The following is a 57,671-nucleotide window of genomic DNA, read 5'->3' on the forward strand; positions in this document are numbered from 1 at the left end:
ACGCTTGTTTGTTTAGTTTTCAAAGAGCAATTTAATTAATGCATCGCCCGTAAGCGACTTTATTAATATAACATTTACTTGCTGTATAAGTCAATAACTTTTTTCAAAAACTATTAAGTTAAAGTTGTTGTTTCGTTACTGACTTTGAAGATTATATCAGGATAACAATCATAATGCAATACCTTATCAGTACTTTCTTATTTAGCAAGCAAGAACAAAAAAAGCCGGCCTTCAGGACCAGCTCATTGGATAATTTCTTCGATATGCAAATGCCTGTTTTTTACTAATGCAAGGATTTGATCTGATTCAAGCAATCTCACCAGCGGTCTTGCTGGATTTTTTTCTTCGACGAAGATGATTTCCGCTGCCTGACCATCTGACAGACGGATCTTTGTCCCAATCGAATAATTCATGATGGCAGCGCTCAATGCCTTCAAAGCAGCAATATCAAATTCTCCAAATAACTCTTCATTGATCATTTCGAGCACTTTGAATGGCGAGTGCTTTGGTTTGTAGATTCGTTCCGATGTCATAGCATGAAAGGAATCCGCAACAGCCAGGATTTTAGCAAATGGGTGGATCCTGTTAGCCTTTTCACCAAAAGGATATCCGCTGCCATCCATTCTTTCATGATGGTGCAGGATCGCAATCTTGGTAGCCTCCTTCAGCAATGGACTATTTTTGACCATTTGGTAGCTGTATGTAGGATGCTTCTTGATTTCTTCGAATTCATCTACTGTCAAAGTTGAATTTTTATTAATGATAGACGGACTGATTTTGGCCATCCCGCAATCCGATAAGCAGCCTGCGAGTGCAATCTGTGTCACATCTCCTTTGCTGTATTGAAGCTTTTTGGCAATGAAGGCGCTGATAATGCCTACAGCAAGTGGATGGTCATATAGATACTCCGACTTTGACGAATAGTGATGGAGATTGAAAATATCGGAAGACGTCATGTCCGTCTGCTCGATTAAAGGAACAATGATGCTTCTTACTTTTGCAATATCGATTTGCATGCCGGATTGCCAGGAAATGAATTCTTTTTTAAAATCCTGTTTTGCACGCAAAAAAAGGTCGATAAAGTTTCTTTCAGAATCATTGGATTGCAAAGCTGCTTTCTTATCTTCCCCTGCAACAGGTGCATAAAATGGTGTTCCGTTCACCAGTGTCTTCTCAACTTCGACTTCTTTGATCAGGAAGGTTTTCAGGATTTCGATTAAATAATCTGACAGCACTGTCTTTTTGCTCATGATGGGTCTATTTGTTTTACCTAGAACATCATCAGTAAGGATACAGCCCTCTTTAAGGTTGTCTACTAGTACGCGCAAGGCTATCCACCCCGGAATTTTAATTTTCTTACAATTATTTTACTTTATTTTACCAAAAAAGAGGAACACAATTTTGTGTTCCTCTTGAAAAGTTTTATTCTTCTTCCGTTTCTGCAGGTGATTCTTGCATTTCTGCTTCCTCACTGCCTACTTCCTCTGGATCGACAGGGGTTGAAACTGCGCTTTCATCCAGTTCCGCGTCTTCCGGCTTTTCTTCTTCCTTATCGACTTTGGCAACTGTCGCTACATATTCATTTTCAGCTTTGTTCAGGCTGATCAATTTTACACCCTGTGTATTCCGGCCAGTCATCGAAATCGAGCTGACTGGAATTCGAATCAGGACACCACCTGTGGTGATCAACATGAGGTCTTCCTCACCTGTAACAACCTTCATCGTTACAAGATCGCCATTCTTGTCGGTGATATTGCATGTCTTGATTCCTTTTCCGCCTCGTCCCTGCCTTCTGTACTCTTCGGAAGGCGTCCTCTTTCCGTAACCGTTCTTGGTGACGACAAGGATTTCAGCACTTTCTTCGAGCACTTCCATGCCGACAACTTCATCATCATCAGAAAGGGTGATTCCCTTGACACCAGTGGCAGTACGGCCCATAGAGCGTACATCCGTTTCAGGGAAGCGGATCAGCAAGCCGTTCTTGGTGCCGATGATCATTTCTTTGCTGCCATCTGTAAGGCGGACAGAAATCAGTTCATCGCCTTCGCGCAGGTTGAGTGCAATCAGACCATTGTTTCGGATGTTCGCAAATGACGAAAGTGGTGAACGCTTCGAAATCCCTTCCTTCGTTGTGAAGAACAAGGACCAGTCATCAACGAACTCCTCAACCGGAATAATTGCGTTGACCCATTCGCCTTTCTCGATTTCAAGAAGGTTGATGATCGGGATTCCCTTTGCTGTACGGCTGAACTCTGGGATTTCGTAACCCTTCGAACGATATACCTTCCCCTTGTTTGTGAAGAAAAGAATCGTATCATGGGTCGAAGTGGTAATGAGATGTTCTACAAAATCATCTTCATTCGTTCCCATTCCCTGAATTCCGCGGCCGCCACGGCGCTGGGCTCTATATGTTGATACAGGCAGACGCTTGACATAGCCGTTGTGAGTAAGGGTGATGACGATATTCTCACGAGGAATCAGGTCCTCATCTTCGATCATTTCAAGACCGCCTGATACGATTTCCGTGCGGCGCTCATCGTTGAAGCGCTCTTTGATTTCTGTAAGCTCTTCACGGATGATTTCCAGCACTTTTTCGTTATCGGCAAGAATGGCTTTCAGTTCCGCAATCAGCTGCATAAGGTTTTGGAATTCTTCTTCGATTTTCTCGCGTTCCAAACCAGTAAGCCTTTGCAGACGCATATCAAGGATTGCTTGTGCCTGCTTATCAGACAGGTTGAATTGAGTCATCAATCCTTCACGGGCAATGTCAGTTGTACGGGAGCTTCTGATCAAGCTGATGACTGCATCGAGGTTATCAAGGGCAATTCGCAAGCCTTCAAGAATATGGGCCCGTGCTTCAGCCTTCTTTAGCTCAAACTCGGTCCTGCGGCGAATCACGACAACCTGATGGTCCAGATAATACCTTAGACATTGCTTCAGGTTCAGAACCTTAGGCTGTCCATCGACCAGGGCAAGAAGGTTGATCCCAAAGCTCGTCTGCAATGCAGTTTGTTTATATAGATTATTTAAAAGGACATTTGCATTCGCATCTTTACGAACCTCGATGACAATTCTCATTCCTTTTCGGTCTGATTCGTCTCGTAAATCCGTTATACCATCAATTTTCTTGTCGCGGACAAGCTCTGCGATTTTTTCAATCAATTTTGCTTTGTTTACCTGGTAAGGAATCTCATTTACGATGATGACTTCCTTGCCATTGGATTTCTGTTCAATTTCCACCTTGGCACGTAGTGTAATCGATCCGCGTCCTGTCTCGTATGCCTTGCGGATGCCACTGCGGCCAAGAATCAAGCCTGCAGTCGGGAAATCAGGCCCCTTGATGATTTCCATCAGTTCCTGGATCGTCAAATCAGGATCCTTGCTGATCGCCAGCACGCCATCAATGACCTCTCCCAGCTGGTGCGGAGGAATGTTTGTCGCCATACCTACAGCAATACCGGATGTACCGTTGACTAGCAGGTTCGGGAACCTGGAAGGCATAACAATTGGTTCTCTTTCAGAACCATCGTAGTTATCCTGATAATCAATTGTGTCTTTATTGATGTCACGCAAAAGTTCCATCGAAATTTTCGACATGCGTGCTTCGGTATAACGCATCGCTGCCGCTGCATCTCCATCGACAGAACCGAAGTTTCCGTGTCCGTCAACAAGCATGTAGCGGTAGTTGAAATTCTGTGCCATACGGACCATGGTGTCGTATACGGCAGAGTCACCGTGCGGGTGATACTTACCAATAACTTCACCGACAATCCTTGCCGATTTTTTATAGGCCTTGTCCGAATGCATGCCAAGGTCATGCATCGCATACAGGATCCTTCTGTGAACAGGCTTCAAGCCGTCACGCACATCAGGAAGTGCACGTGCCACGATAACACTCATCGCGTAGTCCAGGAAGGATGATCGCATTTCCTGGCTAATATTAATCTCTTTCACTCGAGAATTTGGTGTCTCAGCCATTTAAGAGAAACCTCCTTTAGTAGAAAAGCGCAAGCGCGTTAGCACCAATTAAGCTCTGATGCTGGTGCCAGTCACTGATCTAAGATCAAATCCATGCAAATCTATTGATCAAGCAGGGGCATGGTGCCCCGTCTCGTTATTACCGTTTCAGAAAAAGCAGGATAGGAGGCCATACCTTCTATCCTGGGAACATATTTTAGATATCCAAGTTCTTAACATACAGTGCATTTTGCTCGATGAAGTTCCGGCGTGGTTCTACCTTGTCACCCATCAGGATTTCGAAGGTTTCATCGGATTCAATTGCGTCCTCAAGGCTTACCTGGAGCAATGTCCTCGTTTCCGGATTCATCGTCGTCTCCCATAGCTGCTCAGGATTCATTTCTCCAAGACCCTTATAGCGCTGTATGCCTGGCTTCGGCTGCTGTGGAAGCTCTGCGAGAATCTGTTCGAGCTGCTTGTCATTGTAAGCATACTCGATTTTTTTGCCCTGCTGTATTTTATATAATGGCGGCTGGGCAATATAAATGTAGCCCGCTTCAAGGATCTTTCTCATATATCTGTAGAAGAACGTCAATAATAAAGTACGGATATGGGCACCGTCGACATCGGCATCTGTCATGATGACGATCTTTTGGTAACGAGCTCTGGCAAGGTCAAAGTCTTCGCCGATCCCTGTTCCGATTGCCGTGATGATCGCCCTTACTTCGTTATTTGACAAGATTTTATCCAGACGGGACTTTTCAACGTTCAGGATTTTACCGCGCAACGGAAGGATCGCCTGGAAGTGGCGGTCACGGCCCTGTTTTGCAGACCCGCCCGCTGAGTCACCCTCAACGACATATATTTCGCTGATGGATGGATCTTTCGAAGAGCAGTCAGCAAGCTTGCCTGGAAGGCTTGAGATTTCAAGCGCACTTTTGCGTCGCGTCAATTCTCGTGCTTTTTTCGCCGCCAGTCTTGCTCTTGCCGCCATCAATCCTTTTTCTACGACTTTTCTTGCAACCGTAGGATTTTCAAGCATGAATTTTTCAAAGTGCTCAGAGAACAGCGTATCCGTTACAGCACGGACCTCCGAATTTCCAAGCTTTGTTTTTGTCTGTCCTTCAAACTGAGGATCCGGATGCTTGACAGAAACGATGGCTGTCAAACCTTCACGTACATCTTCACCCGAAAGGTTTGCATCGTTTTCCTTGAAGATCCCATTTTTACGGGCATAATCGTTAATGACACGGGTCAAAGCTGTCTTGAAGCCCGATTCATGCGTTCCGCCCTCGTACGTATGGATATTGTTCGCAAAGGAATAAATATTCCCAGTAAAGCTGTCGTTATACTGAAGCGCCACTTCGACCGTGATGCCTTCTTTTTCCCCTTCAATGAAGATTGGCTCTTCATGCAGGACTTCTCTCGTGCGGTTTAAATGCTCTACATAGGATTTAATTCCGCCTTCGTAGTAGTACTCATTTTTCTTGTTTTCAACACGCTTATCCTCGATCGTGATCTTGATTCCCTTGTTCAGGAAGGCAAGTTCACGCAGACGGTTTGCCAGGGTGTCGTAGTCATATTCTAATGTCTCTGTAAAGATTTCGGCGTCCGGGCTGAAGTGAACAGTCGTCCCTGTGCGGTCTGTTTCACCGATGACCTTCAATGGATCGCCTACAGCGCCACGTTCGAACTTCTGGTAATGAATTTTTCCATCCCGGTGGACAAATACTTCAAGATAAGTAGACAGCGCGTTCACGACAGACGCACCTACGCCATGGAGACCGCCGGAAACCTTGTAGCCTCCGCCACCGAACTTACCCCCGGCGTGAAGAACCGTCATGATTACTTCAACTGCTGGCCTTCCCATCTTCTCGTGGATTCCGACCGGTATACCGCGGCCATTGTCCTGGACCGTAATGCTGTTGTCTTCTTCGATGATGACATTAATCTCGTCACAGTAGCCGGCCAGGGCTTCATCTATACTATTATCAACGATTTCCCATACTAGATGGTGCAAGCCTTTTACACTCGTTGAACCGATATACATCCCCGGACGTTTACGTACTGCTTCCAGGCCTTCGAGCACTTGTATCTGGTTTTCATCATACGCTTGTCCCTGCATGGATTGCTGATCCATTGCCATATCGATCACCTACTCTTTCCTTGACTCTTGTTTTGCAAAAAATATATGGCTTTTTCCGCATATATCGTTGGATTTCGACATTTTTTGCGAATACGCCGATCTATTAAAATTCCTGGACGGATAATTTTTGGGAGCGTTTCTTCAAAGTTCCTGATGCAAGAGGAGAATAATAAATATGATTGCCTGTCACTACGATCGACTTGACCGTCCCTTTTGCCAGGTGGATGATCTCCTTGTCCTGGCGCGTGATGAACTCCTCCATAAAAGGCGAAGCACTGGAGCTTTCAATATCTAAAATTGCAATGATATCCTTCGTCCTGACAAGGACTTCTTCACCCACATGCAAATACATGGTTCCACCTCACTGGATTCTTGACATTTCACCAGTCTTCACACGATAAGCAGCAGCTTCGCGCAGTGTCTGGTGGTCAATCCCATCCACACTTGTTGTGGTGACGAATGTTTGAACTTTCCCCTGGATGGTATTTAATAAATGGGATTGGCGATAATCATCGAGCTCAGACAGAACATCATCAAGAAGAAGGATTGGATATTCGCCAATCTCAGAATTGATCAACTCAATTTCCGCCAATTTTACCGATAGTGCCGTTGTTCGCTGCTGGCCCTGGGAACCGAATGTCTGGACATCCCGGCCATTCACGAAAAATTGCAGGTCATCCCGATGCGGTCCGAACATGGTGGTCCCGCGGTCAATCTCTCTAGTTCTTATTTTAGCAAACTTTTCTTCATACACTGCTATCATTTTCGACAAATCATCTTCTTCTGATACGTCGGCAGAAGGTTTATAGATGATTTTCAACTCTTCCAGCCCTCTGGATATCCCCTGATGGATCGGCAAAGCCCATTGTTCGAGCAGATGCAGGAACTCATACCGCTTCACAACGATTCTCGCAGCCGCCTGGATGAATTGTTCCGTCAGGATGTCGAGCATTGTTTGGTCACTCGTTTTTTTGATTTGCAGCTGTTTCAGATAATGGTTGCGCTGCTGGAGGATTTTGTTATACTGGCCCATGTCGTGCAGATAGATAGCCGAAACCTGGCCTATTTCCATATCGACAAAGCGGCGCCTGACTTGAGGGCTGCCTTTTACAAGGTTAAGGTCCTCCGGTGCGAACATGACGACGTTCATATTGCCGACATACTGGCTGAGCTTCCGCTGTTCCAGATGGTTGACCTTGGCCTTCTTGCCTTTTTTCGAGATGACCAGCTGCATGGGCAGGGAGCCGTTGCTTTTTTTAATCCGTCCCTCTATTTTAGCATATTCCTCGTCCCAGCGTATCAAATCTTTATCATTGGAGGTCCGGTGTGATTTCGCCATCGCGAGCACATAAATTGACTCCATGACGTTCGTCTTTCCCTGGGCGTTTTCCCCGAGGATTACGTTGACCTTGTTTTCGAATGTGGCCTCCAGCCCCTGGTAGTTGCGGTAATTCCTTAATTGCAGTTCCTCTATATACATGAACAGTTCATCCTCTGGATTATTGCGTTATGCTGAACTCGCCAAACCCGGGGATCGATACCTGGTCTCCGGAACGAAGCTTCCTGCCTCTTCGCTGATCTTGTTCACCATTGATAAAAACATCATGTTCACTTAAAAACCACTTGGCCATTCCGCCCGATTGAATGACATCGGCTAATTTCAGGAATTGCCCAAGCGTGATATATTCCGTATCGATTTTAATTTCCTCATTCACGTGTCTCACCCTTTTCTTCCAAAAGGACTTAATACTTTATTTTACTAAATTTTTTCCATAGAAACAAATTTTCTTATTTTTTTGCTTTTGACCTTAGCCTGTTGATTTCCGTTCCAGGCGCTTCGCTTTCCGCGGGCGGTCCCGGAGCCTCCTCGTCGCTTTCGCTCCTGCGGGGTCTCCCAAGACTCGCTTTTCCCGCAGGACATTGAGCGACTTCCGAGAACCTGCCCACGCACGATGGAAATGCGTTAGCATTTTCGGAGGAGTCTCCGTGCCTTCCGCTACAATCCAATTATTCAGCATTTTTTAGAATCTATAAGAAAAAACCACCAGCTATAAAACTGGTGGTGACTTGGATTTAGTATGTTCTAACCGGCAGAATCAGCTGCAGGATGGAGTCATCGTGAAGCGGACGGATGACGAATGGTCTCATTGCGCCTGTGAAGCTGATTTGGATTTCTGTTCCTTCCAATGCTTTCAAGGCGTCCATCATGTACTTCGCGCTGAATGAAATTTTCAGTTCTTCGCCGTCGATTGACTGGCTTTGGATTTCTTCCACGACTTTACCGATTTCCGGTGTATTGGATGAAATTTCGATTGAGCCGCCTTCAATTGTGGAAAACTTGACGACATTGTTTCTTCCCTCTCTGGCAAGAAGTGATGCACGGTCAATCGCGTGCAGGAATTCCTTAGTATTGACGACAACGTCTGTCTTGCTCTCTGATGGGATCAGTCTGCCTGTGTCAGGGTAATTTCCTTCAAGCAGTCTGGAGAAGAACAGCAGATGCTTCGCTTTAAAAAGGACCTGGTTTTCTGTGATGACGATATCAACAGCATCAGAACTGTCGTCCAGGATTTTGCTTAATTCAGTCAAGCTTTTGCCTGGGATGACGACATTGTAGCTTCCCGTGTTTTCAGCTTCCAGCATGGCTCTCCTTAATGCAAGCCTATGGCTGTCTGTTGCAATACAGGTCAACTCATTGTTTTCAACCTTCCAGTTTACACCTGTCAAGATGGGGCGTGTTTCTGAGGTGGACACTGAAAAGACAGTCTGGCGGATCAAGCCTTTTAACAAGTCTGTTGGAATCTTGAAAACATGTTCTTCTGAAATTTGAGGCAGATGTGGATATTCTTCTGCATCAAGGCCATTAAGGTTAAATTCGGATCTGCCAGAACGGATCACGGTCTGGAGATTGTTTTGGACTTCGATTTCTACTGTGTCTGTAGGAAGCTTTTTAACGATTTCACTAAAGAAACGCGCCTGCAGAACAATGGATCCTGGCTGTTTGATTTCTACGATTTCATCCCCAGCTTCTTCTTTAGGAATGAAAGATTCAATCGAAATATCAGAATCACTGCCAGTAAGAGTTACTCCCTCATCGTTCGCAACAATCTTGATCCCAGTTAGAATCGGGATCGTTGTTCTGCTCGTTACTGCCTTCATTACGTCCTGGACGCTTTGCAGTAATGAATCGCGCTGGATAATAAATCTCATTTTTTAAGCCTCCGTTTAGGAATATTTTTTTTCTTAATGCATATAGTAATATGTTTTAAAAAAATAGTAGAAGTACTAGTAGGGCCTGTGGATTTGTGGATAAGTGTGATTTCTCAAAGGAAACACAGCCTATCCACATGTGGACAGACTGTGCGCAACTATAGGAGAGTTATTCACACTTTCCTAAACCCTTAATTGTTCATTTATGTCTTTCAGCTGCTTTTGCAGATTAGGATCCACTGAAATCAACTTTGAAATTTTTTCATGGGCATGAATGACCGTGGTATGGTCACGGCCACCGAATTCCTCACCAATCTTAGGCAGTGAGAAATCAGTCAGCTCCCTTGAGAGATACATGGCAATTTGCCTTGGGAATGCGACAGATTTGGTTCGTTTCTTCGCTTTAAAATCCTCCAGTTTCACATTGAAGTGCTGCCCGACAATTCTTTGAATGTCCAGAATCGTAATCACCTTTGGTTTGGAGCTCGGGATAATGTCCTTGAGGGCTTCTGCTGCAAGATCCGCATTGATGTCTTTATTAATCAACGAGGAATAAGCGACTACCCGGATCAGAGCACCTTCAAGTTCACGGATGTTGGAGTCAATCTGATTGGCAATATAGAGCATCACTTCATTCGGAATATCAAGGCCTTCCGCTTTCGCCTTCTTGCGGAGGATCGCAATCCTCGTCTCGAGATCAGGCGGTGTGATATCCGTGATCAATCCCCACTCAAAGCGGGATCTCAGCCTGTCTTCAAGCGTTGGGATTTCTTTTGGCGGACGGTCACTCGAAATGACAATCTGCTTGCTTTCCTCATGCAAAGTATTGAATGTATGGAAAAATTCCTCTTGTGTTTGTTCTTTCCCTGCCAGGAACTGAATATCATCAATAAGCAGGACATCGACATTGCGGTATTTATTGCGGAAATCGCCTGCTTTGTTGTCCCTGATTGAATTAATGAATTCATTCGTGAATTTTTCGGATGACAAATAAACCACTTTCGCATTCGGATTATGATCCTGTACATAATGCCCGATTGCATGCATTAAGTGGGTTTTTCCAAGCCCTACGCCCCCATAAATGAATAATGGGTTGTAAGCTTTTGCCGGCGCTTCAGCCACAGCCAGTGAAGCTGCGTGAGCAAAACGGTTGCCTGAACCAATGACAAAGGTATCGAAAGTATATTTCGGATTTAGCATGCTGACCGGCAAATCTGGCGTATCTTCATCCTTTTTCACCCTTTTAGGAGGCAAAGGAATGTCGAGATCCTCTTCATTCTGGTTCTGGGGGATGATGAATTTCACTGATAGCTCTTCACCAGTGATTTCATACAAAATACCGCTGATTAACTGGGAATAGCGTTCCTCCAGCCAATCGCGGGCAAACTCATTCGGAGCTGTAATCGTCAGTACATCACCTTGCAGGGAATGCGCTTTTGTTGATTTCAGCCATGTATCGAAGCTTGGCTTGCTGATCTTTTTCTCGATTTTAGCGAGAGCGTTGTTCCAGAGATCTGCAATATTCTCCAACAAGTATCCCTCCTTTTCTCGTCATTTTTATGCTCATTCCTATTTTTTGTTGCTTTTTGCACTCAATCTGCCATTTTAAAGAACATTTCGAAAAGCAAATCATGGGTTATACAAGCTGTACAACCCCTGAATTCATAAATATACGAAACTATTAATGTGGAAAAATATATAATAAGGAAAGAAACAAGCTTTTCGACAATATCCACTTTCTGTGGACAAAGTTTTACAACAGGCGTTAATAACCTATCCACAGCTTATCCACATTTTGTGGATAATTATATTTCCATCATCGAATTATTAAGAGTGAAAACACAAATATAATATCAAATAATCCAGCATGGCGCAACGCTTTTTCATACATTATCCACAATACCATATCACTGTGGAGTATAATTGTCCACAGGTGTCTTACTTGTGTAAAAGCTGTCAAAAAGGCTTGTGGATAATAAAATGCGTGTCGATTTTTGTCCACAGGCCCCTAAAATACACCATTTGAATAAATGAAAAATCTAATTATCAGCCTTTCTTTTTGCTGCAGAAATTATTCTTTTGAATCGAGTCGTTTTAATTCGATGGTATTTTTTACGATCAAAGATCAACAGCTGAATTTTAAATAGGCTTTTCTATAAGGTTCTGTTTAAGCCGAATGTTGTTTCAAGACCTGATGTTTGTAGTGGAAGGCGTGTAGCCTCCTTCGAAAATGCTAATGCATTTCCATCGTTTGTGGGCAGGTCCCAGCGAAAAGCAGAAGCGAAGCGCCTGGAACGAAAATCAACAACCAGGTTTAACAACGCCCTCTATAAAAGAACAAGGATAAGGGGTGAGCATCCAGATCGATCAACTGAAAAGGAAATTTTTTTCTGCGGGGAAAAAGAAGGGATTTCTGAATAGGCACTTGACAATCTATAGGTACCCTCCTTATAATTACAAAGACTGTCTGTAACAGCTATTCCTCAGGGAGGTGTAACATATATGAAACGCACTTATCAACCAAATAAACGTAAACACAGCAAAGTTCACGGATTCCGTGCCCGCATGAGCAGTGCAAATGGCCGTAAGGTTCTTGCTCGCCGTCGTCGCAAAGGAAGAAAAGTATTATCAGCGTAGGCCACTGAAATGTCAGTGGTCTTTTTTCTCTTTGGGCAATACTATTTTTGGGCTGAAGAGCGGCTTGAAGGGATTTATTTTTGGCCATAATGATGCAGATAAATCCCTATTAAAGCATGGTCCATACGAAAAGATCGGATCCATAGAGAATTGAAGGTGTTTAATAATGAAAAAAGATTTCAGAGTAAAAAAAAATAAAGAATTCCAGGAGGCCTTTAAAAAAGGCAGATCGGTAGCCAATCGGCAGTTTGTCGTCTATATCCTGAAAAAACCGGACCAGGAGAACTTCCGAATCGGGCTGTCCGTCAGCAAGAAGATCGGCAATGCCGTTGTCCGGAACCAGATTAAACGATATGTGCGCCAATCCTTTCATGAGCTGCAGGACCGGGTCCATAACGGGAACGATTATATCATCATCGCACGTAAGCCGACTGCTGAAATGGGGATGCATGAGATCAAGAAAAGCCTGGAGCATGTTTTGAAGGTAGGAAAGGTTTTGAAGAAGCCGAAAGCTGGAAATAATGAATGAGGCAGAAATATTAGTGATTTTGCATTTTTTAAAAGCGCTTCCCTATAAAAGATGGTAAAATACACATGATTGCATTAAGCCAGAAAGGTGAAGTGTACATAAATTTGGGACAAACCATTGAAATAGATGAATGTTTCGGGAAGTTAGGAGGAAAAGAAGCTTGAAAAAAAGAATATTATTGATCATAAGCTTGCTTTTGGTTACGACATTGCTGACTGGCTGTATGGAATACGACCAGCCGATCACTCCTGAAAGCAAGGGCTTTTGGAACGAATACATCGTTTATCCTTTGTCGCTGCTGATCGTGAAAATGGCTGAATGGCTTGGAGGCAGCTTCGGCTTATCGATCGTTGCCGTAACGCTCTTGATTCGATTGGCGATCCTGCCGTTAATGATCAAACAGACGAAGAGCTCGAAAGCAATGCAGGCCTTGCAGCCGGAAATGCAGAAGCTGAAGGAAAAATACAGCTCAAAAGACCAGAAAACCCAGCAGAAGCTGCAGCAGGAAACGATGGCGCTTTTCCAGAAGCATGGCGTCAATCCGCTTGCAGGGTGTTTCCCGTTGATCGTTCAGATGCCGATCCTGATTGGTTTCTATCATGCGATTTCAAGAACGAGGGAAATTGCCGAGCATAACTTCATGTGGTTCGACCTTGGATCACCGGATCCATATTACATTCTGCCGCTTGTAGCAGGTGCAACGACTTTCATCCAGCAAAAAATGATGATGGCTGGCCAGGAAGCGAATCCGCAAATGGCCATGATGCTTTGGCTGATGCCGATCATGATCATTGTGTTTGCGATCAACTTCCCAGCGGCACTTTCATTGTACTGGGTAGTCGGTAACTTATTCATGATTGTTCAAACTTACTTTATTAAAGGGCCGGACTTGAAAGCTACGGCTGCCGGCAATGCGGGAGGAGCAAAAAAGTGAAACAGGTAACTGCTACAGGACAAAATGTCGACGAAGCAGTAGAATCCGCTTTAGCTCAATTAAACACAACCAAAGACCGCACAGAAATTGATGTAATTGATGAAGGGAAAAAGGGGATTTTCGGACTTTTCGGCGCACGTCCAGCTGTCGTCAAAGTGACAGTGAAGATCGATGCTATAGAAGAAGCCGTCAATTATTTGAAAGCCGTTGGAGCACAATTGGGCGCGCCAATCGAAGTTGACGTGCAAAAAGAAGGGAAGACGATCCTTTTTACGATGTCAGGGGAAAAAATTGCCTTGCTGATCGGTAAAAGAGGTCAAACGCTGAATTCCCTTCAATTTTTAACCCAGCTTGTGATGAACCGTTATTCTGATCAGTACACGACTGTCGTGCTTGATGCCGAGGACTACCGCAAGCGCAGGAATGAAACACTCGTACAGCTTGCCGAACGTCTCGCACAGAAAGCGGTCAGAACCGGACAAACCGTCGCGCTTGAACCCATGCCTTCGTATGAACGCAAAGTGATTCATACTGCATTGATGTCAAACAAAAAAATCAAAACCTATTCAGATGGCACCGAACCACACCGTCATATCGTGATATCGCCATCAAAATGATAGAAAGAACCCCGGATCTGGGCAGATCCGGGGTTCTTTTTGCGAAAAAACTGCTGAGAAGAGCAACAAAAATGGTTTATTGGCGATAACGGTCTGGTTATTGGCGAAAATGCGAATTTAATGGCGAATTTTTGATTTTATCGGCGAAAGTAAGAGGCTTATTGGCGAACTGGAAAATATCATAGATTTTTACCAGTTTTGCAAGCATACGATTAAGTCTGCCATCTGCTTCTTCACTGACACTTTCATTTCACGAAAATGATTCGGTGGTTTTATTGTTATTCACATGTGGATAAGTTAAAATTAAATCAGTTTATTTATATAGTTGTGGATAAATTAAGGGTGTAAAGTATTCCTTTCTTTTTTTCGCTATAGCGATGTGGTATTCTAGTAATTTGTAGAAAACAAATATTCTTGATTTTACGATATAGATCTTTTTTTAAGGAAGCGGGGTGAAGCAAATGGAATTCGATACGATTGCGGCGATTTCAACGCCGATGGGAGAAGGGGCGATTGCGATTGTCCGGTTGAGCGGGGATCAAGCTTTTGACATTGCTGACAAACTATTCAGAGGGGTAGGAAGCAAGAAGCTTAGTGAAGCGGCGTCGCATACGATTCATTATGGCCATCTGATTGATCCGAAGACTGGACAAGTTGCCGAAGAAGTCATGGTTTCTGTGATGAGAGGACCAAAAACGTTCACGAAAGAGGATGTAGTCGAAATCAACTGCCATGGGGGTCTTGTTTCTGTAAACCGTGTGCTCCAGCTCGTCCTGAATCAGGGTGCGAGACTGGCGGAGCCCGGTGAATTTACAAAACGGGCTTTTTTAAATGGACGAATCGACCTTTCGCAGGCTGAAGCGGTCATTGATTTGATTCGCGCGAAAACGGACCGGGCGATGAATCTTGCCCTTGGACAGATGGAGGGGCGCTTATCGAGGCTCATCCAGAAGCTGCGCCAGGAAATCCTTGAAATTCTTGCGCATGTCGAGGTGAATATCGATTACCCGGAGTATGATGACGTTGAGGAAATGACGCATAAGATGCTGTTGGAAAAAGCGAACTATGTAAAAGGTGAGCTGGAAAAGCTTCTGCAAACCTCACAGCAGGGAAAAATTCTTCGCGAAGGTTTGTCGACCGTTATTGTCGGACGTCCGAACGTCGGAAAATCTTCATTGCTGAACAGTCTCGTCCATGAGAATAAGGCGATCGTAACAGATATTCCTGGTACGACCCGTGATGTGATCGAGGAATACGTCAATGTACGCGGCGTTCCATTAAGGCTGCTTGATACAGCCGGAATCCGTGAGACAGAGGATATCGTCGAACGAATTGGAGTGGAACGCTCACGTCAGGTTCTGAAGGAAGCAGATTTGATTTTACTGGTTCTGAACTATTCGGATGAGTTTTCAGAAGAGGATCGGAATATTTTCAAAGCGGTTGAGGGGATGGATGTCATCGTCATCGTCAACAAGACGGACCTGCCGCAAAAAATCGATTTGGAGGCAGTGAGGGAGCTTGCGAAGGATTATTCGCTCGTAACGACCTCATTGCTTGAGGACAAGGGAGTGGATGAGCTGGAAGAAGCGATTTCAAGCTTATTCTTCTCCGGAGCGATTGAGGCAGGCGACATGACGTATGTTTCGAACAGCCGGCATATTGCCTTGCTCAACCAGGCGGTAAATTCAATTGAAGAAGCGATAAGCGGAGTGGAGATGGGGACACCAATCGACATTGTCCAGATTGATTTGACTCGTTCCTGGGAGCTTCTCGGTGAAATTATTGGCGAAAGTGTCCACGAAAGCTTGATTGACCAATTATTCTCCCAGTTCTGTTTAGGGAAATAATATTAGTATTTCAGAAAAACATTCAGTCTTCTTTTATAATGAAGACTTTCAATTATACTAACTAGTTCTTTTCGAGTAGTTTTGAAAAGATAAGGAGGCAGCAGGATGGGTTATGAAGCCGGAAATTTTGATGTGGTTGTAGTTGGTGCCGGCCATGCGGGTGTTGAAGCAGCCCTTGCGGCGGCGCGCATGGGTGCGAAAACCGCGATGATTACCATCAATCTCGATATGATTGCGTTCATGCCGTGCAACCCGTCAATCGGCGGACCTGCAAAAGGGATTGTCGTACGGGAGATTGACGCCCTTGGCGGCGAAATGGGCCGCAATATTGATAAGACATACATCCAGATGAGGATGCTGAATACTGGCAAAGGTCCTGCCGTTCGTGCATTACGGGCGCAGGCTGACAAGTTCGATTACCAGTCAGAAATGAAAAAGACACTTGAGAATGAAAAGAACCTGACATTGGTACAGGGGATGGTCGAGCGCCTGATCGTGGAAGGCGACGAATGCCGTGGTGTCATCACCCAAACAGGGGCAGCATACCTTGCAAAAACGGTTGTCATCACCACTGGTACGTATATGCGCGGGGAAATCATCCTTGGCGAATTAAAATACTCCAGCGGTCCGAACAACCAGCAGCCATCGATCAAGCTTTCCGAGCATCTTGAGGAGCTTGGCTTTGACCTGGTCCGCTTTAAGACAGGGACACCGCCACGTGTCCATAGCGATACGATCGATTATACAAAGACGGAAATCCAGCCTGGTGACGATGTCCACCGAGCATTTTCATATGAAACAACAAAATATATCACAGACCAGCTGCCATGCTGGCTGACTTATACAAATGAGAGAACGCACCAATTGATCGACGAGAATCTTCATCGGTCACCGATGTATTCCGGAATGATCAAGGGTACAGGACCGCGCTATTGCCCATCAATCGAGGATAAAGTGGTTCGCTTCAATGACAAACCGCGCCATCAGATTTTCCTTGAACCTGAGGGAAGGAATACGCAGGAAGTTTATGTACAGGGGCTCTCCACAAGCTTGCCGGAGGAAGTGCAGCACAAGATCCTTCAAACGATTCCTGGACTTGAAAAAGTCCAGATGATGCGTGCCGGATATGCGATTGAGTATGATGCGGTCGTTCCGACACAGCTGTGGCCGACTCTGGAAACAAAATTGGTCAAGAACCTTTATACAGCAGGGCAAATCAATGGTACATCTGGCTACGAAGAAGCGGCCGGCCAGGGAATCATGGCTGGAATCAATGCCGGACGAAGAGCGCTGGGGCAAGAAGAAGTGATTTTGAGCCGTGCCGATGCCTATATCGGTGTGCTGATCGATGACCTGGTAACGAAAGGAACAAACGAACCATACCGTTTGCTGACTTCACGTGCCGAATACCGCCTGCTTCTGAGACATGATAACGCTGACCTGCGCCTTACAGATAAAGGCTATGAAATCGGCTTGATTACCGAAGAACGTTACCATAAGTTTTTAGCGAAAAAAGAAGCCATTGAGGCGGAAAAAAAACGTTTGCGTTCCATTATTATTAAGCCTACAGCAGAGGTCCAGGAGTTGATCCGTTCCCTCGGCGGAAGTGAATTGAAGGATGGCATCCGCGCCTCAGATCTATTGAAGCGTCCGGAAGTTTCCTATGAACACATCAAGCAGCTGGTTCCAGCCGAGGTTGAACTGGATTTCGAAACGGAAGAACAGACAGAAATCCAGATCAAATATGAGGGGTATATCGAAAAGTCACTTCAGCAGGTCGAAAGGCTGAAGAAGATGGAAGATAAGAAGATTCCGGAAAACATCGATTACGATGCCATTTCAGGGCTGGCGACTGAAGCGCGTCAAAAACTGAAAGAAGTCCGCCCGCTGACATTGGCACAGGCATCGCGTATTTCTGGTGTCAATCCAGCCGATATCTCCATTTTGCTGGTGTATCTGGAACAGGGACGGATCGCTCGGATATAGTGAAATAGCTACAGCTTGGACAGAAAGGGTTGGCTTATGAATACAGATCAATTTAAAGCAATGCTCGCCGAGAAGGGAATCGAGCTTTCTCAGCAGCAAATGGACCAGTATGAAAAGTATTACCACATGCTTGTCGAGTGGAATGAAAAAATGAATCTGACTGCGATTACGGAAAAACCGGAAGTGTATTTGAAGCATTTCTATGATTCTGTTTCTGCAGCCTTCTATTTTGACTTTAATAAGCCGCTCAATTTGTGTGATGTTGGCGCTGGTGCCGGTTTCCCGAGTATCCCAATCAAAATCGCTTTTCCAAAACTGAAGGTGACCATCGTTGATTCCCTGAATAAACGGATCACTTTCCTGGAGCAGCTGGCGAAAGAACTAGGTTTGGAAGGCACGACTTTCATCCATGACCGGGCAGAAACATTCGGGCAAAACCCGGCTCATCGTGAACAATACGATGTCGTCATGGCCAGGGCCGTTGCGAGAATGTCTGTTTTAAGCGAGCTTTGCCTACCTTTAGCAAAGGTTGGCGGCACATTCATCGCAATGAAGGGCAACCAGGCTGGCGAAGAGCTTCAGGTTGGCGAAAAAGCGATTGGAATTCTTGGAGGAAAGCTTGATTCCATCCATTCCTTTACGCTTCCTGTAGAAGAAAGTGAACGGAATATCCTGATCATTAACAAACAAAAAACAACACCAAAGAAATACCCAAGAAAACCGGGAACTCCAAACAAAACGCCTATCGAATAGAGTTTCCTGAGCACTATCAGCCTGGACTATGCATCAGGGCGGTCCGGGCATGATTGGTGCGCTTGCGCTTTTTGTCCTATTTTGAAGATGAATTTTAGTTTATAATAGAGTCTATAGGCAGGAACTTGTCATTTTTATAGAGAATATGTAATAGGGAGTTCATAAAGGTGGTGTAGGGTGATGAAGCCTTCTTTTTCGCGCTTTTTTGGCCTTGGGGAAAAGGAAAAAGAACGGAGCCAAGTGGAAGAGCAGACGGTTGAGGATATTGACAACGTAGAAAACGAAGAAATTAAGAAAATCCCGATTGACCATATTATTCCAAATAGATACCAGCCAAGAACTGTTTTTGATGATGAAAAAATCGAAGAATTGGCGCGTACCATTCATATACATGGAGTAATCCAGCCAATCGTCGTCCGTGAATTTGACGAGGATCGATTTGAAATCATTGCCGGGGAACGCCGCTGGCGCGCAATGAAAAAGCTTGAGTGGGAAGAAGTTCCGGCGATTGTCAAAAATCTGTCTGATTCCGAAACAGCTTCTGTTGCGTTGATTGAAAACCTCCAGCGTGAGGAGCTTTCTCCGATTGAAGAAGCGATCGCATATGGAAAACTGCTGGAAATCCATAATCTTACCCAGGAAGCATTGGCCCAAAGACTGGGCAAGGGACAATCGACGGTCGCAAATAAGCTCCGTTTGTTGAAGCTACCACAGGAAGTACAGGATGCACTTTTAAATAAATTAATCACTGAGCGTCATGCCCGTTCCCTGATTCCGTTAAAGAATCCACAGCTGCAGGTTCAGTTGTTGGAAGAAGTCATTGAGAAATCTCTCAACGTCAAACAAACGGAAGAACGCGTCGTCAAGCTGCTCAGCCAAAATGAGGAAAAACCGAAGCCGAAGCGAAAAGCATTCAGCAAAGACATGCGGATCGCCGTCAATACGATTCGCCAATCGCTGACGATGGTTTCCGACAGCGGCATCAAACTCGATTCGGAAGAAGAAGAGTTCGATGAATTCTACCAGTTCACAATCCGGATACCTAAAAAGAAATAGTGTAAAGTGGGGGACTATGCGTCCGCCACTTTTTTAGATTAATAAACTCCTATATTACCGCATTATTTCTTTTTAATAAAAATTCTATCAACTCTCTTAATTCATGCTAAAATAGAATACATGATTGCTTTTTTGCTCTCGTTGATTTTAAGAGGGAGCGTTATTCTTATTGCATTTTTTGCTTAAAAGAGCTGAATAAGTTATTTTACGGGTTTTGAAAGTAGGTGACAATGTGGGGAAAATCATTGCGATTGCGAACCAAAAGGGTGGAGTTGGCAAGACGACGACCTCAGTAAACCTCGGGGCATGCCTTGCATACATAGGAAAAAAAGTGCTTCTTGTCGATACGGATCCTCAGGGAAATGCCACTAGCGGTGTGGGCATTGAAAAAGCGGACGTCGAACAGTGTATATATGATGTGCTTGTAGATGATGTTGAAGCGATGAAAGTGATCCATCCGACTTCCGTGGAGAACCTGTATGTCATTCCTGCGACCATCCAGCTCGCGGGTGCGGAAATTGAATTGGTTCCGACTATTTCACGTGAGGTCCGTCTAAAGCGGGCGCTTGAGGAAGTAAAGGACCGTTTTGATTATATTTTGATTGATTGCCCGCCGTCTCTCGGGTTATTGACACTGAACGCATTGACTGCTTCGGATGCTGTCATCATCCCGGTCCAGTGTGAATATTATGCGCTAGAAGGCCTTAGCCAGCTTCTGAATACGGTGCGCCTGGTCCAAAAGCATTTGAATCAGGATTTGAAAATTGAAGGTGTGCTGCTGACGATGCTTGATGCGCGAACGAATCTCGGTCTGCAGGTAATTGAGGAAGTGAAGAAATACTTCCAGGACAAGGTGTATCATACTGTTATTCCACGGAATGTCCGTCTAAGTGAAGCTCCAAGCCATGGAGAGCCAATTATCATTTATGATCCGAAGTCCCGCGGGGCTGAGGTATACTTAGATCTTGCAAAGGAAGTGGTTGCAAATGGCTAAAGGCTTAGGAAAAGGATTGAATGCATTCTTTAACATGGAAGCTGAAAAAGAAGAAAAAGTCCAGGAGATCAGCATCAAGGAAATAAGGCCGAATCCTTATCAACCTCGAAAGGTTTTCCAGCCGGAAGCAATTGAAGAGCTGAAACTTTCGATTCAGGAGCATGGCATCCTGCAGCCGATTATTGTCAGGAAAACCATTAAAGGCTATGAAATCGTCGTTGGCGAGAGGCGTTTCCGTGCGGCGAAAGCAGCAAAGCTGGAAACGGTGCCGGCTGTTGTCAGGGAATTGAATGAACAGCAAATGATGGAGCTCGCAGTCCTTGAAAATCTTCAGCGTGAAGATCTGAACCCAATTGAAGAGGGAATCGCTTACCAGACGTTGATGGAAAAATTGAAGCTCACTCAAGAGGAGCTGGCAAAGAGACTCGGCAAAAGTAGGCCGCATTTGGCGAACCACATCCGTTTGCTGTCACTGCCTCCAAAAATCCAGGAGCTCATTTCTGATGGGAAGATTTCGATGGGACATGGACGCGCTTTGCTTGGATTAAGAAAAAAAGACAAGCTGCCAATCCTGGTCGATAAGATTCTTAAGGAGGGCATGAATGTCCGCCAGCTTGAACAGCTGATCCAGCAGATGAACGAAATTGTTCCACGTGAAACAAAAAAAGAAAAAGTGGCGAAGGATGTGTTCATCCGTGAACGCGAAACATCGCTTCGTGAACGCTTTGGCACTACTGTAAATATCAAGCAATCTAAAAATAAAGGGAAAATTGAAATAGAATTTTTCTCGAAAGATGATCTGGACCGGATCCTTGAATTATTAGATCAGCAACAATCTTAAGCTATCAACTCGATGGCTTCTTTTTTTACATAACTAAAAATAAAAAGGTGAACGATATGTTTTTATTTGGCACCATCGTGAATGGATTATTGATTATCATAGGAACCTTGTTAGGAAGGATGCTCACGAGGATCCCGGAAAATATGAAAACAACCGTTATGCACGGGATCGGCCTTTCCGTCATGGTGCTGGGCTTGCAGATGGGCTTCAAAAGCGCGAATTTCCTGATCGTCATACTAAGTCTCGTGATTGGTGCAGTGCTAGGCGAAGCCTGGAAGCTAGAAGACAAGCTGAACGCAACCGGGGATTGGCTTGAGCGGAGGATTGGGTCAAAAGGAGAAGGCAGCATTTCACAGGGATTTGTAACTGCTACGCTGATTTTTGTCATCGGGGCGATGGCGATTATCGGAGCTCTCGACAGCGGCATCCGCGGTGACCATGATGTTCTGTACACGAAGGCAATCATTGACGGCTTCACCGCTCTAATTCTGACTACAACGCTGGGGATTGGAGTGCTTTTTTCCGCGATTCCAGTCATGCTCTATCAAGGAACGATTGCTTTATTCGCCACCCAAATCGATAAACTGATTCCACAGGCCCTGATGGACAGCTTTATCCTCGAGTTGACAGCAACTGGCGGAGTCATGATTTTTGCCATTGGGCTGAACATGATCGGTTTGACCAAAATCCGGGTTGCGAACCTGCTCCCGGGCATCCTGGTGACCGCTGTGCTTGTCACGATCAGTCATTATATGATTGGGATATAAAAGTGCTTGGGCTGCTGGCGTTTTATGGCTCGGAAAAATTATAAACGAAAAGGGTTTGCAAATAGAAAAACGCCTGGACGGGATTCCAGGCGTTTTGATTATCTCCAGCTATATTCATTCCGCAACAGTCGGCTGGTCGGCTTCAAGGTCCCAGCTCAATTTTGGCCATTCCTGCTTTTTGGGTAGCTGGACGCAGCTCTCATGGATGCCATTTGCAATCGTCTTCGCCATTTTTAAGACGAGATTCAGCCTTGTATTCTGCAAGACAAAGAACTCCATGAAACCACTGACATTTACGATTCCGGTAATGTGCATATTGCCCACCTCAGGAAGATCTTTATTTACGCCGGCACCTGGCTTTACAGGTCCATTGCCGACCTGGATGGAACCCACGCTTTTTAGACGGCCAAGGCAGGCATCGATGCCAATGATAAAAGGATTGAAGTGCTTTTGCTTGATTTCCGCCAGTTTTTCTTCCATATTGACGGCATGGATGGGATCATCGAGTGTCCCATACACATGGTAGGGGGAAATCTCCTTTTCATGAAGCAGTGTACCGATTAGCGGGCCCAATGAATCACCAGTGGAGCGGTCGGTTCCAATGCAGACAAAAACGATGGGACGAGCGCTGTAATTAGGCAAATGGTCCAGGATTTCCGCTGCCAGCTTCTCAGCTGCCAGATCATCTTCATGGTTAATTTTTGCCACACTGTTTTTCCGCTCGAAAAAATGGTTTTTGAGATTCATTGGCTCCACTCCTTAAAAATTCGTACTATCAGTATACGGACTTTTTTTGTAATCTATACATACCTGTAAACAGAAACATTTAAACAGGGTCTTTAGGAGCACGGGAATAATTTTGTAGGAATAATAACCTATGAAATCTTTATTTTCGGAAGCAGGGTAAAATACGGGTATGGTCTCTGTTAAAAAGCTTTATTGTTATTGTAAAATAGAAAAGCGGTCTCGTGCAGGTCTAATTTTACAAAAGAAATCTTATGTGAAGACTGTTAATATCTCATTAAACGTAAACAGCCTTCTTTATCTATAGTATAAAACTTGATAAAATGATTGTGTTTTAAAGAATGGTTCTACTTTGTTACATTATGTGGTGAATCCTTTTTGGTGGTGAAAATATGACTAAAACAGAAGAGACAATAAGCAAAACGCAAGCGTTCTATAATAAATTCAGCCAAAAGCTGCTGGACGAAAATCTTTGGTTTGCCATTGGCGAAAGTGTCCTGAAAATCGTCGCAATCTTGATCATCTCCGGATTGCTGATCCGGATTGGCAAGCTTGCGATCCATAATTTTTTCAGGATGAGAACGAAGGCGCCTATGAGGGTTTCAGAGAGACGTGAAACGACGCTGCAAAAGCTGCTTGAAAATATCCTGACATACGTGGTCTACTTTATCACGATCATGTCGATTCTTTCGGCATTAACGATCAATGTCCAAGCTATGCTCGCTGGGGCGGGGATTGTTGGTCTGGCTGTCGGTTTCGGAGCCCAAAGTCTGGTCAAGGATATCATTACCGGTTTCTTCATTATATTTGAAGACCAGTTCTCGGTAGGAGATTATGTGAGAATTGGACAATTTGAAGGAACTGTGGAGGAAATCGGGCTAAGGACGACGAAGATTAAAAGCTTTACGGGAGAAATCAATATTCTTCCAAATGGCAGCATTGTAGAGGTTACGAACTTCTCACTTTACAACAGTGTTTCCGTACTTGATATTGGAATTGCTTATGAAGGGGATATTGAATACGCGGAAAAGGTGATCCAGGAGTATCTCGAAACCACGACTGAAAAGTACCCTGAGCTCGTTAAAACACCGGAACTGTTAGGGGTACAGCAATTCGGGGCGTCAGAGGTCGTTCTGCGGATCGTGGCGGAAACTCTTCCGATGAAGCATTGGTATATGGGGAGAAAGCTGCGCAAGGATATTAAGCTTGTCCTCGATGAACACGGAATCGAGATTCCATTCCCAAGAATGGTGATGTACTCACGCCAGGAAGGCGGGGCACAAAAAGAATTCGGAAAATAAACAGGGGGTTTTGAATTTGGAGCACGAATTTCAACTTAATGACGTTGTTGAAATGAAAAAACCACATCCTTGCGGCACCAACAAGTGGAGAGTCATCCGGCTTGGAATGGACTTCCGAATCAAATGTGAAGGCTGCCAGCACAGTGTCTTAATTCCAAGAAAAGAATTTACGAGGAAAGTGAAGAAGGTTTTATCGAAGCAGGAGGAATAATCCTGCTTCTTTTTTTACTTCAAATGTATTATTCTTATTAGTAAAACTTACAGAGACAACGTGGGGAGATGAGGAAGTGGCGACAGTATATCATTCAGCTTGTCCGTTGAATTGCTGGGACAGCTGCGGGTTCCTTGTTACCGTGGAGGACGGAAAGGTGACAAAGGTTGAAGGCAATCCGGAGCATCCCATCACACAGGGGAAAATTTGCAGCCGTGGCCGGATGCTTGAGAACAGGACGAATGCCGAAGATCGACTGTTTTATCCACTGAAAAAAGTGGACGGCAGCTTCCAAAGGGTCTCATGGGAACAGGCACTCAATGAGATCGCTGAAAAGCTGGCATATTATAAAGAAACTTTTGGAACGGCTTCTGTGCTGCACAGTCATGATTATGCGAACAGCGGCCTTCTGTCAAACCTGGACAGCCGCTTCTTCAATTTATACGGCGGAGTTACGGAATTGACCGGATCGATCTGCTGGGGAGCCGGGATTGAAGCGCAGAACTGGGACTTTGGCGATGCATACAGCCATGCACCAGCGGATTTGGCCAACAGCAACCATGTGGTCATCTGGGGCAGGAATGTCGCACGGACCAATATGCACCTTTTTCAAAACCTGCAGAATGTGAAAAAAAATGGAACAAAGATCTATGTCATCGATCCAATTTATAACGCCACGGCCAAGCTGGCGAACGAATATATTTCCATCAAGCCAGGTTTCGATGGTCTTCTGGCAGCGGGGATCATGAAGGAAATGCTGAGGATGAACCTGGAGGATGAGGAGTTCCTGGCAAACCATTCTGTCGGCTTCGAAGACCTAAAGGCATTGTTGGATAGCGTGACATTGGGCTATATAAGTGAAGTAACTGAAGTTCCAGTAGAAACCATCAGCCACCTTGCCGATGTGTATGCTGACCGTCCTGTTTCCACGATCATGGGCCTTGGCATGCAGCGGTATAAAAATGGCGGAAATACGATCAGGCTTCTGGATGCATTAGTGGCAATCAGCGGCAATATCGGCATTCCTGGCGGCGGTGCCAACTATGCGAACAAGCAGGTTGGACAGAGCTTTGATTATCAAAACATGACCTTGCCTGAGCGGAAAAGCTCTGCACGAACCTTCACGATGATGAGGCAGGCAGAGGGAATCCTCTCAGCTGTTGACCCGGAGATAAAAATGGGGATCGTCACGTGCGGAAATCCGCTAACACAGGTACCGGACACGAACACAGTGAAAGAAGCTTTTGAATCGCTTGAAACGCTCGTGGTCATTGACCATTATATGACGGACACGGCGGAGCTTGCAGATTACGTGCTTCCTGCAGCGACGTCATTCGAGGTGGAGGATGTATATTACTCTTCAATGTACCATCATTACGTGAACCATGGCCCGAAGCTCGTTGACCCGCCAGGAGAAGCGAAGCCAGATGCCTGGATTTGGGCAGAACTGGCGAAGAGATTAGGTTTTGGTGAAGAGTTTGATTTTACGAGAGAAGAATTCATGGAAATGGGTCTTGCTTCCCTGACACAGAAGGGCATTACTCTCGATAAAATCCGTGAAGAAAGATTTGCCGAGCTGCCAGTGGATGAAGTTCCATGGGCAGACCGGAACTTCAAAACGCCAAGCAGGAAATATGAATTCACTTCATCTTCAGTTGCTGACGGCTCAATCAAGCTTTCGCTGCCAACCGAGACAAAATGGACCAATCCCGAGCTGGCGGAAAAATATCCATATACATTGCTGACGATCCACCCGTTGCGATCCAACCATTCACAGCATTTCCACCTGTTCCAGCCAAAACCTTATGTGAAAGTGGAAATGGCCAAAAGTGTGGCTGCTGAAAAAGGCCTGCAGGAAAATGATGATGTCCGTGTCTGGAATGACAGAGGGGAAATTCATGGAAGAGTTTCAATCCTCAAGGCTGCCCATCCGGGAACCGTCAATATCGACGAAGGATTGAGCGCCAGGTTCGGAGGGTCTGTCAACCAGCTGACCTCAAGCAGGGAATCGGACAATGGCCTTGGAAGCACACTTTACGATTGCCTGGTCAATATTGAAAAAGTTGAAAATGAATAGTTTGGTAACCGCACTTCTTTTGGGTGCGGTTTTCTTTTGTGTTAGGGGTCTGATTGAAACCCCAAAATCGAGGTGCAGAAGAAATTGGTCATCAATGAAGATCATTGGCGCCCTGATATCAAGGTTCTGAGAAAAAAAGGTAACCAATGAGGGCTATTGGTTACCAAAAAACATGGAGGATATAGAAAAGAGGTCACCAATGAGGGCTATTGGTGACCAAAAAACATGGGAATATAGAAAAGAGGTCACCAATAAAGGCTATTGATGACCAAAATCTATGGAAATCCAAAAAAGAGGTCACCAATAATGCCTATCTGGATGGTAAACCTACGAACGAAGGGACCTTGGTTATCAAAGCCCATCTATGTATTTGAATTTCCCTCTGTCTGACAGCTTCCTTTTACAAGCTTGTCTTTTCTTGCTGTAATCTCTATAATTGTGAGAGGAAAAAATCGTTTAGGTGATTCTTGCTTGAATAGATACTTTTTTAAATAGAGGAGTGACATGGATGGCTTTAACAGCAGGTATTGTTGGACTTCCTAACGTCGGGAAATCAACATTGTTTAATGCGATCACACAGGCTGGTGCCGAATCAGCCAACTATCCGTTCTGTACGATTGACCCGAATGTCGGAATCGTTGAGGTTCCTGACCATCGTTTAACTAAATTGACTGAGCTTGTCCAGCCGAAAAAGACTGTACCGACTGCTTTTGAATTCACTGACATCGCTGGGATCGTTAAAGGTGCGAGCAAAGGTGAAGGGCTCGGGAACAAGTTTCTTTCACATATTCGTCAGGTGGATGCGATCTGTCAGGTAGTGCGCTGCTTTGCAGATGACAATATCACTCACGTTGCAGGTAAAGTTGACCCTGTCTCTGATATTGAAGTCATCAATCTTGAATTGATCCTCGCTGACCTTGAATCTGTTGAAAAAAGAATCGGCCGTGTTGAAAAGCTTGCCAAGCAAAAGGACAAAGAGGCTTCTTTCGAGCTGCCAATCCTTACTCGCCTTCGCGAGGCATTTGAAGCTGAGCAGCCAGCACGTACTGTTGAATTCACGGAAGAAGAAATGAAAGTCGTTAAGCATATGCATTTGCTGACAATCAAGCCAATGCTGTATGTTGCCAATGTCGGCGAAGATGATGTTGCAGATCCAAGCGGCAATGAGTACGTACAGCAAGTTCGCGAATTCGCTGAAAAGGACAATGCGGAAGTAATTGTGGTTTGTGCGAAGATCGAAGAGGAAATCTCTGAACTTGAAGGCGATGAAAAGCAAATGTTCCTCGAGGAGCTTGGCATCGAAGAATCTGGTCTTGATCAGCTGATTCGCGCTGCATACAGCCTGCTTGGATTGTCCACCTACTTCACAGCTGGTGTACAAGAAGTCCGTGCCTGGACTTTCCGTCGCGGCATGAAGGCACCACAGTGTGCGGGAATCATCCACTCAGACTTCGAACGCGGATTCATCCGTGCCGAAACGGTCCATTACGATGACCTGCTTGCAGCCGGATCGATGACAGCTGCCAAGGAAGCCGGAAAGGTACGCCTGGAAGGAAAAGAATACGAAGTGAAAGACGGAGACATCATCCACTTCCGCTTTAACGTATAATAAAGAAATGAGTGAGCCCTGCCAAAATTGCAGGGCTTTATTTTTTAACTAATATGCTTGGACAAAAACACGAACATATGTTAGTATTTATTTATAGGAAGTGATAGAACAGAATCGTTTTTACATAGCATTGCTTTTGGAAATGTTCTGTGATATAATTTCATCTTGTGAGTAATTAAACAATTACTCCTTGCCCTGTGGGGCCGTTTAGACCAAAAGGAGGTGACAGTGATGAGAAAGTACGAAATTATGTACATCATCCGCCCAAATATTGAAGAGGAAGCTAAGAAGGCTCTTACTGAGCGTTTCAGTGGTATCCTAACAGAAAACGGTGCGGAAGTTTCAGAAGCTAAAGAGTGGGGCAAACGCCGTCTTGCTTATGAAATCAATGATTTCCGTGATGGCTACTACCAGCTTGTTAAGGTAAGCGCTACTCCGGCAGCAGTTGAGGAATTCTCTCGTCTTGCTAAAATCAACGAAGATATCCTTCGCCACATCGTAATCAAAGAAGAAGAATAATAAATAGATTTAAATATAAACTTTCAGCCGAATTTGTTTCACATGAAACATTCGATCTGGGGGGAAGGAGTTGATTCTGATGATGAATCGTGTCATTCTTGTCGGCCGTTTGACTAAGGATCCTGAATTACGTTTCACACCGAATGGAGTTGCAGTTGCTACTTTCACTCTTGCGGTAAATCGTGCATTTACCAACCAGCAGGGGGAAAGAGAAGCGGACTTCATTAACTGTGTGGTATGGCGCCGTCCAGCTGAGAACGTTGCTAACTTCCTGAAGAAAGGAAGCCTTGCAGGTGTAGATGGCCGCGTTCAAACTCGCAGCTATGATGGACAAGATGGTAAGCGTGTATACGTGACTGAAGTCCTTGCTGAGAGTGTTCAGTTCCTTGAGCCAAAAGGACAGTCCTCGGACAGAGGGGATAACAATTATTCCCGCCAAAATGATCAAGGTTCCGCATTCGGGAATCAGAATCAACGCCAAAACAGCTATACAAAAGTAGATGAAGATCCATTTGCAGGTGGCGGCCAAATCGACATTTCAGATGATGATCTTCCATTCTAATATATACTCGGACGTATAATAAAATACACAAGGAGGGAAATGACCATGGCAATGGGTGGACGCAGAGGCGGACGTGCAAAACGCCGTAAGGTTTGCTACTTCACAGCAAACGGAATCACTAAGATTGATTACAAAGAAACAGATCTTTTGAAAAAATTCATCTCTGAGCGCGGTAAAATTTTACCACGCCGTGTAACTGGAACTAGCGCTAAGTATCAGCGTAAATTGACAGTTGCGATCAAACGTGCTCGTCAAATGGCATTACTGCCATACGTTTCAGGCGAATAATGATCGGATTTTAAAAGGCAGCGGGGCTTCCCGCTGCCTTTTATATTAGCATTTGGCACTTCGTTTGCTTGTCCGATGTTTTGAAGCTAAAATAGTTCTTATCGGTTCTTTTATTGTTCGGAACCGAAATTGCAAGAAGCAAGCGTAACTTTTTGAGGTGACTTATGAAAAATACATATAAGCTGACAGAAGGAGCCGTCCTGTTAGCGATTTTTGCTGTTTTATTATTGATTACACTTTATGTTCCCGTGCTGGGCACGGTAGTATTGTTTTTCCTTTCGCTGCCGTTCATGTTGTTCGGGGCGAAATATGATGGAAAAAGCACGGCTGTTTTTACAATTGCAGCGGTGTTGATCTCGTTGATTCTTGGTTCGTTCCTTGCCATACCGATGGCTTTGGCATTTGGCGCTACTGGTGCTGTAATGGGCTATATGGTGAGGGAAGGGAAAAGCAGGGAAGCGTCCTATATTGCCGGTTCAGTCGTGTTTCTAGTTAATATTGTGGCACAATATGCATTGTCTATTGTCTTGTTTAATATCAATGCGATTGAAGAAATGGTGGAAATCTTACGCGCTTCCGTTGACCAGTCGATCAAGTTGATGGAACAATTGGGCCAAGCTCCTGATCAAAAGGTCGTCGATCAATTAGCATTAATGGTGGACATGGTTGAAACACTCGTGCCGAGCATGTTCGTCATGGCGGCTTTTAGTATCACGTTCCTGCTTCAGCTTGCTGCTGTTCCATTCCTAAAACGCTTTGGTGTGAAGGTGCCGAATTGGCGTCCGTTCAGGGAATTACAATTTCCTAAGAGCATCCTATGGTATTACCTCATTGCAATGGTCGCAGCATTGATCATGCAGCCGGAAGAGGGGACTTACTGGTATTGGGCCATTTCCAATCTGACGTTCATCCTGCAAATGCTGATGGTCCTGCAAGGGCTCTCCCTGGTGTTTTATTTTACCCACCTGAAAGGGTATTCCAAGGCTATTCCTATTATTGTAGTTGTCCTTCTCTTCCTCTTCCCATTTGTTCTTTATATTGTGAGGATATTAGGTATAATTGATTTAGGGTTTGACTTAAGAAAACGTCTTGGGGAGAAGAAGTAATCAGAAACTAACGCTTTAGGAGCTGAGCACATGCCTTCTTATTTAGAGAGGCGGCAAATACGTTATCCATTGTATGGATTGATGGCCGTAACACTGGTGCTAATTGGATTTCTGTCTTACTATAACTGGATTATAGGAGCAGCAGGGTTCATTCTCACTGGCCTGTTGATATATCTCATTTTTCAAGTGAACCATAAAATAAGGCAGGAGACAGAGGAGTATATTTCGACGCTGTCTTATCGGGTTAAAAAGGTCGGCGAAGAAGCGTTAATGGAAATGCCGATCGGGATCATGCTGATCAACGATGATTATTACATTGAATGGACCAACCCGTTCATTGCTTCCTGCTTCAATGAAGACACGCTGGTCGGCAGGTCTTTGTATGACGTGGCTGATGCGGTTGTTCCATTGATCAAGCAAGAAGTGGAAACGGAAATCATCACGCTGCACGACCGGAAATTCAGGGTCATCCATAAGCCCGAGGAGCGTCTGCTCTACTTTTTCGATGTGACCGAACAGGCGGAAATCGAAAAGATGTACCATGATGAGCGTACGGTCATTGCAATTATCTACCTTGATAATTACGAAGAATTGACGCAGGGAATGGATGATCAGACGAAAAGCAGCTTAAACAGCCTCGTTACGTCCATTTTAAATAAATGGGCAACCAATAATGGCGTTTTCCTCAAGAGGGTTTCTTCCGAAAGATTCATCGCGGTCTTTAGTGAACATATTCTCCATCTGCTAGAAAAAGGCAAATTCACCATCCTTGATGAAGTAAGGGAAACATCATCCAAGCAAAATGTGCCACTGACACTGAGTATCGGCGTTGGGACTGGGTATGCATCTTTGCCGGAACTTGGTACACAGGCGCAGTCCAGCCTCGACCTTGCTTTAGGACGCGGCGGAGACCAGGTGGCTATCAAGCAGCCAAACGGCAAGGTGAAATTCTACGGAGGCAAGACGAACCCTGTTGAAAAACGGACACGGGTCAGAGCGCGCGTTATTTCCCATGCTTTAAAGGAATTGGTCAGTGAAAGCGACAAGGTCCTGATTATGGGCCATAAACATCCTGATATGGATGCCATCGGTTCAGCAATCGGAATTCTCAAGGTCGCCCAAATGAATAAGCGTGAAGGCTTCATTGTTTATAATAAGAATGAAATTGATACGGGCGTACAGCGCCTGATGGATGAAATCAAGCAGAATGAGACATTGTACTCGCGCTTCATTACACCAGAACAGGCATATGAAATTGCCTCAGACGATACTCTGCTTGTCGTCGTCGATACACATAAACCGTCACTGGTGATTGATGAAAGGCTGCTGAACCGGATCGAGAATGTCATCGTGATTGATCATCATCGCCGCGGTGAGGAATTCATCAAGAATCCGCTGCTCGTCTATATGGAACCATATGCTTCATCTACAGCAGAACTGGTGACCGAGCTGCTTGAATACCAGCCGAAAAACGGAAAGATCCAGATGCTTGAGGCAACTGCTTTATTGGCAGGGATTATTGTCGATACGAAGAGCTTTACGCTAAGGACCGGCGCACGTACCTTTGATGCAGCATCTTATCTGCGCAGCCATGGTGCAGATACGGTTCTCGTCCAGAGGTTCTTGAAGGAAGATATTAATACGTATGTTAAAAGAGCAAAGATCATTGAAAATGTTTATTTTTACCGGGATGGCATCGTTATTTCAAAAAACAATGAAAATGAATACTGCGATCAGGTGCTTATTGCTCAGGCGGCTGATACACTTTTGACGATGGACGGAGTATCCGCCTCATTCGTCATCTCGAAAAAAGCAGACGATACAATCGGGATCAGCGCAAGGTCTCTTGGCGAGATCAATGTCCAGGTTGTCATGGAGAACCTCGAGGGAGGCGGTCATTTAACCAATGCCGCTACACAAATGTATGACATTTCAGTTGAGGAAGCGGAGACTCTTTTACACAATGCAATAGATGACTATTTAGAAGGGGGACAAAAAGAATGAAAGTAATCTTTTTGAAGGATGTTAAAGGAAAAGGCAAAAAAGGCGAAATCAAAAATGTGGCAGATGGTTACGCGCACAACTTCCTGATCAAGCAGGGACTTGCTGTCGAAGCAAACCAGGCTGCGATGAGTTCCTTGAATGCCCAGCAGAAAAAAGAAGAGAAAATTGCTCAGCAGGAAGTGGAAGATGCGAAGGTATTGAAGGAAACACTCGAAAAGGTAACCGTTGAATTATCTGCAAAATCAGGTGAAGACGGCCGTCTTTTCGGTTCTATCACAAGCAAGCAGATTGCCGAAGAACTGCAAAAAGCCCACGGAATCAAGCTTGACAAGCGTAAGATCGAGCTTCAGGATGCTATCCGTACACTCGGCTATACAAAGGTTCCTGTGAAGCTTCACAAAGAAGTCCAGGCAACTTTGAATGTTCATGTAAAAGAAGGTAAATAATTTACAGTTCCATATAGTCATAAACATGATAAAATAATATAGTTACAGAAAATAGGTGATCGGTGCTGCTGGTCACTTTTTTCTGTTCAAAAAGAGAGAGTCACTTTGTAAGGGGGCTGGCAGATGAGTGAGTTATTCGCGGATCGACTTCCGCCACAAAATATGGAAGCGGAACAAGCCGTAATTGGTGCAATATTTTTAGAGCCATCAGCTTTAACTCTTGCTTCGGAATTGCTTATACCAGAAGACTTTTACCGTGTAGCACACCAGAAAATCTTCAGCGTCATGCTGGATTTGAATGATAAAGGAAAAGCGATCGACCTTGTAACCGTCACAGAAGAGCTGGCTTCGTCCAAGCTGATTGAAGACGTTGGCGGGGTCAGTTATTTAAGTGAATTGGCGGCATCCGTACCGACGGCTGCGAATATAGAGTATTATGCTAGAATCGTAGAAGAAAAATCGCTGCTCAGAAGGCTGATCCGTACTGCTTCAGGCATAGCCGAAGATGGCTATATGCGCGAAGATGAAGTGGAAGCTTTACTTGCAGAAGCTGAAAAGAATATCATGGAGGTCGCCCAGCGTAAAGGCGGAGGCGCCTTCCATAATATAAAAGATGTCCTGGTCAGGACATATGACAATATTGAAGAGATGCATAACCGCAAAGGTGATATCACAGGGCTGGAGACTGGGTTTACCGAGCTTGACCGCATAACTGCTGGCTTCCAGCGAAACGACTTGATCATCGTGGGTGCCCGTCCTTCCGTAGGTAAGACGGCCTTTGCCTTGAATATTGCTCAGAACGTCGCGAAGAAGACAGGAGAAAACGTTGCGATCTTCAGTTTGGAGATGGGTGCAGAACAACTTGTCATGCGTGTCCTTTGTGCTGAAGGAAACATTGATGCCCAGAGACTGCGTACCGGTTCTTTGACCGATGAGGACTGGGGAAAGCTTACAATGGCCATGGGAAGCCTGTCCAATACAGGTATTTTCATTGATGATACTCCAGGTGTGAAAATCACCGACATCCGCTCAAAATGCCGCCGTCTGAAGCAGGAACATGGCCTTGGCATGATCATGATCGACTACTTGCAGCTAATCCTGGGAAGCGGCCGTGCCGGCGAAAACCGCCAGCAGGAAGTATCCGAGATTTCCCGTTCCCTGAAGCAGCTGGCGCGTGAACTGCAAGTGCCGGTCATCGCCCTGTCACAGCTGTCACGTGGTGTAGAACAGCGTCAGGACAAGCGTCCGATGATGTCCGATATTCGTGAATCCGGTTCGATCGAGCAGGATGCTGATATCGTTGCGTTCCTGTATCGTGATGACTACTATGACAAGGAGTCCGAAGACAAGAACATTATCGAAATCATCATTGCCAAGCAGCGTAACGGCCCAGTTGGAACCGTTAAACTGGCGTTTGTGAAAGAATACAATAAATTCGTCAATATCGAGAATAGATATGATGAATCGTACGCTCCACCAGGGGCATAATGAGAATTGATCCTTCTTGGATTGATTCTCTTTTTTTGAATGGGCTAAAACTAAAACTAATTATACGAACGAATAAATTGTTATATAAATTTAATGTTCGTGTTTTGTTGACTTATAACTACATAAGCTGGTAAACTTTATATGTTTGAAACGGAAAAAAATTAACCGTATACCTTTGGAGGTGCTTTTTATATGTCATCAGTAGTAGTAGTTGGGACACAATGGGGAGACGAAGGAAAAGGGAAAATCACGGACTTCCTATCAGAAAATGCCGAAGTGATTGCCCGTTACCAGGGAGGAAACAACGCCGGACATACAATTAAGTTCAATGGTGAAACATATAAACTGCATTTAATTCCATCTGGGATTTTTTATAAAGAAAAAGTCAGCGTTATCGGGAATGGAATGGTAGTGGACCCAAAAGCTCTTGTGAAGGAACTGGCTTATCTTCATGATAAAGGAGTTTCTACAGACAATCTCCGCATCAGCAACCGAGCACATGTCATTCTTCCATATCACCTGAAGCTCGATGAGGTCGAGGAAGCAAGCAAGGGCGCTAATAAGATTGGGACGACGAAAAAAGGAATTGGCCCAGCATATATGGACAAGGCAGCACGTATCGGCATCAGGATTGCAGACCTTTTGGACCGTGAAGTGTTCGAAGAAAAGCTTACCCGCAACCTTGAAGAAAAAAACCGCTTGCTGGAGCGCATCTATGAAACAGAGGGCTTCAAGATTGAGGATATCCTCGACGAGTATTATGAATATGGCCAGCAAATCAAAGATTATGTTGTCGACACATCTGTTGTGTTGAATGATGCTCTTGATGAAGGGCGCCGCGTGCTTTTCGAAGGCGCACAGGGCGTCATGCTTGATATCGACCAGGGAACATATCCATTTGTCACATCATCCAACCCAGTCGCAGGCGGGGTGACCATCGGTTCTGGAGTAGGTCCAACGAAAATCACTCATATCGTCGGTGTTTCAAAAGCCTATACGACACGAGTAGGGGATGGACCATTCCCGACAGAACTGGATAACGAAATCGGAAACCAAATCCGCGAAGTTGGCCGTGAATACGGCACGACAACAGGCCGTCCGCGCCGCGTAGGCTGGTTCGACAGCGTCGTCGTCCGCCATGCCCGCCGTGTCAGCGGAATTACTGATCTATCCTTGAACTCCATCGATGTCCTTACTGGAATCGAGACACTCAAAATCTGTGTGGCTTACCGCTACAGAGGCGAATTAATTGAGGAGTTCCCGGCAAGCCTGAAGATGCTGGCAGAATGCGAACCAGTTTACGAGGAGCTTCCAGGCTGGACAGAAGACATCACAGGCGTCAAATCACTTGATGAGCTGCCAGAAAACGCAAGACACTATCTAGAGCGCATCTCCCAGCTCACAGGCATTCCATTATCCATCTTCTCCGTCGGACCGGACCGCACACAGACTAACGTAGTCCGCAGCCCTTGGAGATCATAATCTATATCAAACCAACCCCCAATCCACCGAATTGGGGGTTTTGTTTTTGGTTTTGATATATAAAGTACCAGTTGTTTTCAGTTTTCAGTTCGCGGAATGAACCGATTTTTAAAGATGATCCATTTCCAAGCACCGAAATTTTAAAAAATACCGTATAAAAGAAAAAAAGCAAAAAAAAATTCAAAAAAACATATACAAACAGTAAAATGCTATGGTAATATAAACAACGTTGTCACCGATTCGACAAAAACTGATAAGATACGAGCCATTAGCTCAGTCGGTAGAGGGTTGCTATCCTCATCGAATCTGCTTCAGCGGCAACCTGCGAGAAAGACCGAAGGTTTTTTGAGCACAGGATCCAAATAGAACCCATTTAGGGTATCATATTGTATTTCGAGCCATTAGCTCAGTCGGTAGAGCATCTGACTTTTAATCAGAGGGTCGAAGGTTCGAGTCCTTCATGGCTCACCAAAATTTTTTCGCGGTAGCGAAAAGAATTGTCCTGAATTTTTCACGGTAGCAAAAAGAACTTTCTTTAGCCTCGTGAAAGTGAAAGCAAAGTTTAGAAAATACGGCCCCTTGGTCAAGCGGTTAAGACACCGCCCTTTCACGGCGGTAACACGGGTTCGAATCCCGTAGGGGTCACTTTTACTTACATACACCGTAATTATTTTATTACGGCTCAGTAGCTCAGTCGGTAGAGCAAAGGACTGAAAATCCTTGTGTCGGCGGTTCGATTCCGTCCTGAGCCATTAAAAAAGGGAGCGTGTCATATGACATGCTCCTTTTTTTTGTAACACCACTGTAACATAACTGGTAATCTTCCTATTATTAACAGGTTTGTGTGAGAAATAGCAGGAATGTTCACGGAAATTCGGCTGAAAGTATGAGAATACCCTGATATTCCTAGGTTTTTGAATTATTTTTGGAGAGGAAATAGGAAAATATTCCGAGGTTATTTACCATCTATCTGACAAAAATCGTAATAAAATGTCAGCTATTATACATTTTTGTTACATAATGAAGACTAGTCTTCTTATTGATACATTTTATGGTAAAGTAGAAAGGTACAATTATCAGAAAATAGTTATAATGTACTAGACTAATAGTGTTTGACCGTTGTAGGAGGATCAGGATGAATAATTTAAAACATAAGCTATCCGTTCTTGCCGGCAAAACATCTAGAGAGATGAAGCCAGCAATCAAAAAGTCAATTATGGCTGCAGTTACTGTGGCTGCGTTGTCTTTCGGTGCAGGAAATACAGCATTTGCTGAGGATTCTAAGTTAACGACTGTTTTTTATGTTTATGTAAATGATAAATTCGTAGGTACGGTTGCCGATAAAACGGAAGTAGAGAAGCTTGTAGAAGATAAGCTTGCATCTGTCCAAAAGGAATACAAGGATCTCGATGTCGAGCTTGGTTTGGATGTCTCGTTTGTTCCTGAGCAGGTGTTCAGCTCAGCTGTCAATGCGAACACTAACGAAGTTTTGAATATTCTTAAGGATGAGATGACTGTTCAGGCTGAAGCTTCTGCCCTTGTCATAGGCGGAAAGCCAGTGGCTTATCTGAAAGATGAAGAAGCTGCCAAGGAAGTCCTTAAGACTTTAATGCTTGAATACATCACTGAAGAAGAATTGGCTGAAGTGGAGAATCAAAAGAAATCTCCTAATCTAACATTACCCGAAGTGAAAGAAAATGAAACTCGTCTATTAGACGTTAGCTTCACAGAAGAAGTTTCACAAATTGAAGAAAAAGTAGAGCCTCAAAAAATCCTTACAGTTGAGGAAGCAGTCCAGCTCCTTAAAAAAGGTACATTAGAGGAGAAGAAATACCAGGTCAAAGAAGGCGATGTGTTAGGCAACATTGCGAACTCACATGATTTGAAGCTGACTCAATTGCTAACTTTGAACGAAGGTCTGAAGGAAGACTCTGTTCTAAAGCCAGGCCAGGAAATTAACGTAACGGTTCTTAAGCCTTTTGTTGAGATCATTGTTAATCGTCAGGTATATGCTCAGGAAGAAGTTCCATTCGAAAGAGAAGTCGTTGAAGATTCTTCCATGTTCAAGGGCGATACAAAGAAAAAGCAAGAAGGCAAAGCAGGAATGAATGGAGTCACGTTTTCAATCTCTGAACAAAATGGGAAAGTGACAAAAAAGGAAGTTATAAACAAGGTTGTCTTAGAGGAACCTGTAACAGATATTACAATAAAAGGAACAAAAGTGGTCCCTTCACGCGGTGATGGCACGTTTGTATGGCCCACAAATGGCGGTTATGTATCCAGCCAGCAAGGATACCGCTGGAACAGGATGCATAAAGGAATCGATATCGCAAGACCAAGTGATTACACGATTAAAGCAGCAGATAACGGAGTTGTTGTTTACGCTGGCAACAAGGGTGATGGTTACGGAAATAAAGTCATCCTCGACCACCGTAATGGCTATCAAACGATGTATGCTCATCTAGCATCGATTACGGTATCTTCCGGGCAGACAGTATCGAGCGGATCGAAAATCGGCGTAATGGGCAGGACAGGAAACTCTACCGGTATCCATCTTCATTTTGAAGTGTACCAAAATGGTAAAGTGATTGATCCAATGTCCAAATTAAGCCGTCGCTAATTAAATGTAAAAAAGTCTCTAGATCAGCTAGAGACTTTTTTTATTCGCAGCAAGTACTCAATCGGAGGATCTTAATTTAAAGACAAAATCCTCATATTTTATTGTTCTGGGCAGGATTGGTACAATTGGGAAGAGAAGAAATAGGAGGGATTCAACAGATAAATTCAGTTTTTCCCTGATTTAAAGTAAAATAGATAAGATAACATTTTTAAAAAGAAAAAGAATCATTTATATACGATCTATATTCTGGCTTATAAAAGGAGAATTGGTATGGAGAAAAAGATTTTGGTTGTTGACGATGAAAAGCCAATTGCAGATATTCTACAGTTCAACTTGAAAAAAGAAGGCTATGATGTGTACTGTGCTTATGATGGTAACCAGGCCATTGAGATGGTCGAGGAAGTGCAGCCTGATTTGATATTGCTCGATATCATGCTGCCAATGCGTGATGGCATGGAGGTATGCCGTGAGGTCCGCAAAAAATATGAAATGCCGATCATCATGCTGACTGCCAAAGACTCAGAGATTGATAAGGTCCTCGGTCTTGAACTGGGTGCTGATGATTATGTCACCAAGCCATTCAGTACGAGAGAATTGATTGCGAGGGTGAAAGCGAATCTTCGCCGCCACCAGCAAAGCGCTGTGAAAGCGGATGAGGAAGAGGAGTCCAATGAAATCACGGTTGGCTCACTGACAATCCATCCGGATGCGTATGTCGTTTCAAAAAGAGGAGAAACGATTGAACTGACACATCGTGAATTCGAGCTGCTTCACTATCTTGCGAAGCATATTGGACAAGTCATGACCAGGGAGCATTTGCTGCAAACGGTATGGGGATATGATTATTACGGTGATGTCCGTACAGTGGATGTTACGGTGAGACGTCTCCGTGAAAAGATCGAAGATAACCCGAGCCATCCGACCTGGATCGTGACAAGACGAGGAGTAGGCTACTATTTAAGGAACTCTGAGCAGGAGTAACGATTGAATGAAAAAAGTAGGTTTTTTTCGCTCTATACACCTTAAATTTGTCATTATCTATGTCCTGCTGATTTTAGTCGCGATGCAAATCATCGGCGTCTATTTCGTACGCAAACTCGAAACGACGTTGATGACTAATTTCCAGGATTCTGTAAAATCCCGAGTGGACCTTCTGGTATTCGATATTCAGGAGGAACTGATCAAGGAGCGGGGAAAAGAGGATCCGACCAAAGAAGAGGCAATCAGGCAGATACTAAGAGATTATAAATCCAAGTCCTCTGATATTTCAGAGATCAGGGTGATCGATGGAGGTAGTTTCAAATTTCTTGGAACCTCGAGTTCCAGCAACCAGGGAATTGTTGGCCAGAGGACCTCGGATCTAAGAATCAAGCGTTCCATTGTCTTTGAGGAAGATGAAGACATCATCCAGTTAGATGATAAGACAGGAAATAGGCTATGGGTGCTGTCAACCCCGATCATGCACAATAGTGAAGCCATCGGTGCAGTCTATATTGTTGCAAAAATAGAGGATATTTTTGATCAGATGGAAGACATCAATAAAATCCTCGCAACCGGTACGGCCATTGCGCTTATTTTTACTGCTATTCTAGGTGTGCTCCTGGCACAGACGATCACAAGGCCGATTTCAGATATGCGTAAACAGGCACTGGCGATGACCCGCGGGAACTTTTCACGGAAAGTTAAGGTATATGGATATGATGAGATTGGCCAGCTGGCGATCACCTTCAATAACCTGACAAAGAAGCTGCAGGAAGCCCAGGCGACTACTGAAGGTGAGAAGCGAAAGCTAAGCTCTGTCATTTCCTATATGACGGATGGGGTCATCTCTACCGACCGGAAGGGGCGCATTATCCTAATCAATGAACCGGCTGAACAGATGCTGGGTGTTTCACGTGAAACAATCCTTTCACAGCCTCTCGTTTCAGTGCTTGGACTGGATGAAAACTATACCTTTGAAGATCTTCTTCAGGAACAAGAATCGATCGTCCTGGATTACAGTACGAAAAGCAAGCCGTTCATTTTGCGCGCAAACTTCTCGGTCATTCAAAAGGAAAGCGGGTTCGTGAACGGGTTGATTGCGGTTCTTTATGATATTACGGAGCAGGAAAAAATCGACCTGGAACGCCGCGAATTTGTGGCGAATGTGTCCCACGAGTTGCGAACACCTTTGACGACGATGCGCAGCTATCTTGAAGCGTTGGCAGATGGGGCATGGAGAGATGAGGAGATTGCTCCGAACTTCCTTGAAACAACAAGGGGAGAAACGGAGCGGATGATCCGTCTCGTCAACGATTTACTTCAGCTTTCAAAGATGGATAGTGTCGACTACCGTTTGTCCAAAGAATGGGTTGACTTTCCTATCTTCTTCAATCGAATCATAGACCGTTTCGAGATGACCAAGAACCAGAACGTCATGTTTATTAGGGACATTCCTGAGGATGCTATTTTCGTGGAGATTGATGAAGATAAGATCACCCAGGTTCTGGATAATATTATCTCGAATGCTATGAAGTATTCTCCTGAGGGAGGGACCATTACGTTCCGGGTCAAGGAAATGGATGACAAGGTTGAGATCAGTATTTCTGATGAAGGCGTTGGCATTCCAAAAGATAACTTGGATAAAATCTTTGACCGTTTCTACCGTGTGGACAAAGCCAGGACACGCAAACTGGGCGGTACCGGTCTGGGACTGGCGATCGCGAAGGAAATGGTCCATGCCCATGGGGGAAGGATTTGGGCAGAAAGCGTTGAGGGCAAAGGGACGACCATCCGTTTCACCCTCCTATATGACCGTAGTGCAGAGGATGATTGGTCATGACATATGAAAATATTAAAACTGTCATTTTAACATTTCTAGCTGTCCTTAGCGGATTCTTAACGTGGAATATTTGGACATATCAGCCGGACTATGAAAATGTCGGCAATCAGAAAACCATCGACATGGTCAACATTGCGACCCAGCGGGAAATCAAGAAGGTTGTCAAACCACACCAGATTATTTACCATCTTGGCGGTAAGCAATATGGAACCGTAAGCAATGGGTATATCGATGATGTTGTGGCGAATATTTCGAAGTGGAAGTACTTCGATGTGAAAAAGTATCCGGGTAGGGTTTCTGATTTCAGTGAGAAGGTCGCAGCGGGCGGGAATACGGAAATCATTTTCCCTGACGAAGTGCCGATTGAGCTTTATCAACGGGTGCTTAATATTGATGAGAGAGATATGCCAAAGTTTGATTTTGACCGGATGATCATCAACACGGAAACCCAGCAAAAACAAGAAGGCGTGGTTTATTTTTACTCGCAAAAAAACCAGGAAGTTTATGAAAGCAATGTGAGTCCCTCTTATATCAATGAATTTACCAATAAGTTTTATAAATCAGCTGGAAGACTTACACCATATTTCTTGCACGTTGCTTCTGACATTAGGCGAATGTACCTTCCTTCTGAAGATGTGGAAATGGTGAAGTACACGTACTACCAGAACCCGCTTGATTCCGATAAGTTCAAGGAAGCATTGTTCAAGGACCCGAGCTTTGTGCAGCGGAGCTTTGCGGACGGGATTGAGGAGTTTACCGATGACGCCAGCAAAATGACTGTGGATACACGGACGAACATGATCTCTTACGTGAACCCTGTCCGGGACCGTGACTCGGTCATCGGCACCACCAATGTCCTTCAGCGGAGCATTGAGTTCGTTAACGGCCATGGGGGATGGACAGAGGCATATCGCTATGTTTACAAGGATGATTTTAACCAGAATGTCCTGTTCCGGCTTTACAGCAAGGAAGGATATCCTGTATTCAACCAGTCTGGTATGTCCGAGATTTATCAGCAATGGCGACAATCGGAAATCAGCCGGTATATTCGTCCTGGTTTCCATCTCGAACTTCCATTGAATCCGGATGTGATTACAAAGACATTGCCTTCTGGCTACAAGGCACTTGAGCAACTTCAGCAGAAGAAGGATTTCAAGCCTGAACTGCTGCAGAATATCATGCCTGGATATTATATGACCCAGGGTCCGGAAAATTCGCTGATCCTCCTGGAGCCAGGCTGGTTTTACCTGTATGATCGTGAATGGCGGCAGCTGATATGGGAGGAGGAATTGAAGAATGGATTGGAGTAGAATCAAAACGATCTTCATTCTGACCTTCCTTGTCCTGGACGTTTACCTTGTGTACCAGTTCATGAATACAAGGGATGCTGCCCAGTATGAAGTCGTCAAGGAAGCAACACTGGAAGAAAGGCTCAAGAATGATGACATCCGGTATAATGACCTGCCGGAGGCCAAAGAAAAAGAGCATTATCTGAGTGTCAGGACGAAGGTATTTACGACTGAAGAACTCGAGCAAATCAAAGGGCAGTCTGTCAGCCTTGGTGATGGTACATCGATTGAGGCTAATTTGGAAAAGCCGTTCAAGCTGTCGAGCAAATTCCAGCCAGCAGAGCTTTCCACTTTTATAAAAGGAAATATTTACGCTGGTGAACAATACAAGTTCTGGAGCAAGAACGATGAGGCCGGGACCATAACGTATTATCAGGAACATGATAATAAAACCTTTTATTATAACAGCAATGCCAAATTAACCTTCTATTTTAACGAAAACAATGAAGTGTCTTCGTATAAGCAGACGTATTTGGAAATCATCGATGAGCTTTCGGATGAAGAAGAGACGATCACGCCATTAAGGGCAATGGAAACTCTTTATAAAAAAGGCTTGCTGAAGCCAAAGAGCAATATCACCGATGTCAAACTGGGATATTCGACGCTCGTCTCGCTGACAGCATCCCATGTGGTGACACCAACGTGGAGGATTGAAGTCAACGGCAAGGAAAACCTTTTTGTTCACGCATTCGAAGGGCGGGTCATCCCGTTGACAGACGGAGAAAATAAAGTGACGGAGTGAAGAGATATGAGTTTGCATTTTAGTGTTCTCGCCAGCGGGAGTACGGGAAATGCGATCTATGTGGAGACGGAGGGCCAATCCTTCTTAGTGGATGCCGGATTGAGCGGCAAGCAAATGGAGGGTTTATTCAAGCAAATTGGCCGCGAAATGAAAGACCTCTCTGGAATATTAGTGACGCATGAACACAGCGATCATATAAAAGGCATAGGAATCGTTGCCCGGAAGTACAAACTGCCAATCTATGCGAATGAAAAAACATGGAAGGCAATGGACGGCTTGATTGGGGAAGTTCCGCTCGACCAGAAGTTCACCTTTGATATGGAAACGGTGAAAACCTTTGGCGGACTGGATATCGAGTCATTCGGTGTCTCTCACGACGCAGCTGAACCAATGTTTTATGTCTTCCATAAAGATGGCAAGAAATTGGTGCTGATTACAGACACAGGCTATGTCAGCGACAGGATGAAAGGAATCATCTCCAATGCTGATGCGTACGTGTTTGAAAGCAACCACGATGTCCAGATGCTGAGGATGGGGCGGTACCCGTGGAGCGTCAAACGCCGGATCCTGAGCGATTACGGCCATGTTTCAAATGAAGATGCAGCCGTGGCAATGAGTGAAGTGGCAGGAGACAACACGAAACGAATTTATCTTGCCCATTTAAGCCTTGATAACAATATGAAGGACCTTGCAAGAATGTCGGTTGCCCAAACACTTGAAAGCAGGGGAATCAGGGCAGGAGAACAGCTCGAACTGATCGACACCGATCCGAAGTCTCCGACTGCATTGACAGCCATTTAGATTACGGCCATTGTTTTAGGGAATAGGAGTAAAAGCAACCGACCAGGCTGCTTTTGCTCCTTTTTTCGTCGTGTAAAAGGGCTTATATTTTAGAAATTAGCAAAACAGGTAGTATAATACTCCATATAAGAGTGATAAATAGCATCTATTGTTCAATGAAGGGATTGGTGGACATTGGGTTACTATGATCAAGATTATCAAAGCCGGTATAAACCGCAGAACAACAGGAAAGGCGGTTTTTTCCTGGCCAGTATGGCAGGCGCGCTCATTGGGGCTTTATTGGTGGTCTTCTCGATCCCCGTATTATCCAAATTTGATGTGCTGCCATATAAAATTGAACCAAATAATCAAACAGCTGTGACCGATGAAGAGCCAGCTGATTCTGAAGAAGAGAATACAACAAGGAAAAATGTATCACTTGATGTGTATACACAAATAACGGAAGCGGTTGATAAAGCGGGCGATGCTGTTGTCGGGATTATCAATATCCAGGAAAGCACCGGTTTTTGGGGCCAGACACAGGAGTCAGGGGGAACAGGCTCTGGAGTCGTTTATAAGAAGGAAGGCGGAAAGGCATATATCGTAACGAACCACCATGTTGTCGCAGATGCTTCAGGCCTGGAGGTCAGCCTCAGTGATGGCACAAAAATTCCTGCGAAGCTTTTAGGCAGCGATATCTGGACGGATCTTGCTGTATTGGAAGTACCGGCGGACGAGATCAAGGTCGTTGCGGAATTTGGCAACTCTGACAAGCTGAAGCCCGGTGAACCGGTCATTGCGATTGGAAACCCGCTTGGCCTTACTTTTTCAGGTTCTGTGACCCAGGGAATCATTTCAGGATTGGAGCGCGCAATTCCTGTTGATATAAACCAGGATGGCACGCCAGACTGGCAGGCAGAAGTCCTGCAGACAGATGCGGCCATCAATCCGGGAAACAGCGGAGGTGCCCTAATTAATATTGAGGGCCAGGTGATTGGCATCAACTCGATGAAAATTGCCCAGAGTGCTGTCGAAGGGATCGGATTATCAATTCCAATCAATTATGCTGCACCGATTATTGATGACCTTGAAAAAACGGGAGATGTGAAGCGGCCATTCATGGGTGTGGAATTAGCTTCTGTACATGAAATTTCATCCCATCACCAGCAAAACACGTTGAAACTGCCTAAGGAAATCAACTATGGGGTCGCAATCAGAGCAGTCCAGCCGAACTCACCTTCTGCTGAAGCTGGTTTGAGAGAGTATGATGTCATTGTTGAGATGGATGGAGAAGAAATCAGGGATGTCGTTGACTTACGTAAGCATCTTTACAATAAAAAGAAGGTTGGCGATGACATGCAAGTGAAGTATTATCGAAACGGCCAGTTGGAAGAAACAACTATTAGATTAGGCGGAGAATCCTTATAGTCACAGCAGGAGGCGAAAGCTTCCTGTTTTTTTATGTTAAAATGGTTCCTGTGGATAATGTAAAAACGGATTTTGGCAAAACTAAAAGTATATAAAAGATGCTGAAGGGATGAAAGTTATGAAGTATTGCTGCAGTGAACATGTAGAATTGGCGCTGGATGAAGCGGTGGATGAGTTCGAGGTCGCACCCCAGTTAACGAAACTTGATTCTGTTGATAAGTCGGAGTTTGTCTGTGGATACTGTGGACAACCTGCTGTATATATTGTGGCGAACGAATGATCGCATACTAAATGTGGATATCGATGTGAATATGTGGATAACTATTGTGGATAGCTTGTTTGTAAACTGTTTGTAATCTGTTTGTAAAGTGGGGATGACTGTGAATATCTCAATCGTAACGGTTGGCAAATTAAAAGAAAAGTATCTAAAACAGGGGATTGAGGAGTACTTGAAACGCCTGGGAAGCTACGCAAAAATAGATGTAATTGAAGTCCCGGACGAAAAAGCACCAGAAGAATTAAGCGAAACGGAAATGGTCCAGGTCAAGCAAAAAGAAGGAGAGCGCATCCTTGCTAAGATCGGCCCAGACACCCATGTCATCGCCCTCGCCATCAACGGAAAGCTGAAATCATCAGAAGAACTCGCTGAAGGCATGGACAAACTTGCAACCTATGGAAAAAGCAAAATCGCCTTCGTCATCGGCGGATCACTGGGTCTGAGCGACGAAGTCTTGAAAAGATCTGACGAACAGCTCTCTTTTTCTAAAATGACATTCCCGCACCAGATGATGCGATTGATCCTGGTCGAGCAGATTTACCGGGCGTTCAGGATTAATCGGGGAGAACCGTACCATAAGTAGAAAAATTTGATGTCAGGAGAAAAAATCCATATACATACCCTGATAAAATAGGTTCTATATGACTTCTTTGAACAGACTAGTGAGGTTAATTCTATTGTAGTAAGTGTATAGGGCGTTACGGTTAATCAGTAAAACGGTATTTTTAAGTAGCTTAGTTAATACCTAAAGTTTAGATATAAAAAATCGCCTCAATTATCGAAAAGATAATTAGAGGCGTTTTTTATGCTAAACTTTCTTTAACTAGTTATTATGTCCGATCTTCCAGCCACTGCGTTCTACTTTTGTGTCAATCACTTTAGAAGTTGTCTGAGAAGTAACTTCTCCTTCAGTAACAGTTGTTTCAGAAGTTTCGCTAACCAGCGGGTCCCCTTTAACTTCATCTTTACCAATAACAACACTATCACTAAGTAATAGTTTACCATTGCTACCTGGAGCGCCACGATGTTGAATAGTGGTCTCAATCGTTTCCGTAATAGTAACTGGTGTCTCAGTTGTTGTTGTTGTTGTTAAAGTTGTAGTTTCATCCCAAGTTGAAGTAGTCGTTACTTCTTTAATAGTGATAGTGATTACATCTCTATACTCATTCTTAGTAGGGTGTTTTTCAACTGTAGTTACAGACTCTTCAACAATTTTTACTAAGGAAGAAGATTTAGGTTCAGTAGTAGAATTAGTAGAAGTCTCTACATCAACTCGCACCTCTTCAGTCACATTTTTAGTAACAAGAACTTCAGTGGTGATACCTTTTGAAAAGTTTTCACTTTGTCCGGGAGCATTTTCTAAGCCTTTGGCTTTCCCATTGCTCGCCATTGCTCCAGATGCAAAACTAATTGATAATACTAAACTTAATGCTGTTACAGATACTTTTTTTGCTCTTTTCATTTTTCATTTCTCCTCTTAAATAAAAATTTTTTAATTAAGAGGGCCGGTTACACTAGTAGCTCCATATAGCCCAAGTGTCCAGATTAAGGCCATACTTCAATGCTTCCCTGATTACTTCAGTCATTTCTTAAACCATTAAATATACTTGAATGATAAGGATCACTACCAACCAATCCACTCACTGGTAACGATTGTTCAATAGGAAAGTGGCCACTAAATTATTAAAAATCGTTCCTTAGACCTATTATATAATAAACTGAAGTTTAATAGGAATAAATACCTATCGACAAAATTTGATAAAACGGCAATATAAAAAAAGGTTTGGAAGAAAGGAATCATGATTGATGAAAAAAATGATTGCCAGGCGAATAATCAGAAGGATAAAACTGATTTTTGCATATAACGGGGAATCATTATAGGTAAATGAGGTTTTAGATGTATGAAAATAATTATGAGCCAAATTACCGAGTTATGAATAATAACGTGGTAATTTGTCATCTATCCTGGTTTTTAAATTTTGTAATTAAGTTCTTTTAAAAAGATATCTGCTTATTATCCAGATTTTTCTAATGCTTTATAAAGAATCTTTGTGAAAAAAAGCGAAAGAATGGAACCTAATAGTAAAAGAGCCATATCCCACTGGGCGTCCCATATATCTCCTTGCATACCTAAAAAATCTTCTGTGACTTTCCCTTCTTTCCAAATTTTTATACTTGCCCATTCAATGATTTCGTAGAAAGCCCCGATTGCTAGTGTTATACATAGAGCAATAAAATTTGTGGTCTTACTTTTCGATAATACTGTTTTCCTTAATAATATCTCGATTATAACTATCACAATAGACCCCTTAAGGAAATGACCGAACCGATCATAGTGGTTTCTTTGTAAATCAAAATAATCTTTCACCCATGAAAAGAGAGGAACTTTGGAATAAGAATAATGTCCTCCTATAAACGTTAGAATGACAAGAAGAGTAATGATGACATAGGAAACAGTGGTAAGGCGAAACTTATTGTATGTTGAGACTAAAAATATCAAAACTAAAACTGAAGGTAAAACCTCCACCAACAAAACCATATAACCTTCTTCAGGTTTAATCAGGGACCAAATAAGAAAAAGTATTATAACAAATAAAAAGAAAAAATGTATTTTTTTATGTGACATTCAAATCACTCCATCAGAAAACAAGATGAATATAGTATTTGCTAAACATTTATATATTATAGAACAAAGATAAGTTTGAAATTGTAAAAGGTAAATTACGGTGAAGCGTACCACAAGTGGCAAAGTAGAAGGCTGAGACATTTTCAGTTTGGGATAATATATTGAAGTGTATTATTCAGAAAATTCATTATAAGTGTTATAGTTTTTATTAGGGGTGACGGTTATGGAATTTAACGATGTAATACATGGTCATAGATCAATAAGGGAATATGAAGACTGGGAAGTAAGTCAAGAGCTGCTGGATCAAATATTGGATGCGGGCATTCGTGCTTCTTCTAGCGGCAATATGCAAACGTATTCAATTATCGTTACAAAAGACAAAGAACTTAAGAAAAAGTTATACAGCGCACATATGGAGCAATCGATGGTTATAGATGCTCCTATTCTTTTAACATTTTGCGCAGATTTTAATAGAATGAGAAAATGGCTTTCCGTCAATGAAGCACCTGTACATTTTGATAATTTCATGAGCTTTATGATCGGAGCAATTGATGCCACATTGGCAGCGCAAAACTGCGCTTTAGCGGCAGAGAATGCTGGTCTGGGCATTTGTTATATGGGCTCAACACTGGCAAATTGTGATCAAATTGGCGAACTGCTAAATCTTCCGTCAAACGTTGTACCAGTTGTTGGTTATTCATTAGGGTACCCAGCAGAGAACCCTGCTCCGCGTGACCGCTTGCCAAAGCATGGACTTGTCCACTACGAGCAGTATAATGATTATGCTGATGAAGACATTCTCGAAATCTACAAAGAAAGAAATATTAATGGATGGAATCGCTACATGGACAATCCAAGACTAAAGGAAATGACAGAGCAGTTAGGTTTAAAAAACCTTGCCCAAATTTACACGATCGCCAAGTATACCAAGGAATCTCACCTCGAGTTTTCTCAAACAGTGCTGAAATACTTGGAGAGGCAGAATTTTATGAATAACAAGTGATGTTTTTACTCAAAGACGGCTTCATTGTTAGCCGTTTTTTAAGTTAGCGTATTGTTATAGACAGTTAATTAACAGCCCTATAAGGAGAAGGAAAATGGGTACTTGGGGAGTAGCTATATTATCTGATGATCTAGCGGAAGAGGTTAGCTTTAGATACAAGGATTTATTGGGTGCTAATTATACGAATGAACAAGCCAGTAAAATGATCATTGAAGAGTACACCAGTGAGTTGGATGAGGATGAAATCACTGTTTTTTGGCTATCATTTGCCTTGATTCAATGGAAATTAGGCAGACAGCAAGAAGATGTGAAGAATAAGGCCATACAAATCATTGAAGATGGCACGGATCTTAAACGGTGGGCAGATGATCCAAAATTAAGGAAGAAGCGTGAAGCTGTTCTTCTTAAACTAAAAGACCAATTAAATTCTCCGCAGCCGCCTGCTAAAAAGGTGCCAGCAAGGTTTGTAGCTGATACATTCTTAAAAGCCGGAGATGCGATAAGCTATCAATTAATATCGGGGGATTATCTTCTTTTTAAAGTTATAGGGATTATTGAACAATGGACTGGTGACAGATATCCACTTTTTGAAATGTGTGATTGGGTCGGAAGAGAAATTCCAATGAAGGAACATATCAATAATTTGGAATTAAGAAAAGAGCCCTTTGAAGAAAGGATTAATAAGTTGGCTATTTTCCCGGCAGGAAAAAGAGATGATCCAACCAGGAGAATAAAATTCGTCGCCGAAGAGGTAAGGATTCACTCAGATATGGAACCTCCGTATACAGTGTTGACATGGAAAGAATTTGATGAGTATTTAGCAAAAAATCACGGGATTAAGTAATTTAATGAATAAAAGTTTAAAGGATTATTTGATTCGAAATTCATGTTTACAGTTTAATCCAATTCCGTTATAGTCAGTTTGAGGTGATGGAATTGATTTGGTTATTGATTGGTTCACCATTAATCCTTTTGATTGTTGTAGCGTTGTATCTCGAAAAAAGAAAAGGGATGTCCCCTCCTGATGAACCTCACCAGAAACATGGAGCAGAGTCCGAGTTAGCCAGGTATTCCTATTACACACCGCCAAGCAGTGGCGGGAGTGAGGGGAATCCTCCGCAATGATTATTTTCAAACCTGCGCATGACAGGTTTGTTTTTATAAGAAACGTTAATTAATATGGAATGCAGCGAGCCTTGGTGAAAGTAGATTAAAGCAGGGCGGGTAGATCTTTTAACCATGTCTTGCTGATAATATTAATCCTTGCGGTCCTTTACAGATTTCTATGGGAGGACTTCTCACTTTTTTACAGTGGAAAAATAGTTTATAATTATCTGTAAATACTAGATATTTTAATGTATAAGTCATTATAATAGATTATGTTATGGTTTGAACAAGGGCGGAAAAGGTGTGTTCCCAGGTGAGATCGATGCGGGAGCGCCTACTCAAATAAAGGGGACAAGGAAGGGTATAATGAGCAACGTACAGAAAGTAACAGACGTTATCTTAATTGGTGCCGGAGTCATGAGCGCAACGTTGGGATCATTACTGAAAGAGCTTGCACCGGAATGGGAAATCAAAGTTTTTGAGAAACTCGCAACTCCAGCGGAAGAGAGCTCTAACGTATGGAATAATGCTGGGACAGGCCATGCTGCGCTTTGCGAACTTAACTATACACCCGAAAAATCCGATGGATCCATCGATATCAGCAAGGCCATAAAAGTAAATGAGCAATTCCAGATTTCAAGACAATTTTGGTCTTATCTTGTAAAAAGCAACCTGATTCGTAACCCGCATGAGTTCATCATGCCAATCCCGCATATGAGTTTGGTAGAAGGGGAAAAGAATGTTACGTTTTTGAAAAATCGATTTAAAGCGCTTTCAGGTATTTCTTTGTTCCAGGGAATGGAATACACCGAGGATCCTGAAAAGTTGAAGGAATGGCTGCCGCTAGTGATGGATGGCCGGACCTCGACTGAACCGATTGCAGCAACTAAGATTGATTCCGGGACGGATGTTAATTTTGGTGCTTTAACTGAAATGTTACTCGACCATTTACAGAAGCAAAATGTCGAGATTAACTATAAGCATAGTGTGAAAGATATCAAACGTGCCAGCGATGGCACATGGGAAGTCAAGGTGAAGAACCTGGATAGCGGTAAAACCGAATCTCACTTTGCGAAATTCATCTTCATTGGCGGCGGCGGCGGAAGTTTGCCTTTACTGCAGAAAACAGGCATTCCAGAGTCAAAACGCATTGGAGGCTTCCCGGTCAGCGGACTCTTCCTGGTCTGCAACAATCAAGAAGTGGTTGAGCAGCATCATGCGAAAGTCTACGGTAAAGCTAAAGTCGGCGCTCCTCCGATGTCTGTTCCGCATTTGGATACAAGGTATATCGATAACAAGAAATCCTTGCTGTTTGGACCTTTTGCCGGATTCTCGCCTAAGTTCCTGAAAACTGGTTCGAACCTTGATTTGGTTGGGTCAGTTAAACCAAATAATGTCCTGACTATGCTTGCTGCAGGTGCGAAGGAAATGGCGTTGACGAAATACCTGATTGAGCAAGTCATGCTATCCCATGAAAAGCGCATGGAAGAGCTGCGTGAATTCATTCCGAACGCAAAGAGTGACGAGTGGAATGTCGTTGTTGCTGGCCAGCGTGTACAGGTAATCAAAGATACGGAATCAGGGAAGGGAACGCTGCAATTCGGCACAGAAGTGGTCAGTGCCTCTGACGGCTCCGTAGCAGCATTGCTCGGCGCATCACCAGGCGCGTCAACAGCCGTCCACGTCATGCTCGAAGTACTGGAAAGATGCTTCCCGGAACAAATGTTTACATGGCAATCCAAGATCAAGGAAATGATACCGTCTTACGGAGTGTCATTGGTTGATCATCCAGAGCTGTTCCATGAAATCCATGAATCAACCGCTGCGACACTTGGGTTGAGCGATAAACAACCGGTGTACAGCTTAAATAACTAATTGTTCTTGAACCTTCGATCCTGATTGGATTGGGGGTTTTTTGTTTTGCGTATAATCACTAGAACAGTAGTGATGTTTACGAACAAGAAAATCTCGCAATTACCTCAACCGGACAGGTTTGTCAGGATACATGAGGAAAGTTGTCCGAGAGCAAGCTCCAATCGGACAGGTTTCAAGGAATTAGAAGGAAAGTTGTCCGAGAGCGCGCTCCAATCGGACAGGTTTCAAGGAATTAGAAGAAAAGTTGTCCGAGAGCGCGTTCCAATCGGACAGGTTGCAAGGATTAAGAAGAAAAGTTGTCCGAGAGCAAGCTCCAATCGGACAGCTTGCAAGGATTAAGAAGAAAAGTTGTCCGAGAGCGCGCTCCAATCGGACAGGTTGCAAGGATTTAGGAAGAAAGCTGTCCGAGAGAATGCCTCAAACGGACAGGACCTGCTGATATACTATTCATAATAAGTATGTCTATTCTTTCCTATCGCTGCAAAATTTTTCTGTAGAACCCTGGAGATTGTTTTATTACTGAAGGTTGAATTTGCCCACTTGTATATATTCGCAGAAGTTATCCTATATTCTGGGAAAAGCAATTTGAATTCCTCTGTAGTCCTGAGCACAGCATCTCCAATTTTTTCATGCGTACCGCACTTACCACAAACTAGGTCGAATTTCTGTACATAGGTATTAAATGAATAACAATTCTTGCAATAGATCCCTTTCTCCAACTGTTCATAATCGTAATCAGGCAAATTCGAAAATGGGTTTTTGACCTGATGCAGTGATAGCAGCTTTTGGGCGAGTATCTGGTGACTATGTTCCAATTTGGATGGCGTGTTTTGTAACTCTTTGATGTAACGATTGGTTTGTGTGGGTAGGATAATTGGTTGGTCCATTGGGGCCTGGTAGAGGGTGAATTCAGGGTTGATGAAGATGGTCGTGGCGTGGACGATGTGGTTCAACTTGAGGTTTTGGAGCAGCTGGCGAAAGAGGGTGGCGCTTCGTGTCAACTGGGTGATTGGGTTTTTGTACTCGCGGCCATTTTTAACTGCATATAACTTGTCCCCATCAAGATAAAAATCTCCTACAAAGTTTTTTACATCAATGAGATGAATGGCATCCCTGGCAATGATCACTTTATCCAGTTGGAAAAAAGAGTTGTTCACCTGAAGAAGAAGGTCGTCGATGATATATCTTTCTTCCGAGAGATGTTCTGTCTTCTGGTCGAACATAACTTCTCCCGCATATCCTTTTTCCAAGGTCGAGAGTTGGAACTGATCCTTAGCAGACAACTCCATTCGATTATTCAAGTATCGCAAAACGACTAAATCATGGGGTTCCGTACGTTCTTTTAAAAGCATACTCCACATCCTTTCTATAAGCTAATTCTAATTCATTAGCCAAACGAATATTGTGAATGTTTTGTTAACTTTTTCCGTATATAAAAAAACCGCTCTACCACCCAAGAGGCGGTAAAGCGGTTCTGCATTAATTCCGAATCAGATAATCAAATGCGCCTAATGCGGCGGTTGCACCTGATCCCATGGAAATGATGATTTGTTTGTACGGGCTGTTTGTGCAGTCTCCCGCGGCGAATACGCCTGGAAGGTCTGTAGCACCGTGGTTGTTCACTACAATTTCACCAAAGCGTGTACGCTCTAGTGTGTCGCCTAACCAGTCAGTGTTTGGTACAAGTCCGATCTGAACGAATACACCCTGCAATTCTACGTGATGTTCTTCGCCGCTGTCACGGTCCACATAAGTAATTCCGTTTACTTTATCAGTACCGGTGATTTCTTTTGTTTGCGCGTTCATGACGACAGTCACGTTAGACAGGCTGTGCAGACGGTCTTGAAGGACTTTGTCTGCTTTTAGCTCTGGATTGAACTCGATCACTGTTACATGGTTGACGATTCCTGCAAGGTCGATGGCTGCTTCTACGCCGGAGTTTCCGCCGCCGATGACAGCAACATCCTTGCCTTCGAACAATGGACCGTCACAGTGAGGGCAGTAAGCCACACCTTTGTTCTTGAACTCAGCTTCACCAGGCACGCCAACATTGCGCCAGCGGGCACCAGTAGAGATGATGACTGTCTTACTCTTAAGAACAGCACCATTTTCAAGTTCAAGCTCAACCATGTCTTTCTTTTCCAAGCGCTTCGCACGCTGCAGGTTCATGATATCGATGCCATATTCTTTAACATGTTCTTCAAGGCTTGCGACAAGCTTTGGACCTTCCGTGTGCTTGACACTGATGAAGTTCTCGATGCCGAGAGTGTCCATGACTTGTCCGCCGAAGCGTTCTGCAACGATACCTGTGCGGATGCCTTTACGAGCCGCATAAATGGCCGCACTAGCACCAGCCGGTCCGCCACCGACGACAAGAACATCATATGGATCTTTATCGCTGAATTCTGCTGCGTCCGGGCCAGAGCCCATCTTCGCAAGGATTTCTTCTAGAGACATACGGCCGCTGCCGAAGGATTCCCCGTTAAGGAAAACCGTTGGAACAGCCATGATTTCTTTGCTTTCTACTTCATCCTTAAAAGCTGCGCCGTCAATCATGGTATGTGAAATGCCAGGATTCAGGATGCTCATCAGGTTCAATGCCTGTACAACATCTGGGCAGTTGTGGCAGCTTAGGCTGATATAAGATTCGAAACGATACTCACCTTTAATTGCCTTCACCTGATCGATGACTTTCTGGTCAACTTTAGGGGCTCTGCCGCTAACCTGCAGCAAAGCAAGCACCAATGAAGTGAACTCATGTCCTAAAGGAATACCTGCGAAAGTCAAGCCAGTGTCTTCGCCAATACGATTGACGCTGAAGCTAGGTGTTCTTTCCAGTTCGGCATGCTCAACTTTAATGTGAGAAGACATGGTCGCCAGCTCATCTACTAAAGAAAGCATGTCTCGTGATACTTCATCTGATCCAGCACTTACTTTAAGCAGCACATCGCCCTCCATCAATTGAAGATATTGGGCTAATTGTGCTTTAATTTCTGCATCTAATAACATGGGAAGGACTCCTTAGATTTTTCCTACAAGGTCAAGGCTTGGCTTAAGAGTTGCAGAACCTTCTTGCCATTTTGCAGGGCAAACTTCGCCTGGGTTGTTGCGTACATATTGTGCTGCTTTAAGCTTGCTAACAACTTGGCTAGCGTCACGGCCGATTCCGCCTGCATTGATTTCAACAGTCTGGATAACGCCGTCTGGATCGATGATGAAAGTACCGCGCTCAGCAAGTCCATCTTCTTCGTTCAATACATCGAAGTTGCGAGAAATCTTCTGTGAAGGATCGCCGATCATGATGTACTCGATTTTGCTGATAGCTTCTGAGTGGTCATGCCAAGCTTTGTGAGTGAAGTGAGTATCAGTAGAAACAGAGTAAACTTCTGCTCCCATTTCTTTTAATGTTGCATATTCGTTTTGCATGTCTTCAAGCTCAGTTGGGCAAACGAATGTGAAGTCAGCAGGGTAGAATACAACTACGCTCCACTTGCCTTTTAGGTTTTCTTCAGAAACAGTGATGAACTCTCCGTTGTGGAATGCGTTTGCTGTGAATGGTAAAACTTGAGTGCCGATTAATGCCATGATTAAGTTCCTCCTTAAATTTGGTTGAATTATTTATGAGATAGTTTAACTGATTCTATTCAGTCAACTATTCAATTAACTAGAATAATTCTAATTCGGTAATAATTATCATATAGCAGTGATTATTTTGTCAAGCGATATGATTGATTTATAAAAGATGTTTAATAACACAGGCTATATCTATTATGGACCGTATCTTAAATAAAATGCCAATAATAAGCAGAAAAATTTCGTATAATAGAGGGGTTTATTAATATAAATGACCTTAAAATATGGTACAGGAATTTTACATAAAAAAACCATGAACATAAAGTTCATGGCTGGAAAGGTTATTGTAATGCTACACCATTTACATATAAAGTGCTTGTGCTGGAGACTAGCTCAACACTTGTAACTATATGGCCTGATTTGCCAGGGTATTCGTCACCAACGGCAGGTTGTTTACCTTCGAACGCATCTTTATGGCCATTTAAATAAAAACCTGTAAATTGATTGGATTTTCTTGCATTATAGTCAACAGTTGCTGAAAGGTTTGCGGTGTGTTTATGTTCTACGATGTGTTTTTTCTCTCCTTTAGTTCCTTCACCAGTAATCCATTCGACAGTAACCTCATAGGCTGTTACAGTTTCATAAGTAAATAACAAACTTTCAGCGTTTTTCTGCAACTGAGCATTGTTCCACCCCAAAGCCTGCTGTACATCACCTTTACCTACAAATCCATTACCTGACTCATCTACTGTTACGGCCGCAAACGACGTACTTGCAAAAATCCCCATTGCCAGTGCTCCTGCTGCTAATCCTGCTAATACTTTTTTCATTTTTCATCTCTCCTCTTAGTTTTTATGTATTCCTAAGAGGGCCGGTTACACTAGTAGCTCCATACAGTCCAAGTGTCCAGATAAAGACTGTACTTCAACGCTTCCCATTGCATTCACGATGGATGATCATAGTGGCCACTAAATGTTACCATCGTTATAGGTTTATTTTATATTAAACAATAGTTAAATAGTAGTATTTTTAATCGACAATTTTCTCGGTCTTAAGTCATAAAAAAATAGTACTAACAGCGGTTAGTACCAAAAAAATCAGGAGGAACTAAAAGAGAATGATATATTCTCCTATGAAAATTGTATATTAAACATTAGTGGAAATAAACTGTTTTTAGTAGACAAATTTCCGCATCGGTCTGAAAAAATTGTCTAAAACAAAAAATATCCTTCTCGGAACGCTCTGTAATAAAGTATAGTTAGAATATACAGAATGTGGATGGGGAGGTTGCATCATTAAGAATTTCAGTCAAAAAGCCTTTTATTTGTTTTTCCTTCTTCCTGCATTGTTTTTAGTATA

General features: G+C 43.8%; 52 protein-coding genes, 3 tRNA genes and 2 riboswitches. Of the genes, 39 read left to right on the top strand and 16 right to left on the bottom strand.

From position 1 onward, the window contains the following. Positions 1–242 precede the first annotated feature (242 nt). From EJA10_RS21210 to dnaA, 9 genes are all read right to left on the bottom strand, one after another. A complete protein-coding gene (locus EJA10_RS21210; RefSeq protein WP_246017916.1) occupies positions 243–1,328 on the bottom strand; it encodes an HD-GYP domain-containing protein in 1,086 nt (361 codons plus the stop codon). Between the two features lie 94 nt (positions 1,329–1,422). Next, positions 1,423–3,978 (bottom strand): DNA gyrase subunit A, encoded by a 2,556-nt coding sequence (gyrA, locus tag EJA10_RS21215; RefSeq protein WP_125482040.1) that lies wholly within the window; start codon positions 3,976–3,978, stop codon positions 1,423–1,425. Between the two features lie 196 nt (positions 3,979–4,174). Further along, a complete protein-coding gene (gyrB, locus tag EJA10_RS21220; protein ID WP_425462114.1) occupies positions 4,175–6,082 on the bottom strand; it encodes a DNA topoisomerase (ATP-hydrolyzing) subunit B in 1,908 nt (635 codons plus the stop codon). Between the two features lie 124 nt (positions 6,083–6,206). Beyond that, positions 6,207–6,455: an extracellular matrix regulator RemB gene (remB, locus tag EJA10_RS21225; RefSeq protein ID WP_125482041.1), complete on the bottom strand. Its 249-nt coding sequence runs from the start codon at positions 6,453–6,455 to the stop codon at positions 6,207–6,209. A gap of 9 nt (positions 6,456–6,464) precedes the next feature. Then, positions 6,465–7,583 carry a DNA replication/repair protein RecF gene (recF, locus tag EJA10_RS21230; RefSeq protein ID WP_125482042.1) on the bottom strand — a complete coding sequence of 373 codons (1,119 nt, stop codon included), beginning with the start codon at positions 7,581–7,583 and terminating at the stop codon, positions 6,465–6,467. Between the two features lie 19 nt (positions 7,584–7,602). Next, positions 7,603–7,818 carry a S4 domain-containing protein YaaA gene (gene yaaA, locus EJA10_RS21235; RefSeq protein ID WP_023613365.1) on the bottom strand — a complete coding sequence of 72 codons (216 nt, stop codon included), beginning with the start codon at positions 7,816–7,818 and terminating at the stop codon, positions 7,603–7,605. Positions 7,819–7,911: 93 nt separating this feature from the next. Next, on the bottom strand, positions 7,912–8,121 hold the full coding sequence (locus EJA10_RS23580) for a hypothetical protein (protein WP_170169214.1): 210 nt from the start codon (positions 8,119–8,121) through the stop codon (positions 7,912–7,914). A gap of 55 nt (positions 8,122–8,176) precedes the next feature. Further along, positions 8,177–9,313: a DNA polymerase III subunit beta gene (gene dnaN / locus EJA10_RS21240; RefSeq protein ID WP_125482043.1), complete on the bottom strand. Its 1,137-nt coding sequence runs from the start codon at positions 9,311–9,313 to the stop codon at positions 8,177–8,179. 183 nt (positions 9,314–9,496) lie between these two features. Beyond that, positions 9,497–10,843 carry a chromosomal replication initiator protein DnaA gene (dnaA, locus tag EJA10_RS21245; protein ID WP_125482044.1) on the bottom strand — a complete coding sequence of 449 codons (1,347 nt, stop codon included), beginning with the start codon at positions 10,841–10,843 and terminating at the stop codon, positions 9,497–9,499. A 972-nt stretch (positions 10,844–11,815) separates the two neighbouring features. Between dnaA and rpmH the strand changes: the two genes are divergently transcribed. The 11 genes from rpmH to EJA10_RS21300 all read left to right on the top strand — a co-directional run bounded on the left by rpmH (position 11,816) and on the right by EJA10_RS21300 (position 22,274). Beyond that, positions 11,816–11,950 carry a 50S ribosomal protein L34 gene (rpmH, locus tag EJA10_RS21250; protein WP_013059930.1) on the top strand — a complete coding sequence of 45 codons (135 nt, stop codon included), beginning with the start codon at positions 11,816–11,818 and terminating at the stop codon, positions 11,948–11,950. Between the two features lie 166 nt (positions 11,951–12,116). Next, positions 12,117–12,479: a ribonuclease P protein component gene (gene rnpA, locus EJA10_RS21255; RefSeq protein WP_125482045.1), complete on the top strand. Its 363-nt coding sequence runs from the start codon at positions 12,117–12,119 to the stop codon at positions 12,477–12,479. Positions 12,480–12,639: 160 nt separating this feature from the next. Then, entirely contained in the window at positions 12,640–13,413 is a 774-nt protein-coding gene (gene spoIIIJ / locus EJA10_RS21260; RefSeq protein WP_125482046.1) for a YidC family membrane integrase SpoIIIJ, read from the top strand. Next, positions 13,410–14,030 carry an RNA-binding cell elongation regulator Jag/EloR gene (gene jag / locus EJA10_RS21265; RefSeq protein ID WP_125482047.1) on the top strand — a complete coding sequence of 207 codons (621 nt, stop codon included), beginning with the start codon at positions 13,410–13,412 and terminating at the stop codon, positions 14,028–14,030. The genes spoIIIJ and jag overlap by 4 nt, the downstream gene beginning before the upstream one ends. Before the next feature lie 461 nt (positions 14,031–14,491). Further along, entirely contained in the window at positions 14,492–15,877 is a 1,386-nt protein-coding gene (gene mnmE, locus EJA10_RS21270; protein WP_125482048.1) for a tRNA uridine-5-carboxymethylaminomethyl(34) synthesis GTPase MnmE, read from the top strand. Between the two features lie 105 nt (positions 15,878–15,982). Then, the gene (gene mnmG, locus EJA10_RS21275; protein WP_125482049.1) at positions 15,983–17,863 is read left to right on the top strand and encodes a tRNA uridine-5-carboxymethylaminomethyl(34) synthesis enzyme MnmG; all 1,881 of its coding nucleotides are present in this window, start codon (positions 15,983–15,985) and stop codon (positions 17,861–17,863) included. A gap of 36 nt (positions 17,864–17,899) precedes the next feature. Further along, positions 17,900–18,616, top strand: coding sequence for a 16S rRNA (guanine(527)-N(7))-methyltransferase RsmG (gene rsmG / locus EJA10_RS21280; RefSeq protein ID WP_125482050.1), 717 nt, complete (start codon positions 17,900–17,902; stop codon positions 18,614–18,616). 180 nt (positions 18,617–18,796) lie between these two features. Then, on the top strand, positions 18,797–19,672 hold the full coding sequence (gene noc, locus EJA10_RS21285) for a nucleoid occlusion protein (protein WP_125482051.1): 876 nt from the start codon (positions 18,797–18,799) through the stop codon (positions 19,670–19,672). 232 nt (positions 19,673–19,904) lie between these two features. Next, entirely contained in the window at positions 19,905–20,666 is a 762-nt protein-coding gene (locus EJA10_RS21290) for a ParA family protein (RefSeq protein ID WP_125482052.1), read from the top strand. Next, positions 20,659–21,507: a ParB/RepB/Spo0J family partition protein gene (locus EJA10_RS21295; RefSeq protein WP_125482053.1), complete on the top strand. Its 849-nt coding sequence runs from the start codon at positions 20,659–20,661 to the stop codon at positions 21,505–21,507. The genes EJA10_RS21290 and EJA10_RS21295 overlap by 8 nt, the downstream gene beginning before the upstream one ends. A 56-nt stretch (positions 21,508–21,563) precedes the next feature. Further along, on the top strand, positions 21,564–22,274 hold the full coding sequence (locus tag EJA10_RS21300; protein ID WP_125482054.1) for a DUF554 domain-containing protein: 711 nt from the start codon (positions 21,564–21,566) through the stop codon (positions 22,272–22,274). A gap of 114 nt (positions 22,275–22,388) precedes the next feature. Here the strand turns inward: EJA10_RS21300 and yyaC are convergent, their stop codons facing one another. Next, the gene (gene yyaC, locus EJA10_RS21305) at positions 22,389–23,021 is read right to left on the bottom strand and encodes a spore protease YyaC (RefSeq protein ID WP_125482055.1); all 633 of its coding nucleotides are present in this window, start codon (positions 23,019–23,021) and stop codon (positions 22,389–22,391) included. Positions 23,022–23,410: 389 nt separating this feature from the next. Here yyaC and EJA10_RS21310 point away from each other — a divergent pair, with 389 nt between their 5' ends. The 24 genes from EJA10_RS21310 to rlmH all read left to right on the top strand — a co-directional run bounded on the left by EJA10_RS21310 (position 23,411) and on the right by rlmH (position 46,711). Continuing rightward, positions 23,411–24,319, top strand: a complete 909-nt coding sequence (locus EJA10_RS21310) for a mechanosensitive ion channel family protein (RefSeq protein ID WP_125482056.1) — start codon at positions 23,411–23,413, stop codon at positions 24,317–24,319. A 16-nt stretch (positions 24,320–24,335) separates the two neighbouring features. Continuing rightward, positions 24,336–24,530, top strand: coding sequence for a DUF951 domain-containing protein (locus tag EJA10_RS21315; protein WP_425462111.1), 195 nt, complete (start codon positions 24,336–24,338; stop codon positions 24,528–24,530). 76 nt (positions 24,531–24,606) lie between these two features. Next, entirely contained in the window at positions 24,607–26,607 is a 2,001-nt protein-coding gene (locus EJA10_RS21320; protein WP_125482058.1) for a molybdopterin-dependent oxidoreductase, read from the top strand. 508 nt (positions 26,608–27,115) lie between these two features. Beyond that, entirely contained in the window at positions 27,116–28,216 is a 1,101-nt protein-coding gene (gene ychF, locus EJA10_RS21325) for a redox-regulated ATPase YchF (RefSeq protein WP_125482059.1), read from the top strand. A 231-nt stretch (positions 28,217–28,447) separates the two neighbouring features. Further along, positions 28,448–28,735: a 30S ribosomal protein S6 gene (rpsF, locus tag EJA10_RS21330; RefSeq protein WP_125482060.1), complete on the top strand. Its 288-nt coding sequence runs from the start codon at positions 28,448–28,450 to the stop codon at positions 28,733–28,735. Between the two features lie 79 nt (positions 28,736–28,814). Next, positions 28,815–29,297: a single-stranded DNA-binding protein gene (gene ssb, locus EJA10_RS21335; RefSeq protein WP_125482061.1), complete on the top strand. Its 483-nt coding sequence runs from the start codon at positions 28,815–28,817 to the stop codon at positions 29,295–29,297. Between the two features lie 51 nt (positions 29,298–29,348). After that, positions 29,349–29,585 carry a 30S ribosomal protein S18 gene (gene rpsR / locus EJA10_RS21340; RefSeq protein WP_125482101.1) on the top strand — a complete coding sequence of 79 codons (237 nt, stop codon included), beginning with the start codon at positions 29,349–29,351 and terminating at the stop codon, positions 29,583–29,585. A gap of 164 nt (positions 29,586–29,749) precedes the next feature. Beyond that, positions 29,750–30,691, top strand: a complete 942-nt coding sequence (locus EJA10_RS21345; RefSeq protein WP_125482062.1) for a YybS family protein — start codon at positions 29,750–29,752, stop codon at positions 30,689–30,691. Positions 30,692–30,721: 30 nt separating this feature from the next. After that, positions 30,722–32,695, top strand: a complete 1,974-nt coding sequence (locus EJA10_RS21350) for a DHH family phosphoesterase (RefSeq protein WP_125482063.1) — start codon at positions 30,722–30,724, stop codon at positions 32,693–32,695. Next, positions 32,692–33,141, top strand: a complete 450-nt coding sequence (rplI, locus tag EJA10_RS21355) for a 50S ribosomal protein L9 (RefSeq protein WP_125482064.1) — start codon at positions 32,692–32,694, stop codon at positions 33,139–33,141. The genes EJA10_RS21350 and rplI overlap by 4 nt, the downstream gene beginning before the upstream one ends. Positions 33,142–33,264: 123 nt before the next feature. After that, on the top strand, positions 33,265–34,629 hold the full coding sequence (dnaB, locus tag EJA10_RS21360; protein WP_125482065.1) for a replicative DNA helicase: 1,365 nt from the start codon (positions 33,265–33,267) through the stop codon (positions 34,627–34,629). A 192-nt stretch (positions 34,630–34,821) separates the two neighbouring features. Beyond that, entirely contained in the window at positions 34,822–36,111 is a 1,290-nt protein-coding gene (locus tag EJA10_RS21365) for an adenylosuccinate synthase (protein ID WP_125482066.1), read from the top strand. Positions 36,112–36,506: 395 nt separating this feature from the next. Next, positions 36,507–36,582: transfer RNA gene (locus tag EJA10_RS21370), tRNA-Lys, on the top strand. Between the two features lie 102 nt (positions 36,583–36,684). Further along, positions 36,685–36,756: transfer RNA gene (locus EJA10_RS21375), tRNA-Glu, on the top strand. 34 nt (positions 36,757–36,790) lie between these two features. Then, a tRNA-Phe gene (locus tag EJA10_RS21380) sits at positions 36,791–36,863 on the top strand. Between the two features lie 383 nt (positions 36,864–37,246). Then, a complete protein-coding gene (locus EJA10_RS21385; RefSeq protein ID WP_125482067.1) occupies positions 37,247–38,731 on the top strand; it encodes a M23 family metallopeptidase in 1,485 nt (494 codons plus the stop codon). Positions 38,732–39,001: 270 nt separating this feature from the next. Then, the gene (yycF, locus tag EJA10_RS21390; protein ID WP_125482068.1) at positions 39,002–39,712 is read left to right on the top strand and encodes a response regulator YycF; all 711 of its coding nucleotides are present in this window, start codon (positions 39,002–39,004) and stop codon (positions 39,710–39,712) included. 7 nt (positions 39,713–39,719) lie between these two features. Next, positions 39,720–41,552 carry a cell wall metabolism sensor histidine kinase WalK gene (walK, locus tag EJA10_RS21395; protein ID WP_125482069.1) on the top strand — a complete coding sequence of 611 codons (1,833 nt, stop codon included), beginning with the start codon at positions 39,720–39,722 and terminating at the stop codon, positions 41,550–41,552. Next, on the top strand, positions 41,549–42,862 hold the full coding sequence (locus EJA10_RS21400; protein WP_125482070.1) for a YycH family regulatory protein: 1,314 nt from the start codon (positions 41,549–41,551) through the stop codon (positions 42,860–42,862). Before walK ends, EJA10_RS21400 begins: the two co-directional genes overlap by 4 nt. Next, positions 42,849–43,643, top strand: coding sequence for a two-component system regulatory protein YycI (locus EJA10_RS21405; protein ID WP_125482071.1), 795 nt, complete (start codon positions 42,849–42,851; stop codon positions 43,641–43,643). The genes EJA10_RS21400 and EJA10_RS21405 overlap by 14 nt, the downstream gene beginning before the upstream one ends. A gap of 6 nt (positions 43,644–43,649) precedes the next feature. Then, positions 43,650–44,444 carry an MBL fold metallo-hydrolase gene (locus tag EJA10_RS21410; RefSeq protein ID WP_125482072.1) on the top strand — a complete coding sequence of 265 codons (795 nt, stop codon included), beginning with the start codon at positions 43,650–43,652 and terminating at the stop codon, positions 44,442–44,444. Positions 44,445–44,618: 174 nt separating this feature from the next. Then, entirely contained in the window at positions 44,619–45,851 is a 1,233-nt protein-coding gene (locus EJA10_RS21415) for a S1C family serine protease (protein WP_125482073.1), read from the top strand. 109 nt (positions 45,852–45,960) lie between these two features. Beyond that, positions 45,961–46,131 (top strand): CxxH/CxxC protein, encoded by a 171-nt coding sequence (locus EJA10_RS21420; RefSeq protein ID WP_425462112.1) that lies wholly within the window; start codon positions 45,961–45,963, stop codon positions 46,129–46,131. Between the two features lie 100 nt (positions 46,132–46,231). Then, entirely contained in the window at positions 46,232–46,711 is a 480-nt protein-coding gene (gene rlmH, locus EJA10_RS21425; protein WP_125482074.1) for a 23S rRNA (pseudouridine(1915)-N(3))-methyltransferase RlmH, read from the top strand. A gap of 240 nt (positions 46,712–46,951) precedes the next feature. Here the strand turns inward: rlmH and EJA10_RS21430 are convergent, their stop codons facing one another. Beyond that, the gene (locus EJA10_RS21430; protein WP_125482075.1) at positions 46,952–47,590 is read right to left on the bottom strand and encodes a hypothetical protein; all 639 of its coding nucleotides are present in this window, start codon (positions 47,588–47,590) and stop codon (positions 46,952–46,954) included. 32 nt (positions 47,591–47,622) lie between these two features. Then, positions 47,623–47,706: riboswitch (cyclic di-GMP riboswitch) on the bottom strand. A gap of 436 nt (positions 47,707–48,142) precedes the next feature. Then, positions 48,143–48,754, bottom strand: coding sequence for a DUF2238 domain-containing protein (locus EJA10_RS21435; RefSeq protein WP_125482076.1), 612 nt, complete (start codon positions 48,752–48,754; stop codon positions 48,143–48,145). 223 nt (positions 48,755–48,977) lie between these two features. On the opposite strand from EJA10_RS21435, the gene EJA10_RS21440 reads away from it, so the two are divergent. The 4 genes from EJA10_RS21440 (at position 48,978) to EJA10_RS21455 (ending at position 52,739) form a co-directional block, all read left to right on the top strand. Continuing rightward, a complete protein-coding gene (locus EJA10_RS21440) occupies positions 48,978–49,757 on the top strand; it encodes a nitroreductase family protein (RefSeq protein ID WP_125482077.1) in 780 nt (259 codons plus the stop codon). Between the two features lie 94 nt (positions 49,758–49,851). After that, positions 49,852–50,601 carry a hypothetical protein gene (locus EJA10_RS21445; protein WP_125482078.1) on the top strand — a complete coding sequence of 250 codons (750 nt, stop codon included), beginning with the start codon at positions 49,852–49,854 and terminating at the stop codon, positions 50,599–50,601. 92 nt (positions 50,602–50,693) lie between these two features. Then, a complete protein-coding gene (locus tag EJA10_RS21450) occupies positions 50,694–50,882 on the top strand; it encodes a hypothetical protein (protein ID WP_125482079.1) in 189 nt (62 codons plus the stop codon). A 348-nt stretch (positions 50,883–51,230) separates the two neighbouring features. Further along, positions 51,231–52,739: a malate:quinone oxidoreductase gene (locus tag EJA10_RS21455; protein ID WP_125482080.1), complete on the top strand. Its 1,509-nt coding sequence runs from the start codon at positions 51,231–51,233 to the stop codon at positions 52,737–52,739. Positions 52,740–53,182: 443 nt separating this feature from the next. Here the strand turns inward: EJA10_RS21455 and EJA10_RS21460 are convergent, their stop codons facing one another. From EJA10_RS21460 to EJA10_RS21475, 4 genes are all read right to left on the bottom strand, one after another. After that, positions 53,183–54,091 carry a nuclease-related domain-containing protein gene (locus EJA10_RS21460; protein ID WP_125482081.1) on the bottom strand — a complete coding sequence of 303 codons (909 nt, stop codon included), beginning with the start codon at positions 54,089–54,091 and terminating at the stop codon, positions 53,183–53,185. A 127-nt stretch (positions 54,092–54,218) separates the two neighbouring features. Continuing rightward, positions 54,219–55,748: an alkyl hydroperoxide reductase subunit F gene (ahpF, locus tag EJA10_RS21465; RefSeq protein WP_125482082.1), complete on the bottom strand. Its 1,530-nt coding sequence runs from the start codon at positions 55,746–55,748 to the stop codon at positions 54,219–54,221. Between the two features lie 12 nt (positions 55,749–55,760). Beyond that, positions 55,761–56,324, bottom strand: a complete 564-nt coding sequence (ahpC, locus tag EJA10_RS21470) for an alkyl hydroperoxide reductase subunit C (RefSeq protein ID WP_125482083.1) — start codon at positions 56,322–56,324, stop codon at positions 55,761–55,763. A 329-nt stretch (positions 56,325–56,653) separates the two neighbouring features. Continuing rightward, entirely contained in the window at positions 56,654–57,142 is a 489-nt protein-coding gene (locus EJA10_RS21475; protein ID WP_125482084.1) for a hypothetical protein, read from the bottom strand. Between the two features lie 30 nt (positions 57,143–57,172). Further along, a riboswitch (cyclic di-GMP riboswitch) is annotated at positions 57,173–57,256 on the bottom strand. Positions 57,257–57,671: the final 415 nt, after the last annotated feature.

The sequence above is a fragment of the Mesobacillus subterraneus genome, from assembly GCF_003937825.1.
GTDB lineage: Bacteria > Bacillota > Bacilli > Bacillales > Cytobacillaceae > Mesobacillus > Mesobacillus subterraneus.

What these genes read in the sequence shown, in the direction of transcription:
- gyrA (WP_125482040.1), bottom strand. Translation starts at nt 3,978, where the DNA reads ATGGCTGAGACACCAAATTCTCGAGTGAAAGAGATTAATATTAGCCAG.
- gyrB (WP_425462114.1), bottom strand. Translation starts at nt 6,082, where the DNA reads ATGCAGGGACAAGCGTATGATGAAAACCAGATACAAGTGCTCGAAGGC.
- remB (WP_125482041.1), bottom strand. Translation starts at nt 6,455, where the DNA reads ATGTATTTGCATGTGGGTGAAGAAGTCCTTGTCAGGACGAAGGATATC.
- recF (WP_125482042.1), bottom strand. Translation starts at nt 7,583, where the DNA reads ATGTATATAGAGGAACTGCAATTAAGGAATTACCGCAACTACCAGGGG.
- EJA10_RS23580 (WP_170169214.1), bottom strand. Translation starts at nt 8,121, where the DNA reads ATGCTGAATAATTGGATTGTAGCGGAAGGCACGGAGACTCCTCCGAAA.
- dnaN (WP_125482043.1), bottom strand. Translation starts at nt 9,313, where the DNA reads ATGAGATTTATTATCCAGCGCGATTCATTACTGCAAAGCGTCCAGGAC.
- rpmH (WP_013059930.1), top strand. Translation starts at nt 11,816, where the DNA reads ATGAAACGCACTTATCAACCAAATAAACGTAAACACAGCAAAGTTCAC.
- rnpA (WP_125482045.1), top strand. Translation starts at nt 12,117, where the DNA reads ATGAAAAAAGATTTCAGAGTAAAAAAAAATAAAGAATTCCAGGAGGCC.
- mnmE (WP_125482048.1), top strand. Translation starts at nt 14,492, where the DNA reads ATGGAATTCGATACGATTGCGGCGATTTCAACGCCGATGGGAGAAGGG.
- mnmG (WP_125482049.1), top strand. Translation starts at nt 15,983, where the DNA reads ATGGGTTATGAAGCCGGAAATTTTGATGTGGTTGTAGTTGGTGCCGGC.
- rsmG (WP_125482050.1), top strand. Translation starts at nt 17,900, where the DNA reads ATGAATACAGATCAATTTAAAGCAATGCTCGCCGAGAAGGGAATCGAG.
- noc (WP_125482051.1), top strand. Translation starts at nt 18,797, where the DNA reads ATGAAGCCTTCTTTTTCGCGCTTTTTTGGCCTTGGGGAAAAGGAAAAA.
- EJA10_RS21295 (WP_125482053.1), top strand. Translation starts at nt 20,659, where the DNA reads ATGGCTAAAGGCTTAGGAAAAGGATTGAATGCATTCTTTAACATGGAA.
- EJA10_RS21300 (WP_125482054.1), top strand. Translation starts at nt 21,564, where the DNA reads ATGTTTTTATTTGGCACCATCGTGAATGGATTATTGATTATCATAGGA.
- yyaC (WP_125482055.1), bottom strand. Translation starts at nt 23,021, where the DNA reads ATGAATCTCAAAAACCATTTTTTCGAGCGGAAAAACAGTGTGGCAAAA.
- EJA10_RS21310 (WP_125482056.1), top strand. Translation starts at nt 23,411, where the DNA reads ATGACTAAAACAGAAGAGACAATAAGCAAAACGCAAGCGTTCTATAAT.
- ychF (WP_125482059.1), top strand. Translation starts at nt 27,116, where the DNA reads ATGGCTTTAACAGCAGGTATTGTTGGACTTCCTAACGTCGGGAAATCA.
- rpsF (WP_125482060.1), top strand. Translation starts at nt 28,448, where the DNA reads ATGAGAAAGTACGAAATTATGTACATCATCCGCCCAAATATTGAAGAG.
- ssb (WP_125482061.1), top strand. Translation starts at nt 28,815, where the DNA reads ATGATGAATCGTGTCATTCTTGTCGGCCGTTTGACTAAGGATCCTGAA.
- rpsR (WP_125482101.1), top strand. Translation starts at nt 29,349, where the DNA reads ATGGGTGGACGCAGAGGCGGACGTGCAAAACGCCGTAAGGTTTGCTAC.
- EJA10_RS21345 (WP_125482062.1), top strand. Translation starts at nt 29,750, where the DNA reads ATGAAAAATACATATAAGCTGACAGAAGGAGCCGTCCTGTTAGCGATT.
- EJA10_RS21350 (WP_125482063.1), top strand. Translation starts at nt 30,722, where the DNA reads ATGCCTTCTTATTTAGAGAGGCGGCAAATACGTTATCCATTGTATGGA.
- rplI (WP_125482064.1), top strand. Translation starts at nt 32,692, where the DNA reads ATGAAAGTAATCTTTTTGAAGGATGTTAAAGGAAAAGGCAAAAAAGGC.
- dnaB (WP_125482065.1), top strand. Translation starts at nt 33,265, where the DNA reads ATGAGTGAGTTATTCGCGGATCGACTTCCGCCACAAAATATGGAAGCG.
- EJA10_RS21365 (WP_125482066.1), top strand. Translation starts at nt 34,822, where the DNA reads ATGTCATCAGTAGTAGTAGTTGGGACACAATGGGGAGACGAAGGAAAA.
- EJA10_RS21385 (WP_125482067.1), top strand. Translation starts at nt 37,247, where the DNA reads ATGAATAATTTAAAACATAAGCTATCCGTTCTTGCCGGCAAAACATCT.
- yycF (WP_125482068.1), top strand. Translation starts at nt 39,002, where the DNA reads ATGGAGAAAAAGATTTTGGTTGTTGACGATGAAAAGCCAATTGCAGAT.
- walK (WP_125482069.1), top strand. Translation starts at nt 39,720, where the DNA reads ATGAAAAAAGTAGGTTTTTTTCGCTCTATACACCTTAAATTTGTCATT.
- EJA10_RS21400 (WP_125482070.1), top strand. Translation starts at nt 41,549, where the DNA reads ATGACATATGAAAATATTAAAACTGTCATTTTAACATTTCTAGCTGTC.
- EJA10_RS21405 (WP_125482071.1), top strand. Translation starts at nt 42,849, where the DNA reads ATGGATTGGAGTAGAATCAAAACGATCTTCATTCTGACCTTCCTTGTC.
- EJA10_RS21410 (WP_125482072.1), top strand. Translation starts at nt 43,650, where the DNA reads ATGAGTTTGCATTTTAGTGTTCTCGCCAGCGGGAGTACGGGAAATGCG.
- EJA10_RS21420 (WP_425462112.1), top strand. Translation starts at nt 45,961, where the DNA reads ATGAAAGTTATGAAGTATTGCTGCAGTGAACATGTAGAATTGGCGCTG.
- EJA10_RS21430 (WP_125482075.1), bottom strand. Translation starts at nt 47,590, where the DNA reads ATGAAAAGAGCAAAAAAAGTATCTGTAACAGCATTAAGTTTAGTATTA.
- EJA10_RS21435 (WP_125482076.1), bottom strand. Translation starts at nt 48,754, where the DNA reads ATGTCACATAAAAAAATACATTTTTTCTTTTTATTTGTTATAATACTT.
- EJA10_RS21440 (WP_125482077.1), top strand. Translation starts at nt 48,978, where the DNA reads ATGGAATTTAACGATGTAATACATGGTCATAGATCAATAAGGGAATAT.
- EJA10_RS21445 (WP_125482078.1), top strand. Translation starts at nt 49,852, where the DNA reads ATGGGTACTTGGGGAGTAGCTATATTATCTGATGATCTAGCGGAAGAG.
- EJA10_RS21455 (WP_125482080.1), top strand. Translation starts at nt 51,231, where the DNA reads ATGAGCAACGTACAGAAAGTAACAGACGTTATCTTAATTGGTGCCGGA.
- EJA10_RS21460 (WP_125482081.1), bottom strand. Translation starts at nt 54,091, where the DNA reads ATGCTTTTAAAAGAACGTACGGAACCCCATGATTTAGTCGTTTTGCGA.
- ahpF (WP_125482082.1), bottom strand. Translation starts at nt 55,748, where the DNA reads ATGTTATTAGATGCAGAAATTAAAGCACAATTAGCCCAATATCTTCAA.
- ahpC (WP_125482083.1), bottom strand. Translation starts at nt 56,324, where the DNA reads ATGGCATTAATCGGCACTCAAGTTTTACCATTCACAGCAAACGCATTC.
- EJA10_RS21475 (WP_125482084.1), bottom strand. Translation starts at nt 57,142, where the DNA reads ATGAAAAAAGTATTAGCAGGATTAGCAGCAGGAGCACTGGCAATGGGG.